Below are 57,671 nucleotides of genomic sequence, written 5' to 3' on the forward strand. Positions count from 1 at the left end.
GCCGCCCCATGTGAGCCCTCCGCCGAATCCGACTAAAACAACAATATCGTCATCTTTGATTTTTCCTTCATCCAGTTCATCTTTTAACGCGATTCCGATGGAGGAAGATGAAGTATTGCCATACTTATGAATGCGTTTGGACAATTTATCTTCGGACAATTCCAATCTCTCTCTCGCCGCTTCCATGATGCGGATATTCGCCTGGTGCGGCACGAGGAAATCCACATCTTCCTTCGACAGCCCCGCCTTTTCAATGACCGATAATGCAGTGGCCCCCATTTGGCGTACAGCAAATTTAAATACTTCACGACCGTTCATGTAAATGAAATTTTCATCATTCATATGCAAATATTTTCCTCCTGAACCGTCCGCCCCTAATTCAAAAGCCAAAATGCCTCTTCCTTCCGACACTTTGCCGACCACGGCGGCGCTTGCTCCGTCTCCGAACAGCACGGCCGTATTACGGTCCTTCCAATCCGTAATTTTGGATAATTTTTCTGCACCTACCACTAATACATAGTCATAATTGTTGCTTTCTACAAATAATTTTGCCGTCGCCAGGGCATAAATAAATCCGGAACATGCGGCGGATAAATCCATGGCAGCCGCATTCACGGCCCCCAATTTTTCCTGTATTTGGCATGCGACACTTGGGAAGGCGCGATCCGGCGTAACCGTCGCAACCAATATCAAACCGATCTGCTCAGGGCTGATTCCGGCATTTTCTAGTGCCTTTTTCGCCGCTTTATAAGCCATATCCGAGGTATCTTCATCTTCCCGGGCGATCCTTCTTTCTTCAATGCCCGTCCGGGTGCGGATCCATTCATCGTTTGTATCCAGAATTTTTTCCAAATCAAAATTCGTCACAACTTTTTCAGGAATATATTTTCCTAAACCGAGTATTCCAGCGTTCATGGTCATTTAACCCCCATTATTAATACTTACGATTAGTAGTTGGTCATAATTATAGACCATCATGCAAATTTTCACAATAATAAAATTGAATTATACCAAAAAGTTTATTGTTTATTTTTGACAGACTGTGTTATCATTATTAAGATGAACCATGCATATATTGAGTAATTTATGGGCAATAGAGGTGAAAACGAAATGCAATATATTATCTCGTTCATTTTGGGAATCTTGTTGATTTCAATGTTAAGCTACGTGGTTGGTTCCATTTTGGGCGTGCCATTCGACTTTACGACAACTGCATTTATTGCTGTCATCTTCCTTATTCTTGTTTGGATCGTAGCTGCAATCATCCCTAGCGAATCTCCAAAAGAACTTAAATCTGACCAAAAATAATAATCGGTAATGAAAAAACCGAATGGGTTTCGATTTCCCATTCGGTTTTTTCATTGAATTTGAACATCCCTGGAATTTTCATTTCTTTTCTTTCAAAACGGCCAATTGTCCATCCTGCAAGGAAACCCTCATCGTTTCTCCCGGCAAAATTTCCCCTTTCAGCAATTCTTTCGCCACGGCCGTTTCCACATGACGCTGTACGAAACGCTTCAAAGGTCTTGCCCCGAATTGCGGATCTACGCCGTTTTCCACCACCCATTTGACCACTTCATCATCGACAATCAATGTAATATCGTTTTCTGCCACCCGCTCCTGCAATTCTTTGATATATTTCCGGGCAATCGCTTCGAAATGTTCGTCCGAGAGGGCATGGAACAGAATGATGTCATCAATGCGGTTCAACAATTCCGGCTTAAAATGCTTGCGGAGTTCGCCCATCACCACTTTTTCCACTTCTTCGTTCAATTCGGCACCCGCGTCCAGCAAATATTGGGAACCGATATTGGATGTCATGATGACGATGGTATTGGCAAAATTGACGAGGCGTCCCTGGCTGTCCGTAATCCGTCCGTCATCAAGGATTTGCAGCAAAATGTTCGCCACATCCGGATGGGCTTTTTCAATTTCGTCCAGCAAAATGACGGAATATGGATTTCTGCGCACCGCTTCCGTCAACTGGCCTCCTTCTTCGTAGCCGACATATCCCGGAGGTGCGCCGACAAGCCGAGATACGCTATGTTTTTCCATATATTCGCTCATATCAATCCGGATAAAATGATCTTCCGAATCGAACAATTGGGCTGCCAATGCTTTGGCAAGTTCGGTTTTCCCTACGCCTGTCGGGCCAAGGAAAATGAAGGAGCCGATCGGACGGTTCGGATCTTTGATTCCGGAACGGGCGCGCCATACCGCTTCCGTCACGAGTTTGACCGCCTCATCCTGTCCGACCACCCGTTCATGCAAGGTTTCTTTCAGGCGCAGCAATTTCTCGCGCTCGCCTTCCATCAATTTCGCCACCGGAATTCCGGTCCAGCGGGAAACGATGGTCGCAATTTCGTCGGCCGTCACTTCTTCGCGCAATAGCCGGTTTTCGGAACCCTTGGCCAGCGATTCCTCCAATTGTTTGATTTCCTTTTCGATGTCAGGAATTTTTCCATATTGGAGTTCCGCCATTTTGTTCAAATCCATCCGGGCCTGTGCATCTTCCAGCTGGCGGCGGTATTCGTCCAACAATTCCCGTTTCTTTTGCAATTGTTCCAAACCTTGTTTTTCAAATTCCCATTTCTTTTTCAATTCTTGCTGTTCTTCTTTTAATGCTTTCAATTCTTCCCTTAACGCTTCCAGCCGTTTTTTGCTCGCTTCATCCGTCTCTTTCATCAGCGCCTGTTCTTCAATTTCCAGCTGCATCACCCGGCGCGTCACATCATCCAGCTCCTGCGGCATGGAATCGATTTCCGTCCGGATCATCGCGCAGGCCTCATCAATCAAATCGATGGCCTTATCCGGCAAAAAGCGGTCCGTAATATAACGGTTGGAAAGCTGGGCGGCTGCAATAATGGCCCGGTCATGGATTCGCACCCCATGATGGAGTTCAAAACGTTCTTTCAGCCCCCGCAAAATCGAAATCGTATCTTCCACGGAAGGCTCCCTGACCATCACTTGCTGGAAACGGCGTTCTAAAGCCGGATCCTTTTCGATATATTTCCGATACTCATCCAATGTCGTCGCTCCGATGCAATGAAGTTCGCCGCGGGCAAGCATCGGTTTCAAAATGTTGCCGGCATCCATGGAACCTTCCGCCCTTCCGGCACCGACGATTGTATGGATTTCATCGATGAATAAAATGATTTTTCCTTCGGATTCCCGGATGGACTTTAAAACGCTTTTTAAACGCTCCTCAAATTGCCCCCGGAAACTGGCTCCGGCAATCAACGAACTCATATCCAGTTCCCATATGACGCAATCTTTCAATGCTTCCGGCACATCTTTCCGGACAATCCGCTGCGCAAGCCCTTCCACAATCGCCGTTTTTCCGACGCCTGGTTCCCCGATGAGCACAGGATTGTTTTTCGTCTTTCTGGATAAAATACGAATAACATTCCGTATTTCTTCGTCCCGTCCGATGACCGGATCGATTTTTCCTTTTTTGACTTCTTCGTTCAAATTCCGCCCGAATTTTTCCAAAGGATTGCGGAGATCTTCCTGCTGCAATTGCATATAACCACCTCTTCATAACGTTTGACCATTCTTGACTAATCTTGATTATAATTTTATAAACATGGAAATGCAAAAAATCTCTCCTAAATTATTCAAAATATCCCTCATGCAAATGTGGTATTATAATTATAGGTTTTACCGTTTGTTTTGAAGGAACCCTTACATCAGTTACAAGGATGTGATAAATACATGGTTTTAATGGATAAGGTTCCTATGGATTTCCAGTCATTATTCGAAGAGCATGGCCTTTTAATGAAGATTGATAAAGGAAATCAAATTTTCCGGGAAGGCGAAAATGCGGATGAATTTTATCTCATCCTGAAAGGGACGGTGCAAGTAAGCAAAGAAACGGAAAACGGAAAAGAATTGACGCTGAGAATTTGCGGCCCCGACTCCCTCATCGGGGAATGCGCCGTTTTCGGACCTCCTGCCATTCATACAATGTCCGCAAAAGCTCTGACATATACCGAGCTTTTAATGATAAAAAAAGATGCGCTCGAAATGTTGCTGACGGAACAGCCGACTTTAATGATCGAATATATTAAATGGCTGCAAAACGAACATCTGAAAACCCAGAGCATTTTAAGGGATCTGGTGATGCACGGCAAAAAAGGCGCCCTCTATTCAACGCTGATCCGGCTAACAAATACGTACGGAAAATTGGATGAGAATGGGGATATTTATATCGACATCAATTTGACCAACACCGATCTCGCCAATCTTTGTTCGACAAGTAGGGAAACGGTCAATCGCATGCTCAATGATTTGAAAAAACAGGGGGTTGTTTCCTTTGAAAAGAGCACCATCATCATCCACGATCTGGATCATTTGAAAAATGAGATATGCTGCGAAGGCTGCCCGATCAACATTTGCCGCATCGACTAAAAATAGCGAATTGGAAAACGGCCGTTTTTCCAATTCGCTTTTTTCATTTTTATAATCCGATTTTTTGCAGCCAAAGGTCTTCGAGATGCCGGCATTGGTGGTCCTGTAATAATCGTTCCACTTCACCGGCGGCCAAAATTCTTCCTTCATGCAAAATGATGACATCATCCGCCAGCTGTTCCGCAAAAGCCAACATATGGGTCGAAAACAGGACCGTCGCCCCCCGGCTGCGTTCTTCCGCCATCATTTCCTTCAGCCGGGCGATCCAATACGGATCCAGACCGTTTGTCGGCTCGTCCATGATAATCAATCCATCCCCGCCGATGAGGCTTTGGGCCAAATTCAGCCGTTGGCGCATTCCTTTCGAAAAAGAGGACACTTTCTGTTTTTTCACTTCATACAGTCCGACCCGCTTCAAGATTTCATCTTGTTCCGCTTTTCCGACCTTCTTTAAAGATGCCAAAAGGCCCAATACTTCTTCCGCCGTCAACATTCCGGGAAAATCCACATCATCCGGCATATAGCGCACAATCCCCCGATTATGCCAAATGAGCTCGCCGCCCGTCGGCTTTTCCTGGTTGGTCAAAAGGCGGATCAGCGTGCTTTTCCCAGCGCCGTTGCCTCCCGCAAGCGCAACGATGCGTCCTCTCCGGATGGCGAAATCCGCTTCATGGAGACCTCTGTTGTTTTTATAGATTTTTTTTAAATTCCTTGCTTCCACAATCATTTTTCAACACCAAATTTCTTTAATTTGATGGTTGCCAAAAACAACGGAACGACAATCCAAAGTATTGTGACCACGATGAAAACGGCTTTTCCGGCCACAGATCCATAAAATCCGATTAAATCATAATAGGTTGGTCCAAGCACCGCGGTCTGGCCGGAAATCAAAAAATACCCGAAACGCAGCCAATCAACCGGATTAATATGCAGTATGGCGATGGTGAGCTTTTGAAGCACATGGCCAGGAACGACCGTGCCGATGGCCATCACCAGATAAGAAAGGAGCAGCAGCAGTAATGCCCACACCACAAGGGAAATCGCAAGGGCATGAAGCCGGTTTTTCGCCAAAGTTCCCAAAAGAATCGCGATCGCCGAAAATATGAAAATCAGACACAGCGCGATGACCAGAAATTCATAAGGCACTTTCACGCCTCCGAATAGTCCGCCCAACAAAAAGACCACGCCAAGGGCCAACAGAACGATGAAAATAAATGAACCGACCAGCGCCACAAACTTTCCTGATACATATTGGAAAATTTTCATCGGATAGGTTTTCAACAATGAAAACCAGCCGGACTCCACATCGCCCGCCACGCTCATTCCTCCAATGGTAAGCGTAAACAAAGGGAGCAAAAACAACAGCAAGTTCAAGAAAGAAGCCGTCTGTCTTGTAAACCCTTCAATATCGGGCAGCGCCAATTGCTGAATCATGACAATGGAGACAAAAACGAAAATGAATAGTACGGCCACGAGCTGCAGCCATCTGCTGCGGAGCATTTGTTTCCATTCCAGAACGATCAATTTGCCGAGCATCAGTGATGGATACCCCATTTGAAATCATATAGTTGTTCGTATGTCAGCCGTTCGCCTTCGCTATTTTCTTTCATATATTGTTCCGCAGCATCTTTTGAGCTGAAGGCCAGGACTCCGTAGTTCATTGGCGTCCAATAATCTTTCGAATACACATATGTGGCCTCTTCCACAGGAAGCCATTCATTCCCGTCGGCGCTTTTGATAAAGGCCGCGCCCACTTCCGATTCATCGACATCCTTCATAAACTCGATCAAACAGCCCAAATCATCGAACACTTCATAATCCCCGTTTTTGAATACAAGCTGCGCCGCATAATCTTCATGGGTGATTCCCATATTGCATACTTTGCAAATGTCCGTTTCCGCATTGATTTCCCTTGGTTCATACGTTTTCTCGGAACATCCGATGAGCAAAACGCTAAAGAGGAAAAGTAAAATTAACGTTTTCCATTTCATGTAAGGACACTCCTTCTCCATATCACGATGCATGCGATTGTCAAGATGAATCCTAAAATAAATTGTGGCCAATAGAGCTTCCATTGAATCCCCCGGTCCGTTTCGAATTTGGTAACCGGATTTTCATCGACTAACAATTGTTTGGAAGTTTTATTTGTTTGCTGATCAATCTGATTCAATAATACAACACTTGGCGCTTCCACATAATACTGGTACACGGGTTTTCTTACCATCCACTGGCCGAAGCTTTGCAGAGCCACGTATGGTTCATCCCCGATTCCGTCATCATCGATGTCGATTCCCGCATAATCGTCATAATAATTTTCCTTTAATTGAATGCCGTTCATATCCGACCGAACATTCACCAAGTTTCCGACAAAATAATTTTTCTTCACTTGGCTGCCGCCGGAACGGATGGCTTCAACAGCAGTCTGGTTCATTTGAAGAATATTGTTTGAAATGTTCGTGTCATCGGATTTTTGTACGGAAATGGCCACCCGGTTTCCCGAAATGGTATGGTTTTGGATGTCGATATTCTTCACTTCATATAAAGTGATGCCCGTCCCATTGAATCCGTCCTGATAGGAAATGTCGTTTCTGGAAAGGCTTACATTTTCCGTCATCATAATCATAAGCCCTGTTACGTTTTTCTTGTAAACATTGTCCCGGACTTCCGCATCTTCGCTGTACATAAAATGGGTTCCATACCGGCCGTTTTCCACCTTGTTTTTCAACACCGAAATGTCTTTTGCGTTTTCGAGGTAAATGCCGTCCTGCACATGGGCTATGTCATTGTTTTTTGCGGTAATGCCCGAACTGTCATAGAAAGAGATGCCGTTTCCTTTTTTACCAAGGTTTTCACCATTTCCGGCAATCGTGGTTTTTTCGACGGCAATCCCATTTGTGCGGTAAACATCAATTCCGCTGAAAACACCGTTCATTATGAGGTTGGACAATTTGATATCGTTTGAATCTTTGATGACCATTCCCGTGCCGGGCGTCTGCACCTTTATTCCCTGAATGGTCACGTGATTTGCTCCGTTCACGGTAATGACCGGTTCCTTTGGATTTTTGGGCTTGAAAACGGCGTTTCCGTCCCCGATCAACGTAATTCCTTTCGGGATGATGAAATTCCCTTCATATGTACCTTTTGAAAGATGGATCACGTCGCCTTCTTCCGCCTGGTCGATGAGCTGCTGGAAATCGGTTCCTGCTTCCGCTTCATGGACAAAACCGATCAGCGCGGCGAAGAAAGCGATATGAAGGATGATAGAACGCATGCCAATCAACTTCTTTCAAAAAAGTATTCGACTAGAGGGAATCCCCTCGAGTCGATTTTACCATTAATGGTTATGTCCATTGTGTGACATATTTTGCATGTTGTCATGCATGTTGCCATTTTGTTGTTGCTGTTCGGCTTGTTTTTTCAATTTTGCTTCGCGTCTTTCTTTTGCTTCTTGTTTTACGACATCAAGTGCAGTGATTTTGTAGCTAGGGTTGTCAGCGATGAATTTATCTGCGTCTTCTTTGTTTTTAAAGAATACGTAGCCCCAGTTCATCGGAGATTTCAAATCTGTTTTGACGATTGTCGCATCATCGACAAGCACCCATTCCAATGTATTGAAGTCGCGCACGTATTTTTGGTTTTTCTCGTTGTGCGCCAATTCCGCATTCAACAAGCAGCCGATATCGTCATAGAAAGCGATTGAGCCGTCTTCTTTGATTGCTTGTCCGCTGAATTTTCCTAAATCATCAGTCACTTCATAAACTTTCATATTGCACATTTCGCATTTTGTATCCGCAGTAGGTTCTTGCAGGCGTGGATCCGGTTTGGAAGCGTCTGTTTTCGCGGTTTCTTCTTTAGTTTTTTGATCCTCTTTGCTGACTTCTGTTTGTTTTGTGTCATCGCTTGCATTTTTGTCCTTGTCGGATGCTCCGTCCTGGCCGCATGCTGCCAATGCGAACAATGCTAGTACCAATATGAGCGTCAACCATTTCTTCATTCTTTTTACCCCTTCCAAAATATTACTAGAATAAGTTCTTCGCTTACTACTTTACAAAGCGTTTGTGAAAAAAGATGAAAGTGTCTGTAAAAAAAATGAGAAATAAAATTGGCAAATTTGTTTCAGACCGAACATTCTTCTGCAAAAAGTGACATTCTATCCGCAAGAATAAGGAAAATTCCAGTTCCTTATCCGCAAAGTAGGAGCTCCATCCGGACAACCTGAACTAATCAATAACAAAACAAAAAAACAGCGGATTGAAAACCGCAAGTTCCCAATCCGCTGTTTTCAGTGAGGTGTCGGAAATGCCTTTTTCTTATGTCCGTTAGTTTATCCAAATTATATATGGAAATACATATAGAGTATAACCTTTGCCTTATCGGATTCCCAATGCCATTTTTGCGTATCGTGACATCATGTCCTTGTTCCATGGCGGATTCCACACAATATTGACGTCCACATCTTTCACTTCAGGCAGTTCGCTTAAAACCGTTTTGATTTGATCCACAATGACCGGACCAAGAGGGCATCCCAAAGAAGTCAACGTCATAGTAATTTTGCAGACCCCTTCATCGTCCATGTCCACATCATATACTAAACCCAAGTTGACGATATCGATGCCCAACTCAGGGTCAATGACATTTTCCAAAGCGCCAAGAATACTTTCCTTCAAATCCGCATCCATTGCCATACTGATCGCTCCTTTCATCCGAAATGAAAACTGTTCTCAATCAACATACTACACGAACAGAAGCAAAAATACAAAAAATTAGTCTTCGGTCAAATGTTTCCCAAGGAAATCCGTTACAGCCAGCATCCCAGGGCGATTCACTTTATGGCCCTGTTTTTCATCGATGATAAATTGCAAGCGTTCCGGCGCTTTATAGTATGGACGGACCGTTTCGTAAAAATGCAGCGCATTCCCGATCGGAACGGTTGAATCTTTTTTGCCGTGCCAGAAAATTACAGGGCGATTGTTTAATCGTTCCGGCGCTTTTGTTATATCATATTCAGAAAGAACGTTATGCATCTGTTCGATTTGCTCATCGGTAAAAGGAAGTTGGATGCCCGCTTTTGCAAATTCCTTCAATTGATAATCGGCCAAAGCATTATATCCCGGCGCGCCCATGCAAATGCCTGCCGCATCAATCCAATCATATTTTTTCAAACAGCCGCACGCGGTAATTCCGCCCATGCTCGTGCCCGCAATGCCCGTTTTCTTCGGCTCAAAGCGGTTTTGTATTTCCCTGTATAATAGGTCCACCTCATGTATCGAATTCACGACGATGTTCCAGAACTGCAAATTCATTTTTTCTTCCGGTGAATCGCCCGCTCTGTCTCCATGCAGCAATGCGTCCGGCAAAACGACGCGGACCCCTTTTTTCACCAATCGGTAAGCATAATGCAAATTGTGCTCTTTCGCACTTTGAAATCCATGCAAAAATATAAGAACGGGTGAACGTTCATTCATTTCATCCGAATAAAAATGGATCACGGGAATATCTTGCCACATTTCATCATTTACTATCATTACCTTCACTCCTTCAGGACCACCTTTATATTACCAGAAATTATAAACGGTGACAAAATTTTGACGAAATGATCCCATCACGATAAAATCGTATAGACAGAAAGGGGACTTTCTATGAAACAACATTTAATTGTGTTAGACTTAGATGGTACCTTGTTGACAGATCAACATACAATTTCGCCCAAAACAAAACAAACGTTGATGAAAGCCAAAGAAGCGGGGCATCAAATCATGATTGCCACAGGAAGACCGTTCCGGGCAAGCAACATTTATTATCAGGAATTGGGACTAACCACTCCGATTGTCAATTTCAACGGAGCTTATATACATCATCCGAGAAATCCGTCCTGGCAGGCCATCCATTCCCCGATCGATATGAAAGTGGTGCATGATGTCATTGACTCGGTCGATAAATATCAATATGAAAATTTGATCGCCGAAGTCATCGACGATGTGTATATCCACGTGGAAGACAAATCGATGATGGATATTTTCAGAATGGGAAATCCAAAAGTCACCATCGGCAATTTGCGGGGCAATTTAAGCGAAAATCCGACGAGCTTATTGATTCATGCCGATGAACAAAACGTGCCGCTGGTCCGCAAACATTTGCAGGAAGTGCACGCCGAGCTGATCGAACATCGCCGGTGGGGGGCGCCATTCAATATTGTGGAAGTGGTGCGGAAAGGGTTGAATAAAGCGGTCGGGGTTTCCCTTGTCGCAAAATATTTGGGAATTCCAAGAGAACGGATCATCGCCTTCGGGGATGAAGACAACGATTTGGAAATGATTGATTATGCCGGCATTGGCGTTGCGATGGGCAACGGCATCAGCAAATTGAAAAGCATCGCCGACGAAGTGACGGGTACGAACAATGAGGATGGCATTGCCGACTTTTTGATGGATCGATTAAAATTGGCATGACATTTCATCTTTCGACGAAACACCCTTCTTACCTGTTTTTTGGAAGGGTGTTATAATTTTTCAAAAGACAGAAAGGGGCACAATATGATTCTCTTTACAGACAGCGCAAGCGATTTGCCAAAAGAATATTACGAACAGCACAATGTGGTTTTTTTTCCGCTGAGAGTCCATCTGAATGGACAAGAATATCCGGATGTTATCGGCATCGATCCGAAAACGGTATATGATGAAATGAGAAAAGGCGCTGCTCCAAAAACCTCCCAAGTATCCCCGGACGAATTTTATAGCACCTTTGAACAATATGCAAAAAACGGCGAAGAAGCCATCTATATCAGTTTCTCCTCCCAGCTGTCCGGAACTTACAATACTGCTGTCATGATTGCGGAACAGTTGAGGGAAAAATATCCGGACTTCAAATTAACGATCATCGATACAAAATGCGCCTCCCTCGGACAAGGGCTTGTGGTGAAAAAAGCGGTGGAATGGAGAGATGCCGGCGTGCCTTTTGGGGAACTGGCGGAAAAAGTGGAGAATTACGCGAAACATATGCAGCATATTTTTACCGTGGAAAATCTTGAATATTTGGCGAGAGGCGGCCGGATTTCGAAATCAAGCGCCTTTATCGGCGGACTTTTAAGCATCAAGCCGATTTTGCACGTGGAAGACGGAAAGCTCATCCCGATCGAAAAGGTGCGGGGAAGAAAGAAGGCCCTTGCCCGTATGGTGGAATTGATGGCCGAGCGCGGCGGGGATTTTTCCAATAAAATTGTCGGCATTTCCCACGGCGACGACTGGCAGACGGTGGAAGATGTAAAAAAACTGATTGAAGAAAAACTTCATCCGAAAGGGTTCGATGTCACAATGATCGGCTCGGTAATCGGCTCCCATTCCGGTCCGGGCACATTGGCGATCTTCTTTACAGATAAGGAGTATACCGATTGAATATAGAAAAGCACCTTCATCCAATAGAAGGTGCTTTTTGGCTTTATTTCCAGATTCCGCAAAAATATCATATTTTGTAATTTTTCCAAGCGCGAAATTGCCTTCGAGACTGTTATCGATGTAGTGATAATAGAAGTGTAAAGAATGTTTTTCTTTTCATCATTCTTAAATTTGTAAAAAAATAATTAAGGGCTGTCTGAAACGCGGTTAAATCGGGTTTCAGACAGCCTGTTTTTTTGGCGCATTTTGTATCGAAAGCCTTTGTGATCTTATCGCCCCTCTTTGTTTGCTCATATTCACACTCCGGATTTATTTGCCGTTGAACAAATCCAATCCCAATCCAAATCCGACCTTATTTGCTCTTGATCGACTCTTTCGCCAGGAGCTCGATTTCGTGCAATTCAACCGGGTTACCGTAATCGATGCTGTAGTATTTCACCCGCTTGTTGACCGGCACGATTTCGTAGCTGAACTGCAGCGGAATGACCGGGGCTTTTTCGGCCATATATTGCTGCCAAATGCGGAACTGTTCCGCGCGGTAGGAAGGATCGAACGCTTCCGGAGAATCGATTTTCCGGATCGTTTCCTCCAAAAATTCGGACGTATAGCGGCTGAAATTGAAGGCGTCGGATTTTCCGTACAATCCGGACGGGGAAGGATTCGTGCCCGTTCCCCAGGCGGCCATGAACACATGGATTTCCGGATCGTCCGCCTCCACTTTATCATAGAAGGCGTTCACTTCGATCGGCCTTCCTGTCGTCAAAGTGACGTTTAACCCCACATCCCGCCAGTTTTGCAAATAATAGGCGGCAATTTCGTCCTGAATCGGATCGCCCGCCATAGTGGCAAACTTGATTTCCAACTTATTGCCCTCCGGATCTTCCCGGAAGCCGTCACCATCGATATCGATATACCCTGCCCTGTCCAAAATCCGCTTCGCCTTTTCGGGATTGTACGTATAGCCTTTCAAGGATGCATCATGATAGCCTTTAAAGGCTGGAGGAATCAATGAATTGGCGCGCTGCCGGAAATTGAAAAAGAGCACCTCGCACACGGCTTCCACATCCAGGGCATAGCCCATCGCCTGCCTCAACGCCTGATTCCCTACGGGCGTCGCATTTAGATCCGTCACCACTTCCCGCTTTTCCGGATCCCATTTTCCGAGCTTAAAGCCCAAATAAGAGTAGTACAATTCCGGCCGTCCCAATATATCGATATTGTCATACTTTTGTATTTCCGGCCATTTCGTCGCGGCAAATCCCGTCACGATGTCATATTTTCCCGAGCCGATCGCCACGGACACGGAACTGGATGGAACCACCTCCACATACACTCCGTCCAGCTTCGGCTCACCTTTCCAATAATAAGGGTTTTTCACAAACTGCACCGATTCGCCCGGTACAATTTTATGGAATTTGAAAGGGCCCAATGTCACAGGATTCTTCCGCACCGCATCGCTCTCAATCAAATTCTTGACAGGAATCCCTTTTAGCTGATGGCTCGGCGCCGCGTACGTCCACAGTCCGTCGCCGCCGGAAAAAATCGCCGGCGACAATTTTTTGAATCGGATTTCCAGCGTCCGGCCGTCGATTTTCCGGATTCCTGAAATCTTATCCGCCTTTCCTTCGTGATATTCTTCGACGCCGATGATGTTTTTGAATTCCGTATCGTAGCGGACGCCCGTATAATCCGGATGGGCGATGATTTCATAAGGCAAAATCAAATCTTCAATTTTCAGCGGTTCTCCGTCCGACCATCTGACCCCTTCCCGGATCGTGATGGTCACTTTGTTTTCTTTCTGATTGACATCCAGGGATGCGATGCCTTCATCGGTGATTTGAAAATTGCCGTCCATCTCGAAAATGGCATTGGATGCATAGCTCATGATCGCCGCGTCATAGCGGTTTTCATAAAGCTCCGCCAAAAACACCCCCTGGAACGGCTCGTCTTTGACAATCCCCACCTTCAATATGCCGCCTTTGATCGGTTTTCCTTCGTTCGTGACGGAAGCCGGCAGCGTTACGTTTTGGGAATAAACGGCGGAACTGCCGATTCCGATAAACATGAAAAGCGCGATTCCGAGTAAAATGATTCGTTTCATGATGTCCTCCCTTGTTGCAACTTGATTTTCCGTGTCCTTTATTGCGTCCACAACTTCCATTTCCAAATGCCTGCCGTTTTCAGTTTCAAGAATCCGCGAATCAACCCAGCCGCTGCTTCACATCGAGGGATCTTCTCAATGCCTGGCCGATATAATTGATGGCCAGCATCATGAACAAAATCAGCAAAGAGGCGGGAAGCCACACCCACCAATATTCCTGCAGCACGGCCGGATTATTGGCGTAGCTGACCAGCGTTCCCAGCGAAGGCGTTGTCGGCGGCAATCCGAAGCCCAAATACGACAATCCCGTCTCGATGCCGACGTTGCCGGCAAAATTCAACGTCAGCTCGACAATCAGCAGGGAGCTCAGATTCGGCGCCACCTCTCTCCGCATGATCGTAAAATCGCCCGTCCCGAGGGTCTTCGATGCGCTCACATAATCCCTTTTGCTTTCGGACAGCGCCTTTGACCGGACGAGCCGCGCCGTTCCCGTCCATAAAAACATGCTCATGATGAGAATGAACGTCGCCACCGAATACTTGGGCACCAAGGTCACAAACACGATGATGAATAATAAGGACGGAATCGTCACAAAAAAATCGATGATCCGCATGATGATATAATCGACCCAGCCCCCGAAGTATCCGCAAATGAGCCCCACCACGATCCCGATCAAACCGGTAATGAGCGTTATCGCAAGGGCAATGAAAACGGAGTTTCGGGCACCGATGATCAGCTGGCCAAAAATATCTTTGCCGCCCTGGTCCGCGCCAAGCAAATATTTTTCCCCCGGCGGACTATACCGGTCGTACAGATTGATGCGCATCAGCGTTTCCTGATCGATGAAAAGTGAAGCAATAAAAACGAACAAAATGAAAAAAACTAATAAATAAAGCGACATCATGGCGATTTTGTCCTTTTTGAACTCCCGGAACAACACTTTCAGCCCGCGGGGACGGCCTTTACTTCCATACCGTTTTTTCTTCTTATAGCTCATTGTGCCACCATTCCCTCCTCTCTATTCAATGCGGATGCGGGGATCGACAATGCTCAAAATGATATCGGACAACAAACTTCCCAGAAGCGTCAAAAATCCGTACAACATCACCAGGGCGCAAATGACGCTGTAATCCCTCGCGGCAATGGAATAGACAAACAATTGCCCCATCCCCGGGTATCCAAAAATCGTCTCAATAAAAATCGATCCCCCCAAAAGGCCGGTAATGGTGAATCCCAAAAAAGCCGCAATCGGAATAAAGGAGTTCCTGAAAATATGCTTCGTATAAATTTTCCGCATCGGCACGCCTTTGCTTCTTGCGGTCCTTACATAATCCATTGTTTTCGCGTCAATAATTTCCGAGCGCAAATACTGGATGACGCCGGTCGTCCCAAGAATGGCATAGGTGATTGCCGGCAGGAGAATATGGTAAAACCTGCTCCATATGTACCGGAGCGTCCACGGTTCCGCTTCCACATCGACGCTGCCGCCCGTCGGAAACCATTGCAATTTGTAGCCGAAAATATATAAAAACAACAAGGAAAGCACAAACGTCGGAATCGCGTAGGTAATGAAACTGTAAAACACGATGAATTTATCCAGCCTCGATTGCTGATACCTTCCCGCCAAAATCCCCAAGGGAATGGCAATCAAATAAAGCAATATCACGCTGACAAAGGACAGCCAGAAGGTGTTCATCGCCCGCTCGCCGATCAGGGAAGCCACATCCCGCTGAAAGGTGTAGCTTTTGCCAAAGTCCCCCTGGAGCGCATTTTTCACCCAGCGGACATATTGCACCGGCAGCGGATCGTTCAATCCCAATTCTTCTTTCAGTTCTTCAATTCTCGCGGGATCCGTATCCGGCGTAATCATTCCCGTGAACGGATCTCCCGGCATCATCTTGGCCATCACAAAAACGAGGATGCTCAAGGCGATTAGCTGCGGAATCATCAGAAGCAGCCGCCTTACAATCGTTTTCCACATTCCCCGACCTCCTTTGCGAAAGAATTCTCATACCTCTTCCGCTCATCAGCGGCTGCCGCCCATTTCGGATTCTTTTCCGATTTCCAAAAGCTCCCTCGCGCTTGGAGCCGAAACATAATGGGTATCCGAAACGGGAATCAAATCATACACTCGTCCATTTTGATCAAAAGCTTTATGAATCATTTTTTCATACACCTTTTCGAACTCTTTCCGGGCCCTTTTCCGCTTTTCCCTTCCGACCGGCGTCGTCGCCGGAATCGAAGAAAGCAGCCGCTTCGTATAAAGATGCTTCGAATTTCCGTAAATGTCCTCCTTCGTCCCCCGCTCGACGAACCTTCCTTTATACATGATGAAAATGGTATCGCACATATGCTTCACAACCCCTAAATCGTGGGAAATAAATAAATACGTCAATCCAAATTCCCTCTGCACATCTTTCATGAAATTCAGCACCTGGGCCTGCACCGATAAATCGAGGGCCGAAACCGGTTCGTCGGCAATGATCATTTTCGGATGGGTGGCGAGGGCCCTTGCGATGTTGATGCGCTGCTTTTGCCCGCCCGAAAATTCATGGGGATACTTTTCTTTCGCATCTTGCGGCAAGCCGACAATCTCAAGCAATTCCCCAATTTTTCTGCTTTCTTCCCGGGGGGTTAAATGCAAAAAATTGCGGATCGGCTCCGCCAGGATATCGGCAATCCGTTTTCTCGGATTTAAGCTGGAATGGGAATCCTGGAAGATCATTTGCACTTCCCGATGGAAACGGGAGGTCCGGGATCTCCTTTCCCTCGTCACATCCTCCCCTTCAAAAAGAATTTTCCCGGAGGTGATTTTCTCAAGGCCGATGATCGCCTTCCCCGTTGTCGATTTGCCGCATCCGGACTCCCCTACAAGTCCATAGGTTTTTCCTTGCTCAAATTCCATATCGATTCCATCCACCGCATAGACCCAATCGACAATGGTATTGAAAAAACCGCCCCGGATCGGGTAATGCACTTTTAAATCAATGACTTGCATGAAGCTCAAACCGCTTCCTCCTTTTATCTTCTTGCGGCGTTGTTTGACGCCCCTTTCCGGAAATAAAAATGCTTCCAGCAGATGCATTGAACATAATGGTCCTTTGAAATTTCATGGAAGGACGGATGCTTTTCATGGGCTTCTTTCGGTATCCAGGGAATGCGATGGGAAAATCTGCAGCCGGTTCTTGGAAGGTTTGCCAGCGATGGAACGGTTCCTTCGATGACATGGAGGCGTTCATCTTTGGAGTGCAGTTGCGGCATCGAGTGGAACAACAAACGGGTATAAGGGTGTTTTGGGTGCATAAACAATTTTTGGACGGGAGCTTCTTCGATGATTTCTCCCGCATACATCACCATCACCCGGTCGGCCATTTCCGCGACAACCCCCAAATCGTGGGTGATCAGTATGATGCCCGCGCCGGTTTCTTCCTGCAATTCCTTCAATAAATCGAGGATTTGCGCCTGGATGGTCACATCCAAAGCCGTCGTCGGTTCGTCGGCTATGATGATTTTCGGCTTGCAGGAGATCGCCATGGCAATCATCACCCGCTGCCGCATTCCGCCCGATAATTGATGGGGAAATTGCCTGGCCGTCTGCTCCGGTTTCGGGATGCCGACCTGCTTCAACAACCGCATCACCTGTTCTTCCCGTTCCTCCCGGGTGTAATCCGTATGATAGGCCAAAGCTTCTTCGATTTGATCCCCGATGCGCATCAAGGGATTCAATGCGGACAAAGGATCCTGGAAAATCATCGCGATTTCCGCCCCGCGGATCTTATTCATTTCCTCATCGTCCAATTCCAGAAGATTGCGTTCCCCGAAAAGGATTTCCCCCGTCACCCGCACGTTGCGGTCGTGATGCAGCCCGATGATGGATGTCGCAAGGCTGCTTTTCCCGCAGCCCGATTCCCCGACGATGGCGAGAATTTCATTATGCTTTAACGTGAAGGAAACCCCGTCCACCGCATCATAAAACCGGTCGTTGATCCGGAAACCTACGTGCAAACCGCGAACAGTCAATAATGCGTCCTTCTCCAGAAATCCTTCCCCTTTCCTGCAATCCGCTTTTAATGAAGTGTATGTATCGGAAAGAAAAAACATTAACTTCATTATATTCGCACCATAATTCCCGAAATCCTTATAAATCATCTTTATTGCAACGATGCAAAGATTTAATAGCAAAAACTTGGTACCACCCAAAAATGGAGATAGATTTCCATAAATCAAAATTCTATAGCAACCTTCCCCAATACTAATCTTCCCTTTCTTCCCTCCCCTTACTTTTCTGTTTGCTGAATGCCTGAAACAGAAAAGCGCTTCAAACCAACTCTATCATTCAACTTTTTTCATAAAATCAAAATCTCTATTTCTTCTGCCTAACCGGACCCCATCGCCCTTCATAAATTGGAGTTGAAGAACTAGAAAGGGGGGATTCAATTGTCAAGATGCCAAAGACTTGCGGATATAATCGGCGGGGAAGTGATTCAATCTTCTCCTGTCTGCGTGGTAATGCGCCTCAGGGATATCCGCGCAACGATTTTGGGACGCCGCACACTTTCCCCATTGGCCCTTCCGTTTATGCTGTCTTTTGAACGAAACGGGCTCAACCTGGGAGAAACTGTACTCCTTGAAAAAGAAGTCAATCCAATGATTGACGCATTGCGCAAAAGAGGAATTAAAGTAACGGCATTCCATAACCATTGGCTGTTCGAAGAGCCGAGATTAATGTACTTGCATTGGGAAAATGTCGGATTGGACCCGGAAGATTTTGCAAAAAGAAGCTTTGAGGCAGCGAGAGAAGTATTTTTTGATTTTCGGTAAACCGTTGAACGCCAAAGTAAAACAAATTGCCGACACACATAAAAAAACAGCGAAATCAACCATGGTTTGATTTCGCTGTTTTTCCATTATTAAGCTTCAGGCTTTCTGCGTTTGGACCGTTTCAATAGCGCCACGACAAAGACGATGAAAATGATATAAACGAATGCCAACGCGATGATATAGGAAACGTTGATGCCCTGTTCATCAATGACTTGATAGATTTCCACTACTTCCCGGTTCTGGATGATCCGGAAGATGCCGTCATCGCCTTCTCGGAAGATTTCACCTTCCAATGTGCCGCGGATTTCCTTATTTTCTCCCACAAGCTCTTTCGGAATCTCTATTTTCTTCCTTTCGCTTGTATTGTTGATGATGACGATCCAATTCTCTTTGTCGGATTTGCGTTGGAAGACGATCAGCCCATCTTTGTTTTGAATCAGATTGAACTCGCCTTTGCGGAGGGTTTCCGATTGATTCCGCAGCGTTTGAATATCGGCGATATAATCCTTTAATTCGGAATCCGTTTTAAAATTATAAAGCTGATGCGCTTCCGGTCCGGCTTTGCCGTTCATGGCGATTTCCGTACCGTACTGCATGACCGGCACCCCGGGAAGAAGCAATGCCGCGCCCAACACCATTTTCAGGCGTGTCGGAGGATAAATTTCAGCCGTATAAAGGAAACGGTCCGTATTGAGATTGTCAATCATGATTTGCGTAGGGACGTCCGTTTCTCCCTTAGCATAGGATTCGAAATATTTCATTAGATCATCCGTATTTTCATCGACATTTTTGAAAGCGTAACGGAAAATGTCGCTCACTTCATCATAAAATTTCGCATCAAAGTCTGCGTCGCTTTCGCTGTCAGAAATGACATAAATCCCCTCGTCCACGGATTTGATGGACTCAATCATTTCATTTAAGAAGGCTGTGTCTGCCCCATCAATATTTGTCAGGCGGACTCCGTCAATATCATAGGCGGAAACAAAGTCAACCGCCGCATCGATGAGCGCCTGCCGCACTTCTTCATTCGTTAAATCCCAGCGGACCTTTCCGTCCTTTTTGCTTTGGATCCACGAAGATTTTTCCGGATCCTGCGCCCATTCATGATGTTCGCTCACGCCGTTCAACGGGAAGTCGATCATGACGGACATATCATTTTTCTTTACTGTTCGAATCAACTTCTTGAACTCATCTTTTGTCCCAAAATTCGGCTCAATTTTGCGGTAGCTTGTCACAGATTTTCCATCATACGTTTCTGTGGCAAAGACGGAGCCCAGGGAAATGATGGTAAATCCCATGTCTTTGATATCGGATAATTTATCGATAATTCCTTGAAAATCCCCGCCGGCGAATTTCGCCGGATTTTTTGGATTGGTTTTATCGCCATCATTTTCGCTCTTGGCGTCAAAATACCGGTCGACCAACACATCGTATATGCTTTCGTCGGAAATTGAACGCGACTCCGCGACCGCTGCCGGTGTCGCCATGCTGGTAAATAGCAATGCGGCGATAGCTGTCGTTCGAATCCATTTTTTGAATCTCAACATAATCCCTCTCCTTCAAACCAATCAACGACATTTTACCAAAAATACGGACAGCGCTTCCAATAAATCAGAAAAGTTTTAGAAAATACGACTATTTTTTGTCAAAATTGTGACAGATATATTGATGATTCTTTCCGTGCCCAACTTTCTTTTCATCAGCCGGAAAATGGTCCTTTCCTGGAATGTCCCGGCCCTTGCAAAAACGGTGAAAAGCTCCACCAGTCCGCATACAAAAAAGAAAGCGGGAGCCTTATCAATGTCCCATATTGAAATTCATTGTAGAAGAATCGAGAAAAAATTTCCATCTTGCCGCTTCCGGTTCAACATTGATGAAACATCCGCGTCCCGCATCCTAAACTCATGCCCCGAAAGACTTGCCCATCACCGCGCAGTTTCAACATTTCCTGCAATAAAGAAACGCAAAGCACGGTCATGGTGCTTTGCGTTTCCGTTTAATGTCAAACTAAGAAATGGAATCCCATCGGCAATTTGAATCCATAGAACAGCGTCAAAAACAGAAAAATGGCAAATAAAACCCAAAAGGCCGTCGCCGGTCTGTCCTTGGAGCGGCGGACAAGAATCATTTCCATCATCCCGATGACCAGCACGCCCAAAATGAGTTTGATTCCATAATTCAAGTTTTGTCCAAATTCCATCGCTTTGATGAACAAAGCCCCTCCGGTAACAATAATGAGAAGATATATTACGCGCAATGCCATATGCAGCCCTTTATTCGGCTTAAGGGCGCCAATCAGAAACAGGATAATGCCTATAAACCAGGCAGTAATGTGCAAATGTGTAGTGCTTGTTAAAAAGTCCATGAATCCCCCACCTCATTTTTAATTTCATGTTTATCCTATCATGTGGATTATTATAATTCAAATATAAGAATTCTTTTAAGATTATATTAGTTTTAAGAAATATAAAAAGAATCCGCAAGTTTGATAGAATTGCGGATTCTTTATATCGGAGGAAAACTCCCCTGTCACCATATAATTGAAAGAATTACCCGATTAATTCCTTATTCAAAACGGTTCGTCAATGTGCCGATGCCTTCGATGGAGATTTTCACTTCATCTCCGGATTTTAAGAATTGAGGAGGATTCATGCCCTTTCCGACCCCTTTAGGCGTTCCCGTCAAAATGACGTCCCCCGGTTCAAGGGTAACATATTGGGATATGATCGAAATCAACCGGTCAATCGGAAACATCATATCGCCAGTATTTCCGTTTTGACGGACTTCCCCGTTGACCTTTGTCACAATCGCCAAATTTTGGGGATTTGGAATCTCATCTTTGGTTACGATGTAAGGTCCCATCGGGCATGTCGCATCCAGGCTTTTTCCCAAGAAATATTGCTGATGTCTTTCCTGCACATCGCGGGCTGTCAAATCATTGGCGATGGTATAACCGAAAATGTAATCATATGCCAATTTTTCAGGAATGTTTTTTCCTTCTTTGCCGATGACAACCGCCAATTCCCCTTCGTAGTCAAGGGAATCCGTTTTATCCGCATGGACCGGCAAAACTTGGTTATCGCCGGCGATCGTTGTCGGAGATTTTGTGAAAATGACCAAATCGGATGGAGCCGCTTCCCCTCCCATTTCCTTAGCATGTTCATCATAATTTTTCGCTACACAGATAATATTTTTTGGCGTTCTTGGAATGGGGGACAGCCATTCAATTTCGGTGAAAGACAATTTGAACTTTCCTGCTTGCTCCGACTTTTCTGCAACCTCTGTCAATCGGCGAATCTTCTCGACAAAATCATATCCTAATGCAATTCCTTCAATAATCGTTTTCGGGAATGCCGGGAACACTTGAAACGCTTCCTGGATCGCCAATACATCCCATACCGCTTCTTCTTTTTTCACTTTTGGACCGAATTTCACCTGATTATTGAATTTAAAGGATAATAGTTTCATGCGTAATAGCTCCCTTTCATTTTCACAAATTGTATTATTAATAACATATTACATGAAATCCTTCGTTATTGCTCGACTTTCTTGACGTTTTTGCCATAAACGAGGCGTTTGACGATCATTTCGAGCGGCCCTTGATGAAATTTGAGAAACCACAGTTCGGCAAAAGCCAATTGGGACACATAAATGCTGACGGCTATTACGATTGACATGGATACATCCGTTTTGCCATAAAGGCTGAAACCATAATGATAGAATAACAGCGTGCAAATGACCGACTGCATGATATAGATGGTCAGCGACATGCGGCCCGCTTTGGCAATCGGGCTTAAGAGCTTTGTGACGAACGGGATGAGGCAAAGGGACGCAATGGCCGCCGCATAGCCGGCTGCCAGAACCGGTCCGCCTATGTAGACGCGGATGTACTCCAGCAGATAAGTCCGCGTTGTATGGAAAGGAAAACTTTTCAGAAACAGTCCTCCTGCAATGCAGCACACGGCCAATATGATCCAGAACCATTTCAGCTCTTCCGCCCGTTCCACCATGCGCCGCTTTGCCGCCGCCGCGCCGATCAGCATATACGGCAAGATCGTAAACAGGGCGCTGAACCACATCGATGGCGACATTTGGAAGGCCAAATCATGCAAACGTTGGACAAAAGCATCCGTCCAAGTCCCGATGCCGTATGCCGTAATCGCATCCTCGATGGAACCCAGGTCGACGAATGTTTCGAACTCCTCGTTCCCGATGCCTGAAAGGGCATATGCAGAAATCATGAGCAGGTGGAAAAGCCCGTTTATCATCAGCGCAATGGACAAGAGCCATCCGCTGCCCAGCTTTAAAAATAAAATCAATAATAATCCGCAAACCGCATAAATTGTGATAATATCCCCCCACCAAAGGAGAAAGGCATGCAACAGCCCGATGGCAAGCAGCACAAAAAGCCGCTTTGCCGCAAAAGGGTAAAAATTCGTCCCCAGCCGGTCCGCCTTCATCCATTGCATCGCCAAACCGTATCCGAACAGCATGGAGAAAAGCGGGTAGAAGCTTCCCTGTACATAGATATCAAGGGTCTGGTACCACATCTTGTCATGATAATCGGAAAACCAGTTATTCAAATCAAGGATATAAGGAAGCGGCAGGGAAAAGGCGAAAATATTCACCAATAAAATGCCAAGCAGGCTCACCCCGCGCATGATGTCGAGGGTATGGATTCTCTCACTCAATGCCGTTGGTTGAAACATCATTTTGACCTCCTAAATACCATAAAACTATCATGTTCAAAGAAAACTTACAAGAAAACCGTTTCAAACCAACGCACCCAACTGCAACTCTTTCCCCGCATCGAACAAATAGAGAACCTTTTCATCCACTCGGATTTGCAGGATTTTTTCCACCGCTTCCGCATAAAGGCGCAGCTGAACGCCATAGCGCTTCACCATTTCCCGGACCAGCGCCTCTTCTTCTGCAAAAGAAGGCAAAATTTGGTCCGTTTTGTAATCGAGCAGCACCCATTTTCCTTCTTCATCCTGCATCAAGCAATCGACAATCCCTTGAACGATTTGGGAATCGCCGTCCCCGTCTTTCATGTTTAAGGTAAACGGCACTTCCCGGTACAATTTATGGGCATTTTTGAACCGCTTTCCGATCGGCGTTTCAAAGAATTGCAGCAGTTTTTCGACTTCGATCGCTTGCAGCTCTTGCTCCGTGATCAATTGTTTTTCCGCAAGTCCCTCAAGAAATTGACATGCTTCTTCCGCCCTTTCGAAGCCTTGCTGAGGCACATGCTGCATCACCGTATGCATCGCCGTCCCGATTTCAGCGGCCGTCAGTTGTTTTTCCTGCAAAAACAGAGGGCGTTTCACAAGGGATTTGCTCCGGTTTTTGGCCATCAACTTCATATATTCCACATATTCCGTCTCTTCATCCTGGCGAAGGCTTTCAATGCGCTTCATTTCAGAAACGCTCGTTTTCGATTTCTTCTTCGTCGCCTTTTCAAAAGGATAAACGTACATAAAACGGCGATTCAATTCTTCCAGCAGCGTTTCATCCACTTCGGAGCTTTGTTCTTCCTTTTCCGATTCTTGCGTTTCCTCCTGTTTCATGAGAAATGCTTCATTGGAGATGACGCTGATTTTCCAATCGGACGGGTGTTCGACCGGTATATAGGAGCCGTCGCTGAATTCTTTGAAACATGCATGCCTGCTGACTGCCGGGCCGATCCAATCCAAATAATTTTTCGCCCTTGCCCTCACATAATCCGGCAGCATGTCGTCCGCAGGCAATTCCTGCATCTCGCACCAGCTTTGTCTCGCCTTTTGCCAATCTTTGACGGAACCGACAAGAATCAGACGCTCCTTCGCCCTCGTCATCGCCACATATAAAATCCGCATTTCCTCCGCGATCAATTCCATTTTTTTCTTTTCCTTCATCGCCAAAAACGGCAGGGATGTATACATGATGCGGTTATCCGGATCAATGGCTTTGACGGCAAGCCCGAATTTCTGGTCAAACAAATACGGTTCATTGAAATCCTTCAGATTGAACTTGTTGCCAAGCCCCGCCACAAAGACGACCGGAAACTCGAGCCCTTTGGAAGAGTGGATGGTCATTAAACGGACGACATCGTCTTTTTCCCCGATGGATTTGGCGATTCCAAGATCTTCCCCCCGCGCCTTCATCCGGTCGATGAACCGCAAAAAACGGAACAGCCCTCGGAAGGAAGATTTTTCGAAAGTCAACGCGCGGTCATGAAGGGCCCGCAAATTGGCCTGCCGCTGCTTGCCGTTGGACATCGCGCCCACCATTTCGTAGTATTTTGTATCCAAATAGATTCTCCAAATCAAATCGGCAAGGCTTCCCCGCCGAGCCAAATCACGCCATGTGTTCAACTGGCTTAAAAATCTTTCGAGCTTCGCCTGGGTTTTGGTTTCAAGGCCGGAATGTTCATTTTCCACAAACTTTTTGACCGCCTCGTAAAAAGGTGCATTTTTCTCCGCCAACCGGATAATCGCCATTTCATTTTCCGTAAGACCCACAAACGGGGCTCTCAATACCGACGCCAACGGGATATCCTGATATGGATTATCGATGACCTTCAATAAATTCATCATGATCATGACTTCCAATGAATCGAAGTATCCTTGGGAGCTTTCGGCATACAGCGGGATATTGGCCTTTTTGAACTCTTCGATCATATCGTTCGACCAGGTCATGGAACGCATCAGGATGACGATATCGCTGTAGCGCAATGGACGGATCCGCTTCGTTGGGTCCTTTTGCTTCGCATCGTATACGGTGGCGCCGGATTCCATCAGTTCCCGGATCCGGGCGATAATATAGCGGGCTTCCTGCTGGGATTTTTTCATTTCTTCTTCAAGAAGCAATTCCGGATCTTCTTCCATCCCGTTTTCGGATGAAGCATCCGGCTGTTCTTCATGAATGACCACCAGCTCCACCGGCATCTTTTCATCATTGTAAGGCGCGCGCGGTTTCAAAGCCGCCTTCTCATCGTAAACAATTTCCCCGACCTTCTCGCCCATCACTTGCCCAAAGATATAGTTGGTTCCGTGAAGAATCTCTTTCCGGCTGCGGAAATTGGCGTTCAAATCGATTTTCATTCCGCTCGTCTTCGGTTCTTCCTCGAACGTCAAATATTTGTTTAAAAACAGCATCGGTTCCGCCAGGCGGAAACGGTAGATCGACTGCTTCACATCGCCCACCATAAACAGGTTGCCGTTTTGCTCATCGCCGCTTTTGACCAGCTGCAAAATGGTCTCCTGAAGCATATTGGTATCCTGGTATTCATCGACCAGCACTTCTTTGAAACGCTTTTGGAACTCCAAAGCGACAGGGGACGGTTTCAGTTGCCCTTCTTCTTCAACCGCAAGAATCTCCAAAGCATAATGCTCCATATCGGAAAAGTCCAAAATGCCTTTTTCAAGCTTTGCCTCTTTGAACTTTTTCCCGAACTTCATCGTCAGTTCCACCAACGTTTCAATCGTCGGGGCCATCAGACGGATTTCTTCGATGAGCCGCTCCGGTTTTCGCGCAAAATACGTTTCCTGGATTTTGCCTATGATGTCTTTCGCTTTTTTCCGCTTATCCTGCGCTTTCTTCTTCAATTCTTCATCGCAGGAATCTTTCGGCACCCTCGCGAGGGTCTTCCATTTGAGGCCGGAAAAGAATTCATACGCTTCCTGCCAGGAAGAGCGGAGCCGGCGGAAGGCTTCCCCGATGAGCGCCAAATCAAATTCCGCCGTTTCCCCGTAAGGTGCCGGACCGTCCGGCATCAGCGCATATTTTCTGACCATCATTAGCTGTGAACGGGCTTCTTCCAGCTGGAATTCAATGGCGTTTTTCACATGTCCGATGAAAGGCAAATCATCCACTGTCGCGCCGTCCGGAACGTGATACTGTTCCACAAGGGATTGAAGCCATTTTTCCGGTTCCGGATGCACCCGCGCATTGTCATATAAATCATTGATCAACTTTTCGATTTCCTGGTCGTCCCGGTCGGAAGTAAAACTGTCCACCAGCCGGTAAATCCGGTTTGCTTCCTCATCATCCTCCGCGCTATATGCCTCTTCCATCACTTCTTTTAACACGTCATCTTTCAATAAAGAAATTTCCCCTTCGCTGGCGATGCGGAATCCGGGATCAATATCCAGCATATAGGCATATTGCCGGACGACGGATAAGCAAAAGGAGTGCAATGTGGAAATTTGCGCTTTGTTGACAAGACTCAGCTGCTTGCGCAGGTGGTCATTATGCGGGTCTTTCGCAATTTCCTTCTCAAGGGCATCCGCCAGCCGGTGGCGCATTTCCGCGGCGGCATCGTTCGTGAACGTCACGACCAACAGCTCGTCCACATCAATCGGATTGTCCTCGGAGATGACCTTTTCAATCATCCGGTTGACGAGGACCGCCGTCTTTCCCGAACCGGCGGCGGCGGAAACCAGAATATCCTGCCCCGTCGCCCAAATGGCCTTCCATTGTTCGTCGGTCCAAGCAGCATCTTTCGGCTTAGTTGGAATCCGGTTCACCTGCGTTCAGCTCCTTTCGTATTTTTTCGATCACGTTTTCTGAGGAATCCGGCTGCAGCCGCAAAAATTCCCCTTCCATCGGATCGAATTGGCAGACCGATTTGAACTCGCAATAATCGCATGCCGTTCTTTGCTTCAATTTATATGGCCGGATGGAAGTGTCTCCGCTCAAAATGGACTCCCCGGCTTCCTGGTGCTTTTTGCGGACGAACAGGCGCAAATCTTTCATTGCATCATGCGGCACCACTTTTGAATTTTTGTAAAACTCGCCGTTTTTCTTCAATGAAACCGGAATGATGATCGACTTGCCGTCCTCTTCCAACCGTTCGTCCATCGCAAGGACGGCTTCCTGATCCTCGGCCAAAAGTCCCCTCATTTTGTACATTTTCAGCCGTTCTTCTTCAAGCTGCAGTTCATTTAATTCCTGTTCGATTTTTAATAAAGGGTTTTGCACATGAACGTATAGGACGCCGGCCGGCAATGCCTTTTCCTTCAGCAAAATGAAGGAATTTTCCACCGCCACATCCAGGTATGTCAACAACTGCAGGGAAAGGCCGTAATAGACTTCATTCAAATCTAAATCCCTGCCGGAAGATTTATAGTCGATGATGCGCAAATAGGATTTTCCGCCGACTTTGGCGTGGTCGATCCGGTCGATGCGGCCCCGCAATTTCATCCTCCGTCCGCTTTTTAGCGGGATTTCAAGGGGCGGCAATTGCTCCTTCGGGCCAAAAGCGGCTTCCACCGCAATCGGCTTGAAGAATGAATTTTTGGCGTGATGGGACAAAGCGATCATCGTTTTTTCGATAATGCGCGTCAGTTTCCGTTGAATATAGCGGTAGCGGGCGCTGCTTAATAGAATTTGATGGGAAAATGCAGGCACAATATGTTCCACCGCATCCCTGGCGAGCTGCGCGCATTGCTCCCGGGACAATTTATTCCATGGCAAATCCAGCCGCTTCGTCTCCATGGAAATCCATTTCAATGCCGCGTGGAACAAATCGCCCATTTCGAAAGTTTCCAAACGGAACTCCGGCCTTGTCTGAAGACGGAGGCCATAAGTGGCAAAATGGGCGAACGGGCAGCTGTAAAATTTTTCGATTCTTGAAACGCTTGTCGTCAAATCTCCGTAGAGCGATTCCGACAATGACTGTTCCAGCGGTTCCGCGGCATTCTTGCGCTTGAGCGGCCTCATCGCGAAATGAAGGAGCGGCCGCCATTCTTCGCTCTGTTCATAAAAGGCTCTGAGCGCTTTCCAAATCGGCGAAAGTTCCGATGCTCCCGCCTGCTTCAGCTGCGTCGTCAAATATGCAAGGGATGTTCTCGGATGGCGCAAGTAGGAAAGCACCTTATCTTCGTCCCATTCTTCGATCGGATCGATGAAAATCCGGTGGTGAGGAACCGTGTTCTCTCCATCCACTTTAAATAAGTTGTGCAGTTTTTGAACATAAAGGGACGGCAATAATGCCTTGCTTTCCTCATCACTGTTTGAATAGGTGACATATAGCCGGTCCGTCGGGGAAGAAAAAGCGCGATAAAGATAGAAATTTTCTTCCATCAAGCGGTGTTTGGAAGTCGGGAACAATTCCATTTCAATATTCGAGAACCATTCCCGTTCACCGTCGTTGATCAAACCTTCATAATCGATGCGCATCGGATAGACCCCGTCGTTCATGCCGATGACGAAGACGACCTTCATATTATCGAACCGGGAAAACTCCACCGTCGATACCGTCACCTCGTCAATGGCGGGCGGGATTTTGGAAAAGTGGAGGGCATGATAACCCTCATCCAAAATTTTCGCCGCTTCTTCAAGCGTCAAAGGCACATCGCCAAACATCACGGCAAATTGATCGAGCACATTCACCCACTGGTTCCATGCCTGATCATGCTCCATCGCCTCTTCCAGGCGGCCCATCTCAATATCCTGATCTTTCAATGCCTGAAGCTTTTCATATACTTGCAGTTTTTCCATGCAATGGAACAAAGCGGAGGCGATTTCCCGTCCATTGCTGGCTTTCTTCAATTCTTTTTCCAATTCCAATAAAGGTTCCCGGATATAGCCTTTCATTTCATCGATGATTTCCTGAACCTTTAATTCTTCATCTGTCTGCCTTGTTGTGACAAATTCCAGGCCGCGGTATTTTTTATATATCCAGCGCTCATCCTGCATCCAGCGGTTTCCGTAGATGCCCTGGGCAATGACGAAGTTTTCGAACAGATCCGCTTTCTCCCGCATCTCTTTCCAATCGGATTTCAACGGGAAAAATAAATCGGTTTTCACGCTGCGGAAAATCGGTTCATATTTCCAATGGGACGTGATGACTTCCAAAACCGAACGGCTGAATTCGATCAATGGGTGGTGAAGCATCGGTTTCTTCTCATTGGTAAAAACAGGGATGTCGTATTGCGCAAATATTGTCGAAATGAGGGGGTCGTACAAATCGGGCTGCCGGTACATAATCCCGATATCCCGGTAACGGATCCCCTCTTCTTGCACCAGCCGTTTTATTTCCCGGGCAATACCGTGCACCTCCGCGCGCCGGTTGGCTCCTTCAATGATTTGCACATATCCTTCCGCTTTCATTCTTTTTGGCACCGGCTTATGAAACTCCCGCTCGATATGCTGCAAATCTCCGTTTCGGAAACGGCGCGTTGTCTCCATATGTATTCTCGGTTCAATTTCTATCCCCAAATTTGTCGCCTCTTGCCGCAATTTGTCGTACATCACGGCCGCGCGATGAAACACCGCCTGCTCGTCATCTTTATCATGTTCATCTTCAAACGGAGTAACAACGGTCACCCGTTTTGTCAAGGACAACAGCCGCTTGACGATTTCAAATTCCCGGACGGTGAAGAACGTAAATCCGTCAATGTAGACATGGGTATCCTTCAATTTTTCGGAATGCTGCAATTGCTGGATCAGGAAAGGATACAGGCCGTCCCCTTCCACATAACGATCCCCCAAAATTTCTTCCAATTCCCGCATGATGATTTGCAAGTCTTTCGTTTTGGCAATCAACGTTTGGGGGGCGTCGTTCAGTTCGAATGCGGCAACGGCGTCTTCCAGTGCGCTGCTGTCAATATTGAATTGTGTAAACTCCCTGATGATCTTTTCGATTTCTTCCGTAAAACCCAACTTATCGGCCGCTTGGCGGAAAAGGACGAACCGGTCCCTGTTTTCTTCCAGCAAACGTCTTAAAAGCATGCGGTAACCGATTTTGTCGACCTTGTCTTTGGCAATGCCGCCGGTCTCCTGCAGCACGTACCAGGACAAACGCTTGAACGTCATGACCTGGGCGCGGATCAGCCCTTGAATATCATAATCGTGGGTCAACTGGTATTCCGTCGAATACGACATTTGGTCCGGAACGATTAAATATATGGGCGGGCCAAAAGGATTCGCTTTGACCTCTTCCACAATTTCACGGTGAATAAAGGCCGTTTTTCCTGTACCGGCCCGTCCGCTGATAATTCGTAAAGACATGCGGCTCCCCCTTCAATTTTCGATCTTGATATTGGCATTTTAAATATTATAGTACATTTTTTCATAGATTCGAAAAAATCCTGCCATGAAAAAAGCCCCGAAAATGCTTTATTTTCGGGACCTGGCCAAAGATTGCCCTTCTGTTCAATCTTTGTAAGTCATTTTCAATTTTTTATGTTTCCGCAGCCTGGACAGCTCCTTTAACTCCCTTTCCACCCGTTTGTTTAAATACTTTTCGATTCCTTTTCCGATGATCCACAACAGGAAAATGGCCGCTATGGCAAAGATCAGTTTGATCGGGCTTCTTACCAGGGCGCCGACATCGTATCCAAGCACGCTGATCGTAAAAATCATCACAAATTTCCCGGTCGCCAATACGATTAAATAAACCTTTTTCTTAATGTTGGAAAGACCGGCAACGATATTGACCAAAACGGACGGGGTAAAAGGAAAGCACAGCAATATAAACAACGGGGCAATGCCTTTCATATCCACCCAGCGAATCAGTTTTTGCATTTTCTTATATTTAATGAATTTTTTCACTTTCGGGTTGCTTCCGAATTTGCGGACAAGCAAAAACACCGAATACGACCCCAATACCGTCCCCGCCCAGGAAAGGAGAAAACCGAGCCAAAGGCCGTGGGAACTTGCATTGGCCACAACAAAAACGACAAGCGGCAAAAACGGCAAAAAAGATTCCAGGAAAGGAAAAAGCATGCCGATGATCGGTCCAAGGGTCCTATATTGTGCTTCCAACGCTTCTATATTTTCGGCGGTAAACCAATCGCTCACATGTTACACCTCTATCGATACTGAATAATTAAATGTAAAGTCGTTACCCCATCTGTCGGATTTTCATATTGGTGAGGTTGATTGGCAGAGAAAACAAGGGTTTCCCCTTCCTTTAGACGTTCCCTCAATTCCCCGCATTGGACAACAGCTTGTCCTTCGATGACCGTAACCGTTTCCTCCACTCCATCGGTATGGGATTCGCTTTTATGTACCACCCCTGGGTCCATTTCAATTTTGTAAAATTCCCAGCCCCGTTCCGGGTCATAAGGGATGATGGAATAGACGCGATATTTTCCATCTTCTTCGGAAACATATGTCGAAGGATCGACACGATATTTTTGAAAAAGGGTCTTCGGCGGCTGCAAAAGGGATGAAAAGGAGATTTTCAGCCCCGCGGCAATCTTCCATAAGGTGGAAACGGTCGGATTCGCTTCCCCCTTCTCAATTTGGGCAAGCTGAGCCTTGCTTACATTAGTAGCTTTTGCTACATCATCCAAACTTAAACTCCGCTCTTTCCGAATTTTTTTCAATTGCAGTCCAATATTCCGATTCATTTGTTCCATTTTTTGTTCCACCCTATTGTCTATTTTAAAAGACAAATGTATACTATATAAAACACAGTGAGGCATACTGACAATTCTATTATATACGCTCTTAACATTAATTGGTAATCTCAGGTCCCGGATTAATAAAAATTTTATTTCTTATAGTACACATACAAATTTTTTTACAGTGACGTGAAAGTGTTCATAAAGTTGCATGTCATCAAATCACAATCTTGCCGGTTTGTGTTATGAAAAATAATTTTTGGCTGTAAAGGGGTGGTTGTGGGGTGACAACGGAAGCAAAAGAATTTAAGAAGATGAGGGAAACGTCTGCCGGCGACTCCTTTTTCCAGGGGGTGAAAGACTGCATTCCGACTTTGCTGGGTTACATCAGCATCGGTTTTGCCTTTGGCGTCGTGGGAATCGCTTCGAAGCTGTCCATTCTGGAAATCTTTCTGCTTTCCGCCTTGGTCTATGCCGGGAGCGCCCAGTTCATTTTTGCCGGATTGTACGTGGCCGGGGCACCGATGTCCGTCATCATCATTACCACTTTCATCGTCAATCTGAGACATTTCCTGATGTCCTTGACGGTTGCCCCGTACTTCACCCGCTATTCCGCTTTGCGCAACGTCGGCTTCGGCTCCCTTTTGACGGATGAAACCTTCGGGGTGGCGGTAACGAAAGCGGGCAGGGACAAACAGCTTGGCGGCCGCTGGATGGACGGATTGAATCTCACCGCCTACCTGACATGGATTGCAGCCTGTGTTGTGGGCGGGCTCGTCGGAAACTGGATTCCAAATCCGGACCGGTGGGGCCTTGATTACGCCCTGGTGGCGATGTTTATTGCCCTGCTGGTGCTGAACTTGGCGAATACAACAAAGGATAGGCTCAAGCTTTCCTTAAAACTGATCGGCTATGTGTTCGCCATATTATACATTCTTTCCTATTTCATGCCCGGCCATTTGGCGGTGCTTTTATCAACGATCATCGCGGCGACGATCGGGGTGATTTCGGAAAAATGACGACAACGTTATCGATGTTTTTATTGATATTGGGATGCGCCCTTGTGACATGGCTGCCCCGCGTCATCCCGTTCATTTTGGTCCGGAATATCGAGTTGCCGAAAGTGGTGCTGAGATGGCTGCAATTTATCCCTGTCTGCATTTTGAGCTCCCTCGTCTTTCAATCATTGCTGGATGCGGAAGGGAAGTTCGTCTCATTGAACCTGGAAAATACCGTTGCCTTTGTGCCGACATTGCTCGTGGCAATCTGGACAAAAAGCTTATCGAAAACTGTAATCGTCGGGGTGTTGACGGTCGCCCTTTTGCGGAATTTCTTTTAAAGATATCGGATTTTGGATAATCTGCGCCGATTTATTGGGAATTGTATGACATTTCATGGAATCTTCATGTCATAAAAAAAGGCTTCATTCTTTGAAAGGGGAATGAAGCCTCTTTCTTTTGTTATGAATCGATGACCAGCAAGCCGATGCGGTAGTGGTCTTTGCTGTGCACCACATGCTGGGTCAAACGCAATTCATTGTGATGGTTCAACACTTCCAATTTGCAGTGGGCCGCATTGATTTGAAGCGCTTGATACAACTCCAATTCATTATGCACTTCCATGCCGTTTACTTTGCGGATAATTTCCCCCGCTTGCAGCCCCATTTTTTCCGCAGGCGAATTCGGCAAAACCGCTGCAATCATCACGCCATTCGGTCTGGCAGAAACAGCATAAACGTCTTTGCGCTCACGAACTTTGAAAATATACGAAATCATTAAACGGGCCAATGCGCCGGCAAAAACGGCCACCACCGCCGCAAGGGGGTAAAAATATCCGGCAAGCCCCCCCACAAGGACTACTTCGCCTAAAATGAGCACCGCCCTTGAAAGTTTAGGATATATGTATAACGGCAAAGAACGTCTCGTTTTTTGCTGAAACCCGATGACAAACGGGAATAGTACAAGGGCGAATTGCTGGCTGTTCAATGAAAACAGCGGCCACCATGGGAAATAAGCATCGATTGCTTCGCCCGGCACAACGAAAAAGATGGGCAACAGCCACAGCTTTTTCGTAAAGAAAGCGACGCCATGCATGCCGCGCTTGGACTTCTCGATAATCGGCGAAGCGTAATGCAGCCCGTATTTCTTGATAAGACGGCTTTCCGCAATCAACAACAATCCCGCCACCAATGCGCTTGTAACGGCAGCCCCTTCAAGGACGTCCACGCCATGAATGGACAATCCCGGCAGTTCGAATGACCATTGTTGGAAATCCATCACCATCAAGGAAGCAAGACTCAGTCCTATGAGAACAATAGGTGACAGCAAATGAAAATTATAGAGAATCATTCCCAGGATGCCGAAAACTGCCACAAAGAATAGCAATTCAACGGATTGGGTCAATCCAAAAACCAAAGTGACAAGAGAGATGGCAAGCGATAACCAAATCCCTTCCTTTACGAGGCCCGCCAATTCCGACCAGCCCCATAAAATGCGTATGTTAAAATGCTTTCTTTCTCTCTTGACGCGGACATATCCCAGAAAAATCGTCATGATGATTGCAAAATACAGTAGCGGATTTAAAAACATTCTGCCGATCGCCTTTAACAGTTCCAATAAAATCTCTACCATTCTTCCACCGCCGTTTCCTACTACACTGCTATTGTTTATTTTATCAAAGTAATAAATATTTGCGTAGGGGGAATCTGGAAAATTATTAAAGAAGGGGCCGATCCGAAAAAAGGTGACGCCTGGGACATCATTTCGAGGTTCCCCCTTTATGGCTCCCTCACCCGCTTTAGCCGCAGATGCAATTTCGGCGAGGGACATGTTTCGGCCATGGCAGGAGCAAAGAATCGGAATAGTGAAATGATTAAAACGAAGGTGTCCAGAATATTTTCGGTTTTCTGGACACCTCTTTCCGGACCGTCTCCGCTTTCTGCAATCCCGCTAAATATCCCCATTGATTTTATGCAGCATCACGTTCAATCCCATTTTCAGCTGCACATCATGTTCCATATCTTCCTTAAATTGAACCACTTGGTCGCGGATGCTGGCGAAAAACTCGTCATCCATATGTCTTCCGTTCCCCAAATCATGCTTTTCCCGATAGGAAGCCACCGCTTCCGCCGTTTCTTCATCGTAGAATCCATCCGTTCTGGAAACATCGTATCCCAAACCGCTCAACACCTTTTGGACATAGGCAATTTCTTCGCCAAAATCGCCTTCCGCAAATTCCCCCCGGAGCGGCACGATTTCCATCGCAAACAATGGATGCTGCTCCACCTCAATATCCGATTTGATCCCTTTGCCATGAATCCATTCCCGGTCAGGAGTCAGCCATTTATTCGTCGATAGCTTCAGTTCTCCTCCATTATTCAAATCGTATGTTTCCTGCACCGTTCCTTTTCCGAAACTTGTCAACCCCACGATGATGGCCCTCTTCCAGCTTTTCAGCGCCCCCACCATCACTTCGCTTGCCGATGCGCTTCCTTCATTTTGAAGTACGACCAGCGGCACCTGCTTCATTTTCTTCAAATAGTTTTCATCTGCATCCAGTTTTGCGGTTTTGACGGCCTCCATTGTTCCTTCCGCATTCTGCATATAGGCAAAAACTTTTCCTTCCTTGCCGATGCTGCTAACAACGCCTGCGACGCTATGTAAATAACCTCCGGGATTATCGCGCAAATCGATGATGATGCCGTCTGCCTTTTCCGATAATAGCCGCTCTGTCGCTTCCACCCATTCTTCCACCGTATCTTCCCCAAACATGGAGATGGATACATAGCCAATTTTCTTGTCATCTGCCGGGATCATTTTCCAAGTCACGGTCTGGTTATCAATTTTTGCCCGTTCCACCGTGACCTTGATATGCCTGTCTGTGCTTGGCCGATATAAAACGATCGTCACTTTTTCACCGGCTTTTCCTTGAATCAATTGGAGCAGCTCGCCCATCGTTTTGCCCTCCAAACGGACGCCATCCACTTCCACGATTTCGTCAAACGGGCGGATTCCCGCTTTTTCGGCGGGCGAATTTTTCACTGGAGAGACCACGATAAACCGGCCGTCCTTCTCCGTGATTTCAACGCCGATGCCGACTCTCTCCCCCGCCAACGATTGCCGGTGAATGGCCGCTTCTTTTTCCGTATAGTACGTGCTGTACGGATCTTTGATCGCCTCCGTCATGCCTCTCAATGCGCCTTCAATCAGCTCTTCATCTTTTGTATCAAATACGGATTTTTCTTTGATGAGGGTGAATGCCTGGTCAATGACAGGAATGTCGCTTCCTTTTCCAACCCTTTCCGGCTTCTTCATATACGTCCAATACACGGCCATTGCAGCCAAAATACAAATCAAGCCCAAAATGAAAAAAAATCGTCTCTTTCGCACTAATTAACTATCCCCCTCTCGTTCAATGTATGTTTGAACAAGCGGGGATAACACATGCGAAAGAGCGATTTTTTTACTCTAAATTTGTCACATAACCGCGCAATGTATCCAAATCCAGCGGCCCTAATATCTGCTTTTCAACTTCTCCCTTTGTATTGATCATAAACGTCGAAGGGATGGTATAGACTTTGTACGTTTCCATCAATTCTTCATCTTCCATTAACAGAACCGGGAACGTGACACCAAAACTCTCCACAAAGTTTTCCACGTTGCTTAACCGGTCCCTGAATGTAAGATTTACCGCCACAATTTCCGCATTGTCCTCTTTTGCGTATTTTTCATAATAATCCTGGAAATGCGGCATTTCGTCTTTGCAAGGCGGGCACCACGTCGCCCAGAAGTTCAACACCACTTTCTTCCCTTTTAAATCCGAAAGGGTCACGGTTTTCCCATCCAATGTCTCCAACGTAAAATCCGGCGCCGGCTTTCCTAACCCCACACTTTGGGGGCTGTCCGCCTTCACTTCATACCCCGGCACATCATCGTCAAGGGTATTCTGATTTTTTTGCAGTTGCTGATAAATAAACGTGCCTGCCGCAACGGCCACCAATACTATGACAATGATTGCTCCAAACGCTTTCTTCTTTCGGCTGTTCATTGAAAACCTCCAGATTTCTTCATTCAAACAATAAAAACCGTTCAATTATAGAATACCACAAAACCGGAACAATCAAGGTTGATAAACTATGGCGAGATTTTGAAGAAAATGAAAAATAAATTTTTCAATTTCTTCATAAAGTATTTTGCTTTGAAACAAAAATAAAAGCTGCCCGGAAATTCTGCTTTCCAAGCAGCTTGATTCCCCATTATAGCGAAATGTAGTTCAATGGGTTCTGCACGCCGGCTTTTTGTCCTCTCCATGTTCCAATGTGCACTTCAAAGTGCAAGTGAGGACCTGTGGCACGGCCGGTTTGTCCCATTTCGGCAATTTTTTGTCCTTGTTTTACCGTTTGTCCGACACTGACATTAAAGGATCTCAAATGTGCATATAATGTAGTATAAATTTGGCCGTTGATATTGTGCGTAATCATTACGACATTTCCGTAAGTGCTGAGCGGCGCTGCGTAAGTCACGACACCATCGGCAGATGCGACAATTGCCGTTCCCGGTCTGTTCGCCAAGTCAATGCCATAGTGGAATTCAGGGCCATTGCCCAAATTTCGCCATCCATAGCCGCTCGTCAATCTTCCGTTTGTCGGTTTCATAAATCCGCTTGTTGAAACCGGCAATTTGCCGGATGACTGGGCTTTGCTTAAATGTTGTCTTTGAAGTTCGGCGATTTGGTTTTCCAAGTCTTTGCTGATGGCCAGATACTCGGAATATTGTTTTTCCAATAATTTTTTCTCACTTAACAGTTTTTGCTGTTCTTTTTCAAGCTCGGCCATCAATCGATTTTTTTCTTGTTTCTGAGAGTTTAAGGAAGCTTTCAAGTTTTCAAGTTGCGCTTGTTTTTCTTCCAATTTGCGTTTTGTATTTTCCAAAACGGTTTTTTGTTCTTCCAATTTTTGTTGGTCATTCTTTTGGTCGCGGATGATTTGGCGGTCCGCTTCGATCAATGTATTGACCGCAGAGAAACGGTCGATAAAATCTACGAAACTATTGGCGCCAAGCAGCACATCCAAAAATGTGACAGTCCCGCTTGCCTGCAGCGCACGTGCGCGTTCTTCCAACAATGCATTGCGCTCATCGATTTTCTTTTGAAGTTCATCAATTTGGGCTTTCACCTTTGTAATTTTGTCATTTGCTTGTCCAATCTCTTTTTCTACTTGCCGGATTTCCCCATTTGTTTTCGAAATTTGGGTCACAATCTGGTCAACTTGGGCAAGCAGTTGCTGCTGTTTGGATTGATTGGATTTGATTTCGCTTGATTTTTGGCTGATTTGGCTGTTCAATTGTTTTTTCTGCTGTTCGACTTGCTGCTGTTTGCCTTTTAATTCGGAAATGCTTGCAGCGGATGCAGCAGGTATTTGGACGAAAAGCAGTACAGCGATGATTGCTGCCAATAGTTTAAAATGTCGTTTCAAAAAATTCACTTTCCATTTGCGCCTCCTTGAGATTAATAGACTCTTAGGAATTTCCTTACGGACATGAAGCTTCCCCACACTCCTATGAAAATGCCGAGTGCCAGCAAGATGAAATTCACTTGGAAAACAAGAGGAGTGACATCAAGCAGTTGCAACATTTCCCCTTTAATCCGCGGGGTCAAGTGGTTGTATACATAATGGTAAACAATCGAAACAACGAAGATGGGAATGATCGATCCGAATAACCCGAGCCACAATCCTTCGAACAAAAATGGGGTGCGTACGAAGGAACTTGTCGCTCCTACCAGTTTCATGATTTCAATCTCATCCCTGCGTGCGGTAATCGTGATGCGGATTGTATTGTAAATCAAGAAAATCGCCGTGAACAAAAGGCCCAATATCAGCACCAATCCAATATTCCGGCCGGTGTTTAAAAAGCTGAACAGATTTTTAACCTTTTCTTCACCGTAAATGACATCATATGTATTGTCCAATTTGTCGATTTTCTTCGCCAATTCCGCCGTTTGTTGAGGGTCTTTGGCCTTTACATATAGCACATTCCTCAAAGGATTGCTTTGTTCATATAAACTGAAATCTTCGCCGTAGTTCTCTATCAAAATCTTTAATTCTTCTTCCTTCGAAGAATATTTTACTTCCGCCACTTCCGGCAAACTTTTTACCTGCTTTATCAGCTTATCTTCCGCTGCCTTCATTTTTTCCGGTTCATTGATAATATCAATCAACACACGGATTTCCACATCATTTTCGATGTTATCGGCGAAATGGTTCAGATTCATCATGACCAACGCAAAGATGCCAACCAACAAAAGCGTCACCGTCACCGCACTGATGGAAGCCACCGACATCCATCCGTTCCGGCTCAGGCTCTTCAAACTCTCGCGAAAATGCCGCTGGAGGGTCCTATATTTCATAGCCGTAATCACCTCCATCAACGTCTCTGACGATCATGCCGCCTTCAATGGCGATAACCCTCTTCCGGATTTTATTGACGATTTCCCGGTTATGGGTTGCCATTACAACGGTTGTTCCCAGCGCATTGATTTGCTCAAAAATTCTCATAATCTCCCAAGATGTTTCCGGGTCCAGGTTTCCGGTAGGCTCGTCCGCAATCACCACTTTCGGCATGTTGACGATGGAGCGCGCAATCGAAACCCGCTGCTGCTCACCCCCGGACAACTCGTTCGGAAACATGCGAAGTTTATGCTTTAATCCGACCAACTCCAGCACTTCCAAAACCCGTTTTCTGATTTTCTTCGGCTGCTCTTCAATAACCTCCATCGCAAAAGCGACATTTTCATAAACAGTCAATTTTGGAAGCAGCTTGAAGTCCTGGAATACAACGCCTAAATGTCTTCTGAAAAGCGGAACTTCCTTCCGTTTCAATTGGGCAGTATTAATTCCATTAATAATGACTTCCCCGGAAGTCGGTACTTCTTCCCGATACATCAATTTGATGAATGTTGACTTCCCGGCCCCGGAAGGACCAACGACATAAACAAACTCGCCTTGATTGATATCCACAGAAATACCGTTTACCGCTACCACACCATTTGGGTATTTTTTGTAAACCTCTTTCATATGTATCATTAATAAACTCACCTTGATCTTGTTGTAGTAAACTCACAATTACTATTATAGCACTTTAAGAGTCTTGTAATTTTACAGTTTCTTTTCATCGGTATGCAAAATTTATCTATATTTCCAATTGAATGGTTTATTTCTGTGTAATTTATACCTTTTTTATGAAAATAATTCCATCATCATTGATTCCTTTTCATCAATTGGGCGGTCAGCTTTTATCTTTTTTATCGGCTTCCGCTTTAAGGTTTTAATAAATTTCTGCGATTTTCCCGCAAAGCATCGGACAATGCTTCTTCTGATATTCCGCGCACAAAAGAATACGACTACATCGTGACCATTACGGTTACATATCGATACATATTCAATACACCCTGTTTATACATATAAAAAAACCTGGCGAAGAGCCAGGCTTTTTTAATCCGATTGCAATGGTTTTGTATGAAATTGCTCGTGCCCTCTCAAATTTCCATGTCATCTGCAAGATTAAAAACCACAATGAATCTATATGGCGGCTGATTGAACTGGCGCACTAAATAATAAATAAGGAAGGAACCCTGAAAATATCAGGATTCCCCGCCCAACGTCGTATATCGGATAATGATGCTTCCTGTACGGGATTCGCCGATCAGTTTTAATACAGGGGCGTTTTCAACGATTTTGTCAAATTGGACGGTTTTTGCAAAGAATTGATCTTCAAGAGTCCGTGTGGAAACATCCTGCAATCCAAGGTCGACTCTTCCGACATTGGTTGAAGCCGTACCGTTGATGGAAACCGTTTTTGGCACATAGAGCTCCACCGTTCCGGCAACCGTTTGGGCCTTCACTTTGCGTGCATTGTGATCATGGGTTGTGACAATGACGGCGCCATTCGCGGATTCCGCTTCCACTTCCCTGAGCTCCCCTTCCACATAAATCCGGCCATTCACTGTCTGAACTTCCAAATCTTCGCCTTTTACGCGCACTACTTCAACCGGACCGTTGCCGGATTCCACATCGGCATTTTCAAATTGCCCCGACGTGTATTTGATTGGGCCGTTGTAAGTGCGGAGTTTGACGAGTTTGGAATTCAATCCGTCGATGGAAACGCCGCCGTTCAACATTTTGACCAGCACAATATCATATTGCTTTTCAGGAATGGCAAGCTGCACGTTCACCTGCGTCAATTTGGAAGGGGATTTTAATTCCAACTTGCCGTCAGAAAATTTTACAAACTCGCGCTCAAATTCCGAAATCGTTTTTTCTTCATCATTGTCGATGCTGAATGTTTTGACCTTCGCCGACACTTTCAACTCATCCGCGTCAGCGCGCACCGCTTCCACTTTCCCGTTAGGAATTTCGATTTGAATGGCTCTCACTTCATCGCCTTTGAAGGAATATTGCTTTTCAAATTCGACTTTGGCATTGCCGAGAGGGAAATCAAGATCAAGTTCTTTCAGCTTTTTAAAGGCCGTGCCGAGGACGCCCATCATGCGGCTTGATAGTTCCGTCAAATCTTCTTTCACTTCATTCACAAACTCGTCCATTTTTTTGTTGAATTCTTTGCTGTTAAAGTTTTTCCCAAAAAGATCGTCAAAGCCCGATGTTTTTTTCGAACCAGCCTGCTGCTCCTGATGGTGGGACTCTTTGTTTGTTGGCGGCAACGGAACCGCATTGGACTGGGTTTCAGTGGAAGTGGATTGTTGCTTTTTGTTTAACGCTTCCAGCAACGTAAGCGCTTCTTCCGCGGTAATGACACCGTCTTCCACCAGCTTCATGATTCGTTTACGTTCTTGATCCATATTCAACGCCTCCCTGAGAATTCTATACCATCATATACGTTAGAATTCCCAAAAAAGTTTCCAAATTCATTGAAATTGCGAAGATTTTCACTTTTTGTATACAAAAAATCCGGAAAGGCGGACAGGTTGCGATTGTTAATGAATGTAGCCGCCGATTCCGGAACACTTTTATCTATATGATGTTATTTTGCGAATGAAGCGACATAAGGAATTTTTTTCAATACAACGCATACCGGGATGGCAATTATGATTCCAACGGCATTTTGCACAAGGTCTCCCGGGATGGATGCAAGCGGCATAATCCAGCTTGAAAACATGATGGCTTCGCCGATGTAATACACTCCGACCATCACAGGAATGGAGACGATGGTTGCCATCAAGTTTTTCACAAAGCTCTCGCCACGGCTTCCATTGGACCAGGCAATTTTCCCGACAATATATCCTTGTAAAGCTCTGGATATAATCGTGATGGGAGCCCAAACAAGCCAACCCCCGACAAGATCGAACAATCCCATTCCCGCTGCTCCGGCAATGGCCCCTTTTTTCGGCCCGAACAAAATGGAAGCGATAAAAAGCATGGCTGTTCCCAAATGCACCAAACCGCCATTGGATGCAATCGGCAATTTAATATTGATAAATAGTGTCGAAAGGAACACAAGAGCAATCAAAATGGACTGGATGGTTAAATCAACCGTCCTGGAACGCTGCTTTGTCAATGGATTTGTATTTTGCATCATCTCATCCCCTTTAAGTCATCAAATTTAATCACTACAATATCAGAAACGTGGTATCTATAAAAGTGCCAATTTTATATAATTGGACCATGCCAGATTTTCTGGGGACTCGATTTGCTTCAGGGGACACGTATTTGCCGAGTTTCACTTCTCCCCCCAAGCGGGAATCTCTTGTGCCCAAGGCGAGCCCGTTTATGTCCAAGATGAACTCTTATCCGCCCATGATGATTTCGTTTGTGCCCAAGCCATTACCTTATCTGCCCGAGTTGTCTTCGTATGTGCCCAAGATGGAAGCTTATCTGCCCATGATGATTTCGTTTGTGCCCAAGTGACCTTGTATCCGGCCGAGCCCGGGATTCTACCTTCACTTTCGCAAAGTCATTCCAAATAAAAAAGCGAATGGAGCATATTTTCTCCATTCGCTTTTTTCCGGACTAAAACCATGCAGCCCAACATCATTCCGATATCATCATTTTTCCGATGCCTGCGCCAACAATTGTTCCATGCGCTTGCGGTCGCGTTCCAAAATCGGCTTCAGATATCGGCCGGTATAGGAGTTCGGGTTTTCGGCCACCTCTTCCGGCGTGCCTGTCGCAACGATGGTTCCTCCTTTGTCCCCGCCTTCCGGACCCAAATCGATGATGTAATCGACGGTCTTAATGACATCCAAATTATGCTCGATCACAAGCACCGTATCGCCGTTATCCACAAGACGCTGCAATACTTTGAGCAGCCTTGCGATGTCATCCGTGTGGAGACCCGTCGTCGGTTCATCCAAAATATAGAATGATTTACCGGTTGAACGGCGGTGCAGTTCCGAAGCCAATTTCACCCGCTGCGCTTCCCCGCCGGACAAGGTTGTCGCGGGCTGGCCCAATTTCATGTAACCGAGGCCGACATCCACCAGCGTTTGCAGCTTCCGGTGGATTTTCGGAATGTTTTCGAAAAACTCTGCCGCTTCTTCGATGGTCATGTCCAATACATCCGCAATATTTTTGCCTTTATATTTCACTTCCAGCGTTTCGCGGTTGTAGCGCTTGCCATGGCAGACTTCGCAAGGCACGTACACATCCGGCAAAAAGTGCATCTCGATTTTGATGATGCCGTCGCCGGAGCAGGCTTCGCAGCGGCCGCCTTTGATGTTGAAGCTGAAGCGTCCTTTTTTATAGCCGCGCACTTTCGCCTCGTTGGTGGAAGCAAACACTTCCCGGATATCGTCAAACACGCCCGTATAAGTGGCCGGATTGGAACGAGGCGTGCGGCCGATCGGCGACTGGTCGATATCGATCACCTTATCCAAATGTTCGAGGCCTAGAATTTCTTTATGTTTTCCCGGTTTCGTTCTAGCCCGGTTCAATTCCTGGGCCAGTCTCTTATACAGAATTTCGTTCACCAATGTAGATTTTCCCGAACCGGAAACGCCGGTCACCGCCACGAACATCCCCAGCGGAATATCCACATTGATTTTTTTCAAGTTGTTCTCGGCGGCCCCTTTGATCGTAATCTTGCGGCCGTCCGGTTTTCTCCGCTCGCGGGGCAGCGGAATGAATTTCTTGCCGCTCAAATATTGCCCGGTGATGGATTTTTCATTTTTCATCACTTCTTCCGGCGTTCCGGCGGCGACAATCTCCCCTCCTCGGGAACCGGCGCCAGGACCCACATCAATCAAATAATCCGCCGCAAGCATCGTATCTTCATCGTGTTCGACCACAAGCAATGTATTGCCGAGATCCCGCATTTGTTGCAGCGTATGAATCAGTTTATCATTGTCCCGCTGATGCAATCCGATGGACGGTTCATCCAGCACATACAATACCCCCGTTAAACGGGAGCCGATTTGCGTCGCCAGCCGGATCCGCTGCGCCTCCCCGCCGGATAGCGTGCCGGCTGTCCGGCTCAACGTCAAATATTCCAGTCCCACATTCAATAAAAATTCCAGACGGTCCCGGATTTCCTTCAAAATCAGGCGCGCAATCTGCATGTCCTTTTCGGATAGCCGCAGTTGGAAGACGTACTCGTACAACTCCTCCACGGATAAATCCGTGATTTCCGCGATATTCTTGCCGTCAATTTTCACGGCAAGGCTCTCCGGCTTCAACCGTTTGCCTTTGCAGGTCGGACATTTCTGCTCCGTCATGAATTTCTCCATCGTTTCACGGACCCAATCGGAAGTCGTTTCCCGGTAGCGCCGTTCAATGTTGTGGACGACTCCTTCAAAAACGATTTCTTTGTCGTGGACGCTGCCAAACTCGCTTTCATAATAAAAGTGAATTTTTTCTCCATTGGAACCATATAAAATGATGTCGAGCTGTTCCTTCGTCAATTCGGAAACCGGCACATCCATCGGAATGTTGTAATGGCTGCACACCGCTTTCAAGAGCTGCGGGTAGTATTGGGAGCTTGTCGGTTCCCAGGGAGCGATGGCATGTTCTTCAAGGGTTTTGCTCCAATCCGGTATGACCAGATCGATGTCCACTTTCAATTTGGAACCGAGCCCGTCGCATTCCGGACATGCCCCGAAAGGACTGTTGAAGGAGAACATGCGCGGCTCCAGCTCCCCGATGGAAAAACCGCAGATCGGGCAGGCATGATGCTCGCTGAACAGCAGTTCCTCATGCCCCATCACATCGACGATCGCCCGGCCATCTGCCAGTTTCAGCGCCGTTTCAAGGGAGTCGCTCAACCGCGCTTCAATCCCCTCTTTGATGACAATCCGGTCCACCACCACTTCGATATTGTGCTTTTTATTTTTATCCAGTTCAATGTTGTCATCCAAATCACGCAGTTCCCCATCGACGCGGACGCGGACATAGCCCTGTTTTTTCAAATCTTCCAGAAGCTTCGCATGCGTCCCCTTTTTCCCGGAAATCACCGGCGCCAATAGCTGCACCCTCGTCCGTTCCGGATACTCCAGGATGCGGTCGACCATCTGCTCGATCGTCTGGGAAGTGATTTCGATCCCGTGGGTCGGGCAGACCGGCTTTCCGATGCGGGCAAACAACAGGCGCAAATAATCGTAGATCTCCGTCACGGTGCCGACCGTTGAACGGGGGTTTCGGCTCGTCGTTTTTTGGTCGATGGAAATCGCCGGGGACAGCCCTTCGATGGAATCCACATCCGGCTTGTCCATTTGCCCCAAAAATTGGCGGGCATAACTGGATAAAGATTCCACATATCTCCGCTGACCCTCGGCATAAATCGTATCGAACGCCAAGGAAGATTTCCCGGAACCGGAAAGGCCCGTCAACACGACGAGCTTGTCCCGTGGAATCGTCACATCAATGTTTTTTAAGTTATGGGAACGTGCACCCCGCACGACAATTTGTTTATTTTCCACATTCGTCACCTTTCTATTTGCCATTCAAACATGGCGAAATTTCTGAGGATAAATTCCTCCATTACATTTCGGCTTTCAATTCAAAGATGGTGTCACGCAATTCGGCGGCCCGTTCGAAATCGAGCGCCTTCGCTGCTTCCTTCATTTCCTTTTCGAGGGACTCTATTAATTTTTCCAATTCGGATTTTGTCAATTTCTTGCCTTTCGTGATTTTTGTAATATATTTCTCTTCCTCTTCCGCTACATGAGTGGCGCGAATCAGTTCAGGAATTTCTTTCCGGATCGTTTTCGGCACGATGCCATGTTCCTTATTATAGGCTTCCTGGATGGAGCGGCGGCGCTTCGTTTCCTCTATCGCCCTTCTCATCGATTCGGTAACCGTGTCCGCATACATGATGACGTGGCCGTTGGCATTCCGCGCCGCCCGTCCAATCGTTTGGATCAAGGAAGTTTCCGAACGCAGGAATCCTTCTTTATCCGCATCGAGGATGGCAATCAATGATACTTCCGGAATATCCAATCCTTCCCGCAGCAAATTGATGCCGACGAGCACGTCGAACGTTCCTTTTCTTAACTCGCGGATGATTTCAATCCGCTCAAGGGTTTTGATTTCCGAGTGGAGATAGGCGACTTTGATGCCGATTTCTTTCAAATAATCGGTCAAGTCTTCCGCCATCTTTTTCGTCAGCGTCGTGACGAGCACCCGTTCATCTTTTTTCGCCCGTTTTTGGATTTCATCCACCAAATCATCAATTTGCCCCTCGCTTGGGCGGACATCGATGGTCGGATCGAGAAGCCCCGTCGGACGGATGATTTGTTCAACCATCTCGTCGCAATGTTCTTTCTCATAGGGACCCGGAGTGGCGGATACATAAATGATCTGGTTGATGTGCTTTTCAAACTCTTCAAAAGTCAACGGGCGGTTATCTAATGCGGAAGGCAGGCGGAATCCGTAATCGACCAGCACCTGTTTCCGGGAACGGTCGCCGTTGTACATGCCCCGGATCTGAGGCAGCGTGACGTGGCTTTCATCCACAACGATCAGAAAATCATCAGGGAAATAGTCGAGCAACGTATATGGAGTCGCTCCCGGTTCGCGCAATGTCAAGTGGCGGGAATAGTTTTCGATGCCAGAGCAATAGCCCATTTCCCTCATCATTTCCAAGTCGTACTTTGTGCGCTGTTCCAACCGCTGCGCTTCCAAAAGCTTTCCTTCTGCCCGAAATTTTTCAAGCTGCTCTTCCAGTTCTTTCTCGATATTTTCAATGGCTTTTTTCATTTTGTCTTCTCTTGTAACGAAGTGGGAAGCTGGATAAATGGCCACATGATTTCGATCACCAATGATTTCTCCAGTCAATGCATCTACTTCCCGAATGCGGTCCACTTCATCACCGAAAAATTCAACGCGTATGCAATGTTCATCCCGGGAAGCAGGGAAAATTTCTACCACATCGCCGCGCACTCGGAACGTTCCCCGCTGGAAGTTCACATCATTCCGTTCATATTGGATGTCCACTAAGCGGCGGAGCAATTGGTTCCGTTCGATTTCCATGCCTTTTCGGACCGATACGACCATCTCGCGGTATTCATCCGGATCCCCCAGGCCGTAGATGCAGGAAACGGATGCCACAATGATGACATCCCTTCTTTCAAACAGCGCGCTGGTGGCGGAGTGGCGCAATTTATCAATTTCGTCGTTGATGCTGGCATCCTTTTCAATGTATGTATCCGATTGCGGCACATACGCTTCCGGCTGGTAATAGTCGTAGTAGCTGACAAAATATTCTACCGCATTGTTTGGAAAAAATTGTTTGAATTCGCTGTATAATTGGCCGGCGAGGGTTTTATTGTGGGCAATGACCAGCGTCGGTTTATTGACTTCTTTAATGACGTTCGAAATGGTGAACGTTTTTCCGGTACCCGTCGCCCCGAGCAGCGTCTGGTGTTTCTTTCCTTCCTTGATGCCCTGTACAAGCTTGGCAATCGCTTGCGGCTGATCGCCGCTCGGTTCATAGGGAGCATGCAATTCAAATGCATCAGCCATCATTCACTCGTCCTTTCCCAATATGTCGTATGAATATTTTAGCATAACCCCTGCCAAATATCATTTATTTTGCGAACGTACATTCTGAAAACAGGTTCCGGAAAAGCAACAAAAGGCCGCCCTTGCACAGCTTGTATTATAAAGCGTGTGCGAAAGGCGGCCTTTTTGAATGGGACGTGGCTCACTTTAACGATTCCTGCAACTCTTTTAATTCCTTGGCGTATTTGTGGAATGCTTCCTCATCTCTTTCGTCCAATGCTTGATCGATGAATTCTTTCAGCTGCTCAATCCGGTGCAATCTTTGCAAACGATTCAAGAACAGATCCACGTAGATTTCATTGAGCAATTTCTCCGAGTCGTTGATTTCCGGGTTTGACCCTGCGGCACTTGAAAAGTTTGCGTAATAATTGTTTTTATCCATCGACATCACCCCGATTCCTTTTTTCTATTATAAAAAATCGTGAGTGAATTTTCAATATTTTTAGAAAAATAAAATTCTTGCAGTATAATTTTGGGCATTTCTGCTTCCTTTTTTTCTTTTTCCTTATGTGTAAATTTTCATATATGTGCAGAATTAAACTTTCTTCCGAAATCCTATTCCACGATCGGGATCATTGAATTTGCTGTGCATTCCCGAAAAGATCCGGCACCCTTTTTTTTCAATTCAATATTTTCAGAATTTTGCGTTGATTTTCCCATCCCTACTCAGTATTATGAAAATAAAACTATATAATTCCCATTTTTTAATAATTAATGTATATATTGGGTATCCCTTCTTATTCTATTTATCCTAGAGGTTTAAAAAGTTCCCCTGCCTGTTCCGTTCAGATAAAATCCTTTATTTTGTCTTTAATTTAACAATATTTCTCTTTTATTTAATTTTTTTCTATTTCCCTGTTGACACGATGATGGTTTGTAAGTATTATGAAAATGTAACTATTAAACTTACAAAAAATTAAAATAATAGAATAATATGGAATTTACAAACCAACAAACACTATAACAAATGAATAGGAGAGGTGGAATTTTATGACAACTGTAAAAAAAGTAAAGTCATATTATATTTCGCCTAAAACTTATACAATTGAACCTATTGAATATGAAGGCAAAACTTGCTCGCGCGTTTCCGAAAAATCTTCTGTCTACATCGTTGAAAAAAAGCCGTACAAAATCGTTGATGATACATACAGGAAGCTTGGTTCGACCTACCAGGCGGCCATCGATTTTTCAAAAAGGTTTTTGGGGAACAGAAAGAAAGTCCCAATCGTTGTTCCCTACCAGCAGCTTTACAGCTTGATTCCCGTTTTCTCGCCTCATTCCCTGAAAAACATTTGGATTTCGCAGCACGCCATACACAAAATCCAACAAAGCAAAGGGAAGACGATTGTCATTCTAAAAAATGATGATGTCATTCATCTGCCAATCCACTACCTTTCCTTTATGAGTCAATTTGGAAACGCCACGCTGCTGCTAAATCATGCCATTGAAGAACGGGCAGAGATTCAAAGAACGTTAAGTTTTCTCGACGACCTCGAGTGACGGATTGGAAGCTTTCGTTAAGTAGAGGTTCAGCAACTCTTCCACCCGGTTCCTCAACCGGATGTTGGAATATCTTCTGACTTCCATGACATGCTTATAATAAAAGCGATACTCTGTAAATAAATCATCGCTTCCCCCTCTTTCCACTTTTAAGAAGCGTCTTTTTAAATAGGATTTTGCTTCTTGCAAATCGCTCATGGCCAGCCTTTTGGCTTCTTCGATCAAATGAAGGTAAGGTCTTTTCAGCTTGAAAGGGCCCTGTTCGATGAACCTGCAATCTCTTTCCAAAATGGTAATCAACATCGGCAAATAAATGGCTGATTCCAAATGAGGGACAGCTTCAATCGGAATATGCGCCATATCAATTCCTCCTTAAAAGATTGCATCAGGATACGAACAAACGTTCTGTTCTTATTATAGAACATTTTTGTACAAAAATGCAATGCTCTTCAAAACCTTCCCCAAAATGAATAAATGGGCGGACCGGGAAATTTGAACATTTCCCCGGTCCGCCCGCTAGCGTTTTTTCGGGCCCCTCCATCAGCCTGCTTCATCAAAGCGCGCGGGCACGGCCAAAAATCGTGCTGAGACGGCTTCTTTTCGGCTGTCGCATGCCCGCAGATGAAGTGCGGCGGAGATAGCCGAACCTTCTCCGGATGCCGCAGGAACAACGATGCAAAATCGAAACTTGCCCATTTATTATTAAAAAAAAAAGCGTCCGGAAAGCCTGAAACTTTCCGGACACCCTTTTCAATTTCCCGACCATTATTGATTTTTTGATGCGATTTGAGAGCGCAAATACGCATTGATGAATTGGTCGATGTCTCCGTCCATGACCGCCTGCACATTGCCGGTTTCCACATTTGTCCGGTGGTCTTTTACCATGGAGTATGGATGGAACACGTAAGAACGGATTTGGGAGCCCCATCCGATTTCCTTTTGCTCTCCGCGAAGCGCCGCAAGTTCCGCTTCCTGCTTTTCGATCTCCAATTGATACAATTTCGCTTTCAGCATGTTCATCGCTTTTTCGCGGTTTTTGATTTGCGAACGCTCCGCCTGGCAGGAAACCACAATGCCTGTCGGGATGTGGGTGATGCGGACCGCGGAATCCGTCGTGTTGACGTGCTGTCCGCCCGCGCCAGTGGAACGGTATGTGTCGATTTTCAAATCTTCCGGACGGATTTCGATTTCGATTTCATTATTGAATTCAGGCATCACTTCGCAGGACACGAAAGATGTATGACGGCGGCCGTTTGCATCGAAAGGAGAGATGCGCACGAGGCGGTGCACCCCTTTTTCCGCCTTCAGGTAGCCGTAAGCGTTATGCCCTTTGATGAGCAAAGTCACCGATTTGATGCCCGCTTCATCCCCCGGGAGATAATCAAGGGTTTCCACTTTGAAGCCGTGTTTTTCCGCCCAGCGCGTATACATGCGGAGAAGCATGGAAGCCCAGTCCTGGGATTCGGTGCCTCCCGCGCCGGGATGAAGCTCCAAAATGGCATTGTTTTTATCGTAAGGTTCGCTTAATAGAAGCTGCAGCTCAAAATTTTCCAATCTTTCTTCAAACTCTTTCAATTCCTTGGCAAGCTCGGCCTGAAGTTCTTCGTCCGGCTCTTCTTTCAACAATTCAAGGGTCATTTCCAAGTTTTCCTGAGTCGAAGTCAATTCGTTGATTTCATTGACAATCGCTTTTAATCCATTGACTTCATTGATGACAGACTGGGCTTTGTTTTGATCGTCCCAGAAATCGGGAGCCATCATGATCTCTTCCAGCTCCCGGATGCGCGCCTCTTTGTTTTCTAAGTCAAAGAGACCCCCTGAAATCCGCCAATTTCTTGGCTGTAGTTTCCAACGCGTTTCTTACTTCCGATAATTCCATAAAGTTTCCTCCATCTTAAATTAGATTTGACAGAACAAAACCGCGCCATCAAAAGATGACGACGGTTTAGGATAATCGAAATGTATTTGGGCAAAGGGTGCGAAATCAAGAAATATTACGATACCGCACCATGGCAGTTTTTGTATTTTTTGCCGCTGCCGCAAGGGCATGGGTCGTTTCTTCCGATGTTTTGTTTTTTGCGGAATGGCTGGCGTTTCGGCTTTTCGCCTTCCTCTTTCGGATTCACCGCCTGTCCTTTCGCCACTTCTTCCCGCTCCAGATTGCTGCGGATTTGGGCTTTCATGGCATATCGAGTAACATCTTCGCGGATGGCGGCAATCATTTCCTCGAACATCGCGAAACCTTCTTGTTCATATTCGCGCAATGGGTCTGTTTGTCCATATGCGCGTAGATGGATTCCTTGGCGCAATTGGTCCATTGCGTCGATATGATCGATCCATTTCGTATCGATGGAGCGGAGCAAGATGACTTTTTCGAACTCGCGCATGCGCTCCGGCGTCATTTCCTGCTCCCTTTCATCATAGCGTTCCATCGTTTTATTGAAGATGAACTCGATCATTTCTTCCGGCGATTTATCTTGAAGATCTTGGGCCGTAATCTCGCCTTCATCGAGAAGGTTGGCTTTGATGTAATCTTCCATCGCCTTGAAGTTCCAGTCTTCTTTATTTCCTGCAGTATGCGCATTCACCATGTTTTCGATGGATTCGCGGATCATGTTTTCCACGACTTCGCGCATGTTTTCCGTTTCCAACACCGCGTTCCGTTCGCGGTAAATCACTTCGCGTTGTTGGCGCAACACTTCATCGTACTGCAACAAGCGTTTCCGGGCATCGAAGTTGTTGCCTTCCACGCGTTTTTGGGCAGATTCCACCGCTTTCGATACCATTTTGGATTGGATCGGCTGGGAATCGTCCATGCCCAATTTCGTCATCATGGCTTTCATGCTGTCGGATCCGAAACGGCGCATCAATTCATCTTCAAGGGACAAGTAGAATTGGGATTCGCCCGGATCCCCCTGGCGTCCGGAACGTCCCCGCAACTGGTTGTCGATGCGGCGGGATTCGTGGCGTTCCGTACCGATGACCGCAAGGCCGCCAAGCTCTTTGACCCCTTCGCCGAGCTTGATGTCCGTACCGCGGCCGGCCATGTTCGTCGCAATCGTTACGGCGCCTTTTTGTCCGGCCTGTGCGATGATTTCCGCTTCCCGTTCATGGTTTTTCGCATTCAATACGTTATGCGGAATTTTCCGTTTCTTCAACATTTCCGAAATGATTTCGGATGTTTCGATGGCCACTGTACCGACCAGCACCGGCTGTCCTTTTTTATGGCGGCGTTCGATATCATCGACAACCGCTTCAAATTTTCCTTTCATCGTCGCATAAATGAGGTCCGGTCTATCGATGCGGATGACCGGTTTGTTTGTCGGGATGACCACCACATTCATATTGTAAATATTTCGGAATTCCTCTTCTTCCGTTTTTGCCGTACCGGTCATGCCGGCCAATTTTTTATACATGCGGAAGTAGTTTTGGAATGTGATCGTTGCCATCGTCATGGATTCGTTTTGGATTTCCACGCGTTCTTTCGCTTCGATGGCCTGATGGAGACCGTCGGAATAACGGCGTCCTTTCATCAAACGGCCGGTGAAGCTGTCAACGATGATAACTTCCCCGTCCTGCACCACATAGTCCACATCGCGGTGCATCGCCACGTGGGCTTTCAAGGATTGGTTGATGGCATGAAGCAGGCGCACATGGGACAAATCGTACAAGTTGTCGATGCCGAACGCTTTTTCCGCTTTTGTCATACCGCTTTCCGTAAGGGTCACGGCTTTCGTCGTTTCATCGTAAGTGTAATCTTCATCCGCTTTCAATGTACGGACGAACGCATCCGCCTGAACATAAAGTTTTGGAGAACGTCCGGATTGGCCGGAAATGATCAACGGCGTTCTGGCTTCATCGATCAAAATGGAGTCCACTTCGTCGATGATGGCAAAGTTCAACGGACGTTGCACTTTATCTTCTTTATAAAGCACCATGTTGTCGCGCAAATAGTCGAATCCAAGCTCGTTGTTTGTGCTGTATGTAATGTCCGCTGCATAAGCCTGACGTTTTTCTTCTTTGGACAAGCTGTTTAAGTTCAATCCGACCGTCAAACCTAAAAATTCATAGAGTTTGCCCATTTCAGTGGCGTCCCGTTTGGCCAAATATTCATTGACTGTCACGACATGGACGCCTTCGCCTAGAAGGGCATTCAAATAGACGGCCATGGTGGAAGTCAATGTTTTCCCTTCGCCGGTTTTCATTTCGGCGATGTTGCCGTCATGAAGAACGGCGGCCCCCATCACTTGCACACGGTATGGATACATGCCGAGCACTCTCCGGGAAGCTTCGCGGCAGACAGCGAAAGCTTCAGGCAACAAGTCGTCCAAACTTTCGCCGTTATGATAACGTTCTTTGAATTCATCCGTTTTGTTCCGGAGTTCTTCATCCGTCAATTTTTCCATTTGCGGAGCCAATGCATCCACTTCATCCGCGATTTTGTTTAACCGTTTTAGTTCTTTTTTGTTCGGATCGAATATTTTATTTAAAATGTTAGCCATTGACATTCTTCACTTCCCATTCAGTCTTAACTTTTATTTTATCATTGCAGGAATTCCGGCGCAAATAAGCGCACCATTTGTTTCGCGAATCATTCCCGACGGGCGCTGGATGATTCCGAAATTGGGCACGCCATTATGCCGGCCATATTTCATTATAGAGCAAAAAGGCCGAAAGAGAATAATTAATATATGAAAGAATTCGGAATTTACCATGTTTATTATTGCGCAAAATGATGAAATAGACAATAAATAGGAACGTTGAAAATCTATGGAATTTCAAGGGGAAAGGATTGCCGGTGCCGGGAATCTTTTTATGGTTTCATGGGCAAAGTTGAACCGTAAAACGGCTTGGAGGTGGAATGTAAAAGCGGTTTTGATCTTCCCGGGCATCATAATGCGATGGATGCGGAGGGCGATGATGAAATGCTGTGCATAAAGGGGAATCAGGCATGGATGAAAAAGATGAGGGGAAGGCAGCCGAATGCCGGACATCCGGCAACCGCCGCCTTTTTCAAATCACGCTTCGAGTTCTTCAACCGTTACTTCATCTTCGCCATATAATTTATAGGCGCGATGATCGATCATGCCAGGGGCAAATTCGAAAGGAATGAAACGTTTAATGCCCGCTGTCACGAATTGCTTAGCGCTCAATACGGCTTCTTCGATCGGCTTTCCTTTTGCCAATTCCGCCGTGATTGCTGCAGAATAGGAGCAGCCGGCACCATTCGTATGAATTGTATCGATACGAGGTGCTTCCAATTTCAACATTTTATTCCCATCGTACAAAATGTCAACTGCCGGGCCTTGAAGCCGGCCGCCTTTGACCAAAACATATTTTGGACCAAGCTGCAATAAGTCTCTTGCCGCGTCCTGCAAATCCTCAAGCGACTGGATTTCCCGGCCGCCAAGCAAATAAGAGGCTTCCGGCATGTTTGGCGTAATGATGGTCGCTTGTGGAATCAATTTCGTTTTGAGCGTTTCCATCGCATCAAAATCGAGGAGTGGCGAACCGAATTTCCCGAACATCACCGGATCGACGACGATGTTTTGGATGGAAGTGGTCTGCAGCCAATTCGCCACAAGCTCGATGATTTCCTTTGAAAACAGCATGCCTGTTTTCAATGCATCTATATCATCTTGTTCATTGATGATAAGCAGCTGCGCTTCAATGGCGTCCAAAGGTTGGATGAATAATCCCTGTTCTTTGCTTGGATGTTTGGCGTTGATGGCAGTGATGGCCGTAAACCCGTATACCCCAAGCTCCTGGAACGTTTTCAAATCCGCCTGGATCCCGGCGCCACTGCGGGCCGCGGCCCCTGCTACTGAACATGCTTTCGCTAGTGTCATGACTCTACTCCCTTTATCTTGCAAATTAAAGCTTTATATTTAATTTTACCTTTCATTCTGGCTTAATGGAAATATTCAGAACAGGCGAATTTCAACAGGTCAGATTTCAGAATGAGGCTTGGAAATGGAAAATTTGTGGAGATAAGGTTCCAGCTGGGGCATTTTGAAATCAAGCTTGGGCACTTAGAAACCAAGCTTGGGTACTTAAGTTTTTATCTTGGGCGGATGGGATTCGGCTTGGGCAGATAGCGGTCAGCTTGGGCGCATACAAGATCCACTTGGGCATTTATGTTGCCAGCTTGGGCAGATAGAATTTCCCCTTGGGCAGATGAAGCAACAACTTGGGCAGATAAAGTTACGGTTTGGGCACATATGAAATTCACTTGGGCAGATAAAAATCCCGCTTGGGCGCATACGAAATTACCTTGGGCAGATAAAAATCCCACTTGGGCGCATACGAAATCCACTTGGGCAGATAAGTATCCCGCTTGGGCGCATACGAAATTACCTTGGGCAGATAAGTATCCCGCTTGGGCGCATACGAAATTACCTTGGGCAGATGCATATCCCACTCGGGCATTAAAGACTCTCTTGGGCACTTATATTCCCAATTCGGGCATTCAGTATTCTCCCTGGGACAGATACATAACCAACTAAGATATTTAATAATCTCTTGCGCGCTTCCAATCCTATCCCATGCATTTCCCCATCATATCCCCATACCACTCCTGCCCACCCGGGAACCTTCCGCAAACTTCCTCCATATACTAATGAACAAACCTGAAAAACGTTGTTCGGACCATTCTCAGCAATTTGCGCTTGCAAACCATTTACCGGGAACCGGTCTACTCTCACCATCCGCCGAAATGAAATCACAAGTCTTAACAACTTCCTTAATCTGCGCCATTTCCATATTTCACATCTCAAAACAAACCGTCCCATTACTTTTCACGGAAGAAGGTTATCCATTGACAGAAAATAAATATCCCCTCGTTTCCTATATTCTGCTGGCGTTGTTGATTATCATTTGGGGTGTGAGTTGGCCGATTTATAAGCATGGGGTCCAATTTATGCCGCCGCTCCTTTTCGCCGGAATCCGTTCCTTTATCGCGGGCACCCTATTATTTCTCTTCGCGTGGAAATTGCGGCATCACATCCGGTTCAAAAAGCATTGGAAGCTATATGTCATTTCGGCCATTTTGAACAACGTCCTCTATCTTGGGCTGCAGACGGTCGGGATGATATATTTGCCGGGAGGGCTGTTTTCGGTTCTTGTCTACATCCAGCCCGTGATTCTGGGCATCTTGTCCTAGTGGTTTTTGAATGAAGAAATGACCATTGCGAAAATATTCGGGCTGGTGCTCGGGTTTATCGGCATCGTGTTCGTCAGCATCGACGGGCTGATGATCCACCTCTCCGCCATCGGGGTGTTCCTGGCCCTCGCCACGGCGATCGCCTGGGCCGGCGGGGTCGTGTTCGTCAAAAAATTAAAAAATCAAGTCGATTTTTATTGGATGGTCGTAATGCAGCTGTTGCTTGGCGGAGGAACGCTGCTCGTCTCCGGGTATTTCGTTGAAGGCGTGCAAACCATCGTCTGGAATGCGGACCTGATCGGCACCATCGCTTGGGGCGGAACGGCTGGCATGGCCGCGGGGCAAGTGATTTATTTTAAATTGATGAATGAAGGGGAGGCAAGCAAAGTCGGCGCCTGTACCTTTTTGGTGCCGATTATCTCGGTGGCGGTCAGCGCGATCTTTCTGGATGAAGCGGTCACAAGGAATTTGTTTATCGGCATGATGTTGGTCGGCACGAGCATTTATTTGGTGAACCGCCATAAAGAAAGCTCTGACAAGGAAATCGTTGGACCCTCAGGCCACCGGCTGCCAAAAAAGGAATAAACCCGGCAACCCCGGAACGTCTCCAAACCAATGAACAATCGAATTCATCCGGATCAATCATGATATCCGAATCCGGAAATCGGCGTTCTCGACAATGCGGCTGGGAACGTCTGCACTTCTATTTACATCAACCATGAAAACGTGCGCCAACAAGCTAATACGGACACAATCTTCCGTTCCAACGAAGCCGTTTACCCGATTCCATCCGGAAAAAAGACGCTTTTTCCACCTCATGACAACCGTCCTATCATGGCCGATTGGTCAACCGTCCAAAAACCGCATATAAATAAAAAAGCTCCCTGCTGCATCAGCAGAGAGCCAAAGGTTTCGATTTGCAACCCCTTACTCAGCTTGTTTC

The 57,671-nt window shown here is 46.2% G+C and carries 50 protein-coding genes (2 of these 50 cut by a window edge); 10 read left to right on the forward strand and 40 right to left on the reverse strand.

The annotated features are described in order from the left end of the window. Positions 1-915, reverse strand: partial view of a beta-ketoacyl-ACP synthase III gene (locus FKZ59_RS05140; protein ID WP_141601682.1) — the 5' portion only. The gene continues 24 nt to the left of window position 1, outside the view; 915 of the gene's 939 nt are visible here — the first part of the coding sequence; its start codon is at positions 913-915; its stop codon lies beyond the left edge, outside the window. Between the two features lie 195 nt (positions 916-1,110). Here FKZ59_RS05140 and FKZ59_RS05145 point away from each other — a divergent pair, with 195 nt between their 5' ends. Further along, positions 1,111-1,308, forward strand: a complete 198-nt coding sequence (locus tag FKZ59_RS05145; RefSeq protein WP_141601683.1) for a DUF2929 family protein — start codon at positions 1,111-1,113, stop codon at positions 1,306-1,308. Between the two features lie 78 nt (positions 1,309-1,386). Here FKZ59_RS05145 and FKZ59_RS05150 read toward each other — a convergent pair whose 3' ends face one another. Beyond that, on the reverse strand, positions 1,387-3,525 hold the full coding sequence (locus tag FKZ59_RS05150) for an ATP-dependent Clp protease ATP-binding subunit (RefSeq protein WP_141601684.1): 2,139 nt from the start codon (positions 3,523-3,525) through the stop codon (positions 1,387-1,389). A 189-nt stretch (positions 3,526-3,714) separates the two neighbouring features. Between FKZ59_RS05150 and FKZ59_RS05155 the strand changes: the two genes are divergently transcribed. Further along, positions 3,715-4,410 carry a Crp/Fnr family transcriptional regulator gene (locus FKZ59_RS05155; protein ID WP_408057444.1) on the forward strand — a complete coding sequence of 232 codons (696 nt, stop codon included), beginning with the start codon at positions 3,715-3,717 and terminating at the stop codon, positions 4,408-4,410. 49 nt (positions 4,411-4,459) lie between these two features. On the opposite strand, the gene FKZ59_RS05160 is transcribed toward FKZ59_RS05155, so the two are convergent. From FKZ59_RS05160 to FKZ59_RS05190, 7 genes are all read right to left on the reverse strand, one after another. After that, on the reverse strand, positions 4,460-5,137 hold the full coding sequence (locus FKZ59_RS05160) for an ABC transporter ATP-binding protein (RefSeq protein WP_141601685.1): 678 nt from the start codon (positions 5,135-5,137) through the stop codon (positions 4,460-4,462). Next, positions 5,134-5,946 (reverse strand): ABC transporter permease, encoded by an 813-nt coding sequence (locus FKZ59_RS05165; protein ID WP_141601686.1) that lies wholly within the window; start codon positions 5,944-5,946, stop codon positions 5,134-5,136. The genes FKZ59_RS05160 and FKZ59_RS05165 overlap by 4 nt, the downstream gene beginning before the upstream one ends. Then, entirely contained in the window at positions 5,946-6,401 is a 456-nt protein-coding gene (locus FKZ59_RS05170; protein WP_141601687.1) for a nitrous oxide reductase accessory protein NosL, read from the reverse strand. Before FKZ59_RS05170 ends, FKZ59_RS05165 begins: the two co-directional genes overlap by 1 nt. Then, a complete protein-coding gene (locus FKZ59_RS05175) occupies positions 6,398-7,681 on the reverse strand; it encodes a right-handed parallel beta-helix repeat-containing protein (RefSeq protein WP_141601688.1) in 1,284 nt (427 codons plus the stop codon). Before FKZ59_RS05175 ends, FKZ59_RS05170 begins: the two co-directional genes overlap by 4 nt. A gap of 63 nt (positions 7,682-7,744) precedes the next feature. After that, complete coding sequence (locus FKZ59_RS05180) at positions 7,745-8,404, reverse strand: nitrous oxide reductase accessory protein NosL (protein ID WP_141601689.1); 660 nt, start codon at positions 8,402-8,404, stop codon at positions 7,745-7,747. A gap of 376 nt (positions 8,405-8,780) precedes the next feature. Continuing rightward, the gene (locus FKZ59_RS05185; RefSeq protein ID WP_141601787.1) at positions 8,781-9,089 is read right to left on the reverse strand and encodes a metal-sulfur cluster assembly factor; all 309 of its coding nucleotides are present in this window, start codon (positions 9,087-9,089) and stop codon (positions 8,781-8,783) included. 84 nt (positions 9,090-9,173) lie between these two features. Then, positions 9,174-9,935: a serine aminopeptidase domain-containing protein gene (locus tag FKZ59_RS05190; protein WP_141601690.1), complete on the reverse strand. Its 762-nt coding sequence runs from the start codon at positions 9,933-9,935 to the stop codon at positions 9,174-9,176. A gap of 114 nt (positions 9,936-10,049) precedes the next feature. On the opposite strand from FKZ59_RS05190, the gene FKZ59_RS05195 reads away from it, so the two are divergent. Continuing rightward, positions 10,050-10,859, forward strand: coding sequence for a Cof-type HAD-IIB family hydrolase (locus FKZ59_RS05195; protein WP_141601691.1), 810 nt, complete (start codon positions 10,050-10,052; stop codon positions 10,857-10,859). 84 nt (positions 10,860-10,943) lie between these two features. Further along, complete coding sequence (locus tag FKZ59_RS05200; protein ID WP_141601692.1) at positions 10,944-11,801, forward strand: DegV family protein; 858 nt, start codon at positions 10,944-10,946, stop codon at positions 11,799-11,801. A gap of 352 nt (positions 11,802-12,153) precedes the next feature. Here the strand turns inward: FKZ59_RS05200 and FKZ59_RS05205 are convergent, their stop codons facing one another. The 5 genes from FKZ59_RS05205 to FKZ59_RS05225 all read right to left on the reverse strand — a co-directional run bounded on the left by FKZ59_RS05205 (position 12,154) and on the right by FKZ59_RS05225 (position 17,940). Next, positions 12,154-13,902 (reverse strand): oligopeptide ABC transporter substrate-binding protein, encoded by a 1,749-nt coding sequence (locus tag FKZ59_RS05205; RefSeq protein ID WP_141601693.1) that lies wholly within the window; start codon positions 13,900-13,902, stop codon positions 12,154-12,156. Positions 13,903-14,002: 100 nt separating this feature from the next. After that, a complete protein-coding gene (locus FKZ59_RS05210; RefSeq protein WP_141601694.1) occupies positions 14,003-14,899 on the reverse strand; it encodes an ABC transporter permease in 897 nt (298 codons plus the stop codon). Between the two features lie 21 nt (positions 14,900-14,920). Further along, positions 14,921-15,883 carry an oligopeptide ABC transporter permease gene (opp4B, locus tag FKZ59_RS05215; protein WP_141601695.1) on the reverse strand — a complete coding sequence of 321 codons (963 nt, stop codon included), beginning with the start codon at positions 15,881-15,883 and terminating at the stop codon, positions 14,921-14,923. Between the two features lie 45 nt (positions 15,884-15,928). After that, positions 15,929-16,909 carry an ATP-binding cassette domain-containing protein gene (locus tag FKZ59_RS05220; RefSeq protein ID WP_141601696.1) on the reverse strand — a complete coding sequence of 327 codons (981 nt, stop codon included), beginning with the start codon at positions 16,907-16,909 and terminating at the stop codon, positions 15,929-15,931. Positions 16,910-16,923: 14 nt separating this feature from the next. Beyond that, a complete protein-coding gene (locus FKZ59_RS05225) occupies positions 16,924-17,940 on the reverse strand; it encodes an ABC transporter ATP-binding protein (protein ID WP_181733196.1) in 1,017 nt (338 codons plus the stop codon). 399 nt (positions 17,941-18,339) lie between these two features. Here FKZ59_RS05225 and FKZ59_RS05230 point away from each other — a divergent pair, with 399 nt between their 5' ends. Then, positions 18,340-18,723, forward strand: coding sequence for a DUF1259 domain-containing protein (locus FKZ59_RS05230; protein ID WP_141601697.1), 384 nt, complete (start codon positions 18,340-18,342; stop codon positions 18,721-18,723). A gap of 89 nt (positions 18,724-18,812) precedes the next feature. On the opposite strand, the gene FKZ59_RS05235 is transcribed toward FKZ59_RS05230, so the two are convergent. The 8 genes from FKZ59_RS05235 to FKZ59_RS05270 all read right to left on the reverse strand — a co-directional run bounded on the left by FKZ59_RS05235 (position 18,813) and on the right by FKZ59_RS05270 (position 32,075). Continuing rightward, positions 18,813-20,270 carry an alpha-amylase family glycosyl hydrolase gene (locus FKZ59_RS05235; protein ID WP_181733185.1) on the reverse strand — a complete coding sequence of 486 codons (1,458 nt, stop codon included), beginning with the start codon at positions 20,268-20,270 and terminating at the stop codon, positions 18,813-18,815. 455 nt (positions 20,271-20,725) lie between these two features. Next, entirely contained in the window at positions 20,726-21,088 is a 363-nt protein-coding gene (locus tag FKZ59_RS05240) for a YisL family protein (protein WP_141601698.1), read from the reverse strand. Between the two features lie 200 nt (positions 21,089-21,288). Continuing rightward, the gene (locus FKZ59_RS05245) at positions 21,289-22,191 is read right to left on the reverse strand and encodes a fumarylacetoacetate hydrolase family protein (RefSeq protein WP_141601699.1); all 903 of its coding nucleotides are present in this window, start codon (positions 22,189-22,191) and stop codon (positions 21,289-21,291) included. 65 nt (positions 22,192-22,256) lie between these two features. Then, positions 22,257-23,432, reverse strand: coding sequence for a DUF418 domain-containing protein (locus tag FKZ59_RS05250; protein WP_328215530.1), 1,176 nt, complete (start codon positions 23,430-23,432; stop codon positions 22,257-22,259). Positions 23,433-23,495: 63 nt separating this feature from the next. Next, complete coding sequence (gene addA / locus FKZ59_RS05255; protein ID WP_141601701.1) at positions 23,496-27,233, reverse strand: helicase-exonuclease AddAB subunit AddA; 3,738 nt, start codon at positions 27,231-27,233, stop codon at positions 23,496-23,498. After that, a complete protein-coding gene (gene addB / locus FKZ59_RS05260; protein WP_141601702.1) occupies positions 27,214-30,720 on the reverse strand; it encodes a helicase-exonuclease AddAB subunit AddB in 3,507 nt (1,168 codons plus the stop codon). The genes addA and addB overlap by 20 nt, the downstream gene beginning before the upstream one ends. Positions 30,721-30,864: 144 nt before the next feature. Continuing rightward, on the reverse strand, positions 30,865-31,512 hold the full coding sequence (locus FKZ59_RS05265; protein WP_141601703.1) for a TVP38/TMEM64 family protein: 648 nt from the start codon (positions 31,510-31,512) through the stop codon (positions 30,865-30,867). 11 nt (positions 31,513-31,523) lie between these two features. Continuing rightward, positions 31,524-32,075 (reverse strand): helix-turn-helix domain-containing protein, encoded by a 552-nt coding sequence (locus FKZ59_RS05270; protein ID WP_141601704.1) that lies wholly within the window; start codon positions 32,073-32,075, stop codon positions 31,524-31,526. A 299-nt stretch (positions 32,076-32,374) separates the two neighbouring features. On the opposite strand from FKZ59_RS05270, the gene FKZ59_RS05275 reads away from it, so the two are divergent. Together FKZ59_RS05275 and FKZ59_RS05280 are read left to right on the forward strand one after the other, a co-directional pair. Continuing rightward, a complete protein-coding gene (locus tag FKZ59_RS05275) occupies positions 32,375-33,079 on the forward strand; it encodes an AzlC family ABC transporter permease (RefSeq protein ID WP_141601790.1) in 705 nt (234 codons plus the stop codon). After that, positions 33,076-33,399 carry an AzlD domain-containing protein gene (locus FKZ59_RS05280; RefSeq protein WP_141601705.1) on the forward strand — a complete coding sequence of 108 codons (324 nt, stop codon included), beginning with the start codon at positions 33,076-33,078 and terminating at the stop codon, positions 33,397-33,399. The genes FKZ59_RS05275 and FKZ59_RS05280 overlap by 4 nt, the downstream gene beginning before the upstream one ends. Positions 33,400-33,520: 121 nt before the next feature. Here FKZ59_RS05280 and FKZ59_RS05285 read toward each other — a convergent pair whose 3' ends face one another. From FKZ59_RS05285 to FKZ59_RS05335, 11 genes are all read right to left on the reverse strand, one after another. Continuing rightward, entirely contained in the window at positions 33,521-34,690 is a 1,170-nt protein-coding gene (locus FKZ59_RS05285) for a PDZ domain-containing protein (RefSeq protein WP_141601706.1), read from the reverse strand. Between the two features lie 318 nt (positions 34,691-35,008). Beyond that, positions 35,009-36,448, reverse strand: coding sequence for a S41 family peptidase (locus FKZ59_RS05290; RefSeq protein ID WP_141601707.1), 1,440 nt, complete (start codon positions 36,446-36,448; stop codon positions 35,009-35,011). A gap of 73 nt (positions 36,449-36,521) precedes the next feature. Beyond that, positions 36,522-37,106 carry a peroxiredoxin family protein gene (locus tag FKZ59_RS05295; protein ID WP_141601708.1) on the reverse strand — a complete coding sequence of 195 codons (585 nt, stop codon included), beginning with the start codon at positions 37,104-37,106 and terminating at the stop codon, positions 36,522-36,524. A gap of 208 nt (positions 37,107-37,314) precedes the next feature. Next, positions 37,315-38,541 carry a murein hydrolase activator EnvC family protein gene (locus tag FKZ59_RS05300; protein WP_141601709.1) on the reverse strand — a complete coding sequence of 409 codons (1,227 nt, stop codon included), beginning with the start codon at positions 38,539-38,541 and terminating at the stop codon, positions 37,315-37,317. Between the two features lie 23 nt (positions 38,542-38,564). Next, entirely contained in the window at positions 38,565-39,464 is a 900-nt protein-coding gene (ftsX, locus tag FKZ59_RS05305) for a permease-like cell division protein FtsX (protein ID WP_141601710.1), read from the reverse strand. Further along, positions 39,454-40,140 (reverse strand): cell division ATP-binding protein FtsE, encoded by a 687-nt coding sequence (gene ftsE / locus FKZ59_RS05310; protein ID WP_141601711.1) that lies wholly within the window; start codon positions 40,138-40,140, stop codon positions 39,454-39,456. Before ftsE ends, ftsX begins: the two co-directional genes overlap by 11 nt. A 557-nt stretch (positions 40,141-40,697) precedes the next feature. Further along, the gene (locus tag FKZ59_RS05315) at positions 40,698-41,912 is read right to left on the reverse strand and encodes a DUF4097 family beta strand repeat-containing protein (protein ID WP_141601712.1); all 1,215 of its coding nucleotides are present in this window, start codon (positions 41,910-41,912) and stop codon (positions 40,698-40,700) included. A gap of 182 nt (positions 41,913-42,094) precedes the next feature. Then, positions 42,095-42,646 carry an ECF transporter S component gene (locus FKZ59_RS05320; protein ID WP_141601713.1) on the reverse strand — a complete coding sequence of 184 codons (552 nt, stop codon included), beginning with the start codon at positions 42,644-42,646 and terminating at the stop codon, positions 42,095-42,097. A 469-nt stretch (positions 42,647-43,115) separates the two neighbouring features. Beyond that, a complete protein-coding gene (gene uvrA / locus FKZ59_RS05325; protein ID WP_141601714.1) occupies positions 43,116-45,983 on the reverse strand; it encodes an excinuclease ABC subunit UvrA in 2,868 nt (955 codons plus the stop codon). Between the two features lie 61 nt (positions 45,984-46,044). After that, on the reverse strand, positions 46,045-48,027 hold the full coding sequence (uvrB, locus tag FKZ59_RS05330) for an excinuclease ABC subunit UvrB (RefSeq protein ID WP_141601715.1): 1,983 nt from the start codon (positions 48,025-48,027) through the stop codon (positions 46,045-46,047). Between the two features lie 181 nt (positions 48,028-48,208). Beyond that, entirely contained in the window at positions 48,209-48,448 is a 240-nt protein-coding gene (locus tag FKZ59_RS05335) for an IDEAL domain-containing protein (RefSeq protein WP_141601716.1), read from the reverse strand. 608 nt (positions 48,449-49,056) lie between these two features. Here FKZ59_RS05335 and FKZ59_RS05340 point away from each other — a divergent pair. Beyond that, positions 49,057-49,566: a competence protein ComK gene (locus FKZ59_RS05340; protein WP_141601717.1), complete on the forward strand. Its 510-nt coding sequence runs from the start codon at positions 49,057-49,059 to the stop codon at positions 49,564-49,566. Here the strand turns inward: FKZ59_RS05340 and FKZ59_RS05345 are convergent. From FKZ59_RS05345 to FKZ59_RS05370, 6 genes are all read right to left on the reverse strand, one after another. Further along, the gene (locus FKZ59_RS05345; RefSeq protein ID WP_141601718.1) at positions 49,540-49,926 is read right to left on the reverse strand and encodes a hypothetical protein; all 387 of its coding nucleotides are present in this window, start codon (positions 49,924-49,926) and stop codon (positions 49,540-49,542) included. The genes FKZ59_RS05340 and FKZ59_RS05345 overlap by 27 nt on opposite strands. A gap of 405 nt (positions 49,927-50,331) precedes the next feature. Continuing rightward, positions 50,332-51,445, reverse strand: a protein-coding gene (prfB, locus tag FKZ59_RS05350; RefSeq protein ID WP_141601719.1) for a peptide chain release factor 2 whose coding sequence is annotated in 2 segments (ribosomal slippage) — positions 50,332-51,372 and positions 51,374-51,445 — 1,113 coding nt in all. Because the reading frame shifts where the segments join, the coding sequence is not laid out codon by codon here. 115 nt (positions 51,446-51,560) lie between these two features. Continuing rightward, the gene (secA, locus tag FKZ59_RS05355; protein WP_141601720.1) at positions 51,561-54,068 is read right to left on the reverse strand and encodes a preprotein translocase subunit SecA; all 2,508 of its coding nucleotides are present in this window, start codon (positions 54,066-54,068) and stop codon (positions 51,561-51,563) included. Between the two features lie 276 nt (positions 54,069-54,344). Further along, positions 54,345-54,560, reverse strand: coding sequence for a hypothetical protein (locus FKZ59_RS05360; protein ID WP_141601721.1), 216 nt, complete (start codon positions 54,558-54,560; stop codon positions 54,345-54,347). Positions 54,561-54,584: 24 nt separating this feature from the next. Beyond that, positions 54,585-55,415 carry a bifunctional hydroxymethylpyrimidine kinase/phosphomethylpyrimidine kinase gene (thiD, locus tag FKZ59_RS05365; RefSeq protein ID WP_141601722.1) on the reverse strand — a complete coding sequence of 277 codons (831 nt, stop codon included), beginning with the start codon at positions 55,413-55,415 and terminating at the stop codon, positions 54,585-54,587. A gap of 212 nt (positions 55,416-55,627) precedes the next feature. Then, positions 55,628-56,014, reverse strand: coding sequence for a hypothetical protein (locus tag FKZ59_RS05370; RefSeq protein ID WP_141601723.1), 387 nt, complete (start codon positions 56,012-56,014; stop codon positions 55,628-55,630). 369 nt (positions 56,015-56,383) lie between these two features. Here FKZ59_RS05370 and FKZ59_RS14895 point away from each other — a divergent pair, with 369 nt between their 5' ends. Then, positions 56,384-56,728, forward strand: a complete 345-nt coding sequence (locus tag FKZ59_RS14895; RefSeq protein ID WP_246045823.1) for a DMT family transporter — start codon at positions 56,384-56,386, stop codon at positions 56,726-56,728. An 18-nt stretch (positions 56,729-56,746) separates the two neighbouring features. Then, the gene (locus tag FKZ59_RS14900) at positions 56,747-57,313 is read left to right on the forward strand and encodes a DMT family transporter (RefSeq protein ID WP_246045824.1); all 567 of its coding nucleotides are present in this window, start codon (positions 56,747-56,749) and stop codon (positions 57,311-57,313) included. Positions 57,314-57,659: 346 nt separating this feature from the next. On the opposite strand, the gene hpf is transcribed toward FKZ59_RS14900, so the two are convergent. Then, positions 57,660-57,671: the final stretch of a ribosome hibernation-promoting factor, HPF/YfiA family gene (hpf, locus tag FKZ59_RS05380; RefSeq protein ID WP_141601724.1), read on the reverse strand. Its footprint extends 540 nt past the window's final position; the window shows 12 of its 552 coding nt (coding positions 541-552); the start codon falls outside the window, past its right edge; it ends in the stop codon at positions 57,660-57,662.

It is taken from the genome of Ureibacillus terrenus (assembly GCF_006569205.1).
Taxonomy (GTDB): Bacteria; Bacillota; Bacilli; order Bacillales_A; family Planococcaceae; genus Ureibacillus; species Ureibacillus terrenus.

Bases quoted from the DNA above. Each gene is read 5' to 3' on its own strand.
- FKZ59_RS05205 (WP_141601693.1), bottom strand. From the start codon at position 13,902: ATGAAACGAATCATTTTACTCGGAATCGCGCTTTTCATGTTTATCGGA.
- FKZ59_RS05145 (WP_141601683.1), top strand. From the start codon at position 1,111: ATGCAATATATTATCTCGTTCATTTTGGGAATCTTGTTGATTTCAATG.
- uvrB (WP_141601715.1), bottom strand. From the start codon at position 48,027: ATGGCTGATGCATTTGAATTGCATGCTCCCTATGAACCGAGCGGCGAT.
- FKZ59_RS05240 (WP_141601698.1), bottom strand. From the start codon at position 21,088: ATGGACTTTTTAACAAGCACTACACATTTGCACATTACTGCCTGGTTT.
- FKZ59_RS05270 (WP_141601704.1), bottom strand. From the start codon at position 32,075: ATGGAACAAATGAATCGGAATATTGGACTGCAATTGAAAAAAATTCGG.
- FKZ59_RS05275 (WP_141601790.1), top strand. From the start codon at position 32,375: ATGAGGGAAACGTCTGCCGGCGACTCCTTTTTCCAGGGGGTGAAAGAC.
- FKZ59_RS14900 (WP_246045824.1), top strand. From the start codon at position 56,747: ATGACCATTGCGAAAATATTCGGGCTGGTGCTCGGGTTTATCGGCATC.
- addB (WP_141601702.1), bottom strand. From the start codon at position 30,720: ATGTCTTTACGAATTATCAGCGGACGGGCCGGTACAGGAAAAACGGCC.
- FKZ59_RS05200 (WP_141601692.1), top strand. From the start codon at position 10,944: ATGATTCTCTTTACAGACAGCGCAAGCGATTTGCCAAAAGAATATTAC.
- FKZ59_RS05250 (WP_328215530.1), bottom strand. From the start codon at position 23,432: ATGTTTCAACCAACGGCATTGAGTGAGAGAATCCATACCCTCGACATC.
- FKZ59_RS05185 (WP_141601787.1), bottom strand. From the start codon at position 9,089: ATGGATGCGGATTTGAAGGAAAGTATTCTTGGCGCTTTGGAAAATGTC.
- FKZ59_RS05190 (WP_141601690.1), bottom strand. From the start codon at position 9,935: ATGATAGTAAATGATGAAATGTGGCAAGATATTCCCGTGATCCATTTT.
- ftsE (WP_141601711.1), bottom strand. From the start codon at position 40,140: ATGATACATATGAAAGAGGTTTACAAAAAATACCCAAATGGTGTGGTA.
- FKZ59_RS05155 (WP_408057444.1), top strand. From the start codon at position 3,715: ATGGTTTTAATGGATAAGGTTCCTATGGATTTCCAGTCATTATTCGAA.
- FKZ59_RS05235 (WP_181733185.1), bottom strand. From the start codon at position 20,270: ATGTTGAGATTCAAAAAATGGATTCGAACGACAGCTATCGCCGCATTG.
- FKZ59_RS05345 (WP_141601718.1), bottom strand. From the start codon at position 49,926: ATGGCGCATATTCCGATTGAAGCTGTCCCTCATTTGGAATCAGCCATT.
- FKZ59_RS05150 (WP_141601684.1), bottom strand. From the start codon at position 3,525: ATGCAATTGCAGCAGGAAGATCTCCGCAATCCTTTGGAAAAATTCGGG.
- FKZ59_RS05170 (WP_141601687.1), bottom strand. From the start codon at position 6,401: ATGAAATGGAAAACGTTAATTTTACTTTTCCTCTTTAGCGTTTTGCTC.
- FKZ59_RS05320 (WP_141601713.1), bottom strand. From the start codon at position 42,646: ATGCAAAATACAAATCCATTGACAAAGCAGCGTTCCAGGACGGTTGAT.
- FKZ59_RS05335 (WP_141601716.1), bottom strand. From the start codon at position 48,448: ATGGATAAAAACAATTATTACGCAAACTTTTCAAGTGCCGCAGGGTCA.
- FKZ59_RS05175 (WP_141601688.1), bottom strand. From the start codon at position 7,681: ATGCGTTCTATCATCCTTCATATCGCTTTCTTCGCCGCGCTGATCGGT.
- FKZ59_RS05340 (WP_141601717.1), top strand. From the start codon at position 49,057: ATGACAACTGTAAAAAAAGTAAAGTCATATTATATTTCGCCTAAAACT.
- FKZ59_RS05160 (WP_141601685.1), bottom strand. From the start codon at position 5,137: ATGATTGTGGAAGCAAGGAATTTAAAAAAAATCTATAAAAACAACAGA.
- FKZ59_RS05210 (WP_141601694.1), bottom strand. From the start codon at position 14,899: ATGAGCTATAAGAAGAAAAAACGGTATGGAAGTAAAGGCCGTCCCCGC.
- FKZ59_RS05280 (WP_141601705.1), top strand. From the start codon at position 33,076: ATGACGACAACGTTATCGATGTTTTTATTGATATTGGGATGCGCCCTT.
- FKZ59_RS05285 (WP_141601706.1), bottom strand. From the start codon at position 34,690: ATGGTAGAGATTTTATTGGAACTGTTAAAGGCGATCGGCAGAATGTTT.
- ftsX (WP_141601710.1), bottom strand. From the start codon at position 39,464: ATGAAATATAGGACCCTCCAGCGGCATTTTCGCGAGAGTTTGAAGAGC.
- FKZ59_RS05180 (WP_141601689.1), bottom strand. From the start codon at position 8,404: ATGAAGAAATGGTTGACGCTCATATTGGTACTAGCATTGTTCGCATTG.
- FKZ59_RS05315 (WP_141601712.1), bottom strand. From the start codon at position 41,912: ATGGATCAAGAACGTAAACGAATCATGAAGCTGGTGGAAGACGGTGTC.
- FKZ59_RS05360 (WP_141601721.1), bottom strand. From the start codon at position 54,560: ATGTCCGGCATTCGGCTGCCTTCCCCTCATCTTTTTCATCCATGCCTG.
- secA (WP_141601720.1), bottom strand. From the start codon at position 54,068: ATGGCTAACATTTTAAATAAAATATTCGATCCGAACAAAAAAGAACTA.
- thiD (WP_141601722.1), bottom strand. From the start codon at position 55,415: ATGACACTAGCGAAAGCATGTTCAGTAGCAGGGGCCGCGGCCCGCAGT.
- FKZ59_RS05295 (WP_141601708.1), bottom strand. From the start codon at position 37,106: ATGAACAGCCGAAAGAAGAAAGCGTTTGGAGCAATCATTGTCATAGTA.
- FKZ59_RS05165 (WP_141601686.1), bottom strand. From the start codon at position 5,946: ATGCTCGGCAAATTGATCGTTCTGGAATGGAAACAAATGCTCCGCAGC.
- FKZ59_RS05195 (WP_141601691.1), top strand. From the start codon at position 10,050: ATGAAACAACATTTAATTGTGTTAGACTTAGATGGTACCTTGTTGACA.
- opp4B (WP_141601695.1), bottom strand. From the start codon at position 15,883: ATGTGGAAAACGATTGTAAGGCGGCTGCTTCTGATGATTCCGCAGCTA.
- FKZ59_RS05245 (WP_141601699.1), bottom strand. From the start codon at position 22,191: ATGAAACTATTATCCTTTAAATTCAATAATCAGGTGAAATTCGGTCCA.